The organism is Streptomyces sp. NPDC001401 (assembly GCF_042895385.1).
Taxonomy (GTDB): domain Bacteria; phylum Actinomycetota; class Actinomycetes; order Streptomycetales; family Streptomycetaceae; genus Streptomyces.
The window spans coordinates 224,239-278,568 of record NZ_JBIAWI010000010.1 but is presented as its reverse complement, the minus strand read 5'-3'; the positions used below and the strand labels follow the sequence as shown (position 1 = coordinate 278,568).

The following is a 54,330-nucleotide window of genomic DNA, read 5'->3' as shown; positions in this document are numbered from 1 at the left end:
TCCGCTTCCCGGTGGGCTTCGGCTCGGGCTCGGGCGCGGCCTGGGCGGCAGGCTGGTCGGTTTCACCGGCGGCCGGTGCGGTCACCTCGGCGTCGGCGGTGACATCGGCCTCAGGTTCGGGCGCCGGGTCCCAGGGCCGGTGGCCGACGTACAGGGGCTTAGTGTCGAAGGCGGGCAGCAGGCTCTCGGTGATGGCGTCGTAGAGGACGACGCCGGGGTCCTTGTCGGCGTCGAGGTTGCCGATGTGGACGGGGGTGTGCCAGCGGTGGCCGTGCGGCAGGGGGATGGTGCCCTCAATGGACTCGTGGTCGGCGGGCTCGGTGCCGCCGGTGGCCCACAGCTGGATGCTGCTGCCGTCGCCGAGGAGGCGCATGCCGATCTGGCGGTCGTGGGGGCCTTCGAGGCTGATGATGCCGTCGATGATCAGCTCGTTGACCTGCCAGTTGTCGTTGCCGAGGTGGCGGGTGAGGGTTTCGGCGGTGGCGTGGAGGGCTGAGGGTGCGAGTTGCACGACGATCTTCTCCAAGAGGTCGTTGGTGGGTGGGTGGGTGATGCGGCCCCGCCCCGTGGGGCAGGGAGCTTGGGTCAGGCCGGGAGGCTGTCCTGGAGGGTGCGGATGGCCTCGACGACCTGGGCGACGCCGGTGAGCTGGGGGGTGTTGGCCTCCTCGCTGCTGGCGTAGTTCCTGGCGATGCGAAGGGCTTCGCGGGCCTTGTCGCTGTCGCCGCGGCCGAGGTGGTGGCGGGCGCTGTTGAGCTGGATGGCGACGACGCTGAGGGCGGCGTCCTGGACGTCGCACGGGGAGTGGATGGCGAGCTGGCGGGTGCGGTCGGCCCACTTGCGCGCGGCGCCTTCGAGGGCGGTGAGGTCGAGCTGGAGGTCGAGGGCGGGTGCTTCGAGCTGCTGCATGGGGCTCTCCAAGTTGTGGGTGGTGCTGTGGGAAGGCCCCGCCCTGGTGGGCGGGGCCGGTGGATCAGCAGGGGAGCAGGCGGACGCTGTCGCCTTCGTCGAGGAGCATCGAGAGGCGGGAGCCGCTGTCCCAGTCGACGTTGAGCTGTCCGAGGCTGGCGTTGTAGGAGCGGATGGTGCCTTCGTCGCCAGGGCGGAGGTCGGTGTAGGGGTCGGCTGTGGTCACGAGGGCGATGCGCTGGCCGCGTTCGTACATGCGCTGCCTTTCTGGTGTCGGGGGGAGGCCACTCCTGCCTCGCCCTCTTATTCTAAGGGCAGAGAGGGTATGGGGCAAGATTTTTTGCGGGAAAACCGCAGGTCAGATCGCCTTCGCACCTATGAGCTTGTCGGCGAGCGCGATCGCTTCCTGGGTCGCCTCGACGGCCGCGATGTAGCCGAGGATCTGGTCCCGCTCGTCGAACAGGGCCTTCCGCTCCCGCACAGCCCGCTGGTGCAGGCCACCGTCGGCGAGGGTGTCACCGCAGGCGATCACCACGTTCGGGCCCAGGCCCCACACGATCGCGTTGGCGGCGGCGCCGGCCGCCGCGAGCGGTTCGAGTTCGTTCAGCGCCCACACGTAGTCGGCGGGGTCCGCCTGCAGGTTGCGCAGGTGCTGGGCGGCGGCGCGGAACATGCCGCCCGTACCGCCGGCGGGTTCGTGGAACCGCCTGCCCTTCTCCGGCGGCTCGTCACCGATGAGCATCCTGGCCATCACGTCGCACAGCTCCGGCGGAGTGTGGTACTCGCCGAGGCCCTGCCTGGCACCGTGTGAGCGCAGCGAGGTGATCGTCCAGGAGATCACGTCGGTGTCGGAGCGGTTGTAGGGGTCGGGGTCGCCTGTCAGCTGCAGGATGCCGTAGCGCAGCGCCGTCTCTGTCACCCGACGCGCCGCGTACGCCTTCTCCCCCACGCCCTCCTCGGTGAGCCAGCCCATCAGCGGGGCCATGCGGGCCCCCAGGTCGGGGCGGTGGGCCCAGGCGTGCGCGTAGATCTCGCGGTAGCCCTGCAGGAGCTGCCAGTCGGTCGAGGTGCTGATGATGCGGGTGGCGTCCTCGGTGTGGCCCTTGATGGGGAACAAGGCCAGGCCGGCAACGATGCTGACGGGGATGTCGATGCGGTAGCCGCCCCAGTTTGAGGCGTGCCAGGTCTCGGCGACGGCCTCGCCGAGGCGCTGCCCGGCGTCGCGCGGGTTGCCTATCAGCAGCGGTGCGATGCGCCGCGGCGTGGGGATGGGGGCCTGGATAGACGGCAGCTCGGGGCGGGGGTCGGCGAACAGGGCGTCAGGCTCATCCTCGACCGCGACGACAGAGCGGGGCGCGGGCGCCGGGCGAGGCGCCGGCGGGGCGGCGACCGGACGGGACGGCTTCGGGCGGGCAGCGAACGCCGCCGGAACCGGGGGCTCCTCGGCAGGTGCGAACAGGTCGAGTTGTTCCATCGGTTGCTCCTTTTCGGGTGCGGGCGTGACGGCGCCCCGCCACCCGGGCCGGGATCGGCTGGGGTGGCGGGGCGCCGGCGGGGTGGTACGGGGTCAGAGAGAGGGTTGGGCGTCGGGCTGCTCGGACCAGCGGAGGAAGCGGCCGGTACGGAGGAAGTGCGCTTGGCTGACTGCGGACTTGAGGTCGTACTCGCCGAAGACGCCCTGCTGGGGGTCGCAGCCGCAGTCGCACGGCTTCTTCTCGGGCTGGGTGTCGCGGGAGAGGTCGCAGCCCTCGCAGTCGGTCACGTGCCAGGGCATGTCGGAGCCGCAGGCGCACCACCAGCTCGCGAAGTGCCAGGTCCACTGCCCGCCGCCGATGCCGTACCGGCCCTCGTCGTTGGGCTGGATGATCGAGGCGTCCGACTCGGCGTCTTGGTCGAGGTGCTGCCAGGAGATGAGGAGAACGATCGCGCCGGACTCGCCGTCGGTGCCGCCGTCGATGACGTGCACGGTGTCGCGGTTGTCGTAGCCGTATTCGCTGGCCATCTCCTGCGTGCGGGCGGCGAGTTTACGGACGGTGCCGAGCGTGAAGAACGGGCAGAGCCAGCCTTTCCACCGGTTGGTGGGGTCGAGCTTGGCGTCGTAGGGGCCGAACGTGTCGTCGATGCAAACCCGGGTTTCGATCATGCGGGCTTTGGGATCGTCGGGCCGTTGCGGCTGGTTGGTGTCGGGCACGGCCTGTTCCTTTCGGGACGAGAGGGGCCGGGCGCCCGCGGTGCGGGGCCCGGCCCTGTGAGTGGTGGGGTGGGGTCAGAGGTCGGAGCTGGCGGCGGCGAGCGCGTTGACGAGCAGCGCCACCGCCTCGTCGTTGCGGCCGTCGGCCGCCAGCGCGGAGTACCGGAAGAGGGTCGCCGCGGTGGTGAGAGCGAGCTGGCCGACGTACTGCTCGAAGCTCAGCTCGCGCTGTCGCCACGCCCGGTGCTGGTATCCGGCGCGCAGCGCGGCCGTGGCCATGGCATCGGCGTACCGTACGGCCTGGCCCGTGAGGTCCAGGTCCTGCGCGGCGGCACTGAGGGCCTGCGTGGCGACGGCGAGGACCTGGTCGACGCGCCGGACTGCAGGGGCCGTGGGGTGTTGGGCGCGGCAGGCGTGCTGGCGGGCGCGGACACTGCGGATGCGGTCGACGTCGTGTAGCTGCCGGGCGGTGCGCCGGGCCTCGTCGGTGGTGGCGGCCTCTACCTCGTACGAGGACAGGCAGGCCGCGTACAGGTCGCTGTGAAACTCGGCGGAGGCGCCAGAGTCTTCAAGGGCGGGTTCAACGGCAACGATGCGCATCGCATACGGCTCGTCGTTGAAGACCACGGTCCAGCGGCGGCCGGACGGATCGGTGACGGTCATACAGATCTCCAAGAAGCTTTTTCGGTCGAACGGTGTGGCACATATGTGTGCGGGCGGCGGAGGTGCCCGCCGCCCGCCGGAGAGTCAGGCGGTGGCGCTGTAGCGGGTCTTGAGGGCGTCGATGACCTTCGGCAGTACCTCGTACAGCGGCTCGGGCACGTCGGTGAAGTGGCGCGACTCGTCCAGCGCCCCCAGCAGGACGACAGGCCCGCGCAGGCAGACCGGCAGTTGCTTGAGGTAGATGGCGTTGATCAGTGAGGTGGCGTACAGGTTCTCCTCCTGTCGCTGCCTGCCGTCGGCGTCCACGGCCACCGCCAGGCGGCGGTTTCCCTCGGGGCGGGCGTAATGGCCGATCTCGACCCAGCCGCCGACGGCTTCGTGCAGCGCCGCCTGCAGACCCTCGTCGTCGAGGGGCAGTTGAAGGTCGGTGAGGGTTCCGTCGATGTCGAGGCGGACGCCGCGAATCGTCTTGCTCATGGCTTTCTCCCAGTCGGTTGAGGAGTTGGGGCCGTCGCCGCGGCGGCCCCCGGAGCGCGTCAGAACGGCAGGAGTCGCAGGTGGAGTTCGGTGAGCATCTGGCGGCCGATGTGCAGCGCGTGACTGATGGAGAAGTCGTCCCGCTCGGCGCGGGCGGCCATCTCCACCAGGCACTTGAGGAGCACCTCGGGCATGCAGGCGATCCACGTGCGGAAGTCCTGGCCGTAGCCGGCCGTCCGATGGGTCGCACTCAGGACCGCGCCCACGGAGATCGCGGCCTGGCCGGCGGCGTCGGCGGTGAGGCCGAATCGCTCGGCGAGCAGGGCCTGCAGGTGCGGGCCTTCAAGGACGTCGGCGAGACGCTCGGCCACCTGACCGGTGGTGAGCATGTACGGGGCTGCAAGGGGGTCGGTGCGGGCGGCGCTGTTCATGGCTTCCTCCAAGAGGCCGTGGTCCTGCGGGGACGGCACCGGCCGTCCACCTGGCGGGTGGACGGCCGGTATGGGACGAGGTGGTCAGGCGAACCAGATGTCCTGGTACACCTCCAGCTGCTCCAGGGCGAAGTCGAAGGACTGGGCGCGAGCCAAGACGAAGCTGGCCGCGTCGATCGGGCCGTTCTCGGGGTGGACGACCTGGAAGGTGATCTTGACCTCGTCGACCCCGGGCCGGGTGCTGATCTTCAGGATGGCCGGGTCGTTGGCGTAGCGGACGTAGGCGCTGTCGCCGACGATGGCGGTGACAGCGTCTTCGGCTTCGCCGAGGTGGGCGGCGAACTGGTCCAGCAGGGTGATCACGGGCTCCTCCAAGAGGCCGGTCGGGGCGGGCACTCCCCGCCCCCCTCCTCTTATTCTAGTTGCATTTCAGGTAAGGTCAAGAATTTTTTTCCGCATATGACCAGGTCAGGGGCTTGCAGGCGGGCACTGCGCTCGGGCCAGGGCACCGCATCAAGCGCGCGGCGGTGCGTATCCGGCACCACCGCCAGCGGCCAGCCCGCCCAGTGCAGGCCCATCGCGGCGAGGATGAACGCGTCCGCCTTGTCGTAGCGGCCCGGCCCGTCGCACTCCAGGCCGTACCGCTCGGCGACCACGTCACGCACCATGCCCTTGGCGATCCGGGCCCGCTTCTCGCGCGGGTGGTCCTTGGCCGGGTTGGCGCTGCCGGTCGCGTAGATCGTGCGGGAGTGCGGGTTGACGACTGCGTACGGGATGTTCTGCTCCCACAGGTCCTGCGTGAGGATCCACCACAGGCCCGCCAGCTCGTGATGCCCGGCCTGCCCACCCCGCCCGTACGCCGCGCCCTCGATGACCACCAGGTCGGCCGCTTGAGTGCGCTGCCGTATCTCCTCGCGCAGCCACCGCAGCCGGTGGTGCCCCTTGCCCTTGCAGCGCAGCGCGTCCGCCCAGCCGTCGCCGGCGATGCCCGTACACGTCAGCGACGGGTCGACGCCCATCACCAGCGGGGGCCGTACGGTCGGCACCGCCACGGCGGCGGGCTCCAGGACGAGGGCTGTCTGCAGGTGCACGGGGGTGTGTTCCTTCCGGGGTTGGTGGGGCCGCGGGCGCAGCTCGGCTTCGGGGCTCAGTGCAGGTGCCGGGCAGGCCTCTCGCCGCCGGCGGGCAGCTCCTGCAGCGCGACGCGGGCCAGGTGGGCGACGTCGCCGATCAGCGCGGTCACGGAGTGCCCGTAGTCCTCGGGGTTGGCGTTGGCCGCCGCCAGGTACAGGGCCTTGCACATCGGCATGTCGCGATTGGCGTAGGCGGTGATGAATCGCAGGGAGAAGGCGTGCGCCGGGTGCTGGGGGCCGTGGGCCGGGTCGGGTGCGGCCAGCGCCCACAGGAACTCCGGGCTCGGGTGCCCGTAGAGGCGGACGAGGGTCTGCCGTGCGGCGTCGGCGAAAGCGCAGCACACGCCGTACATCTCAAGGCCGTTGCTGGCTGCGGCGATCTCGTCCATCACCTGCATGGCCTCGTCGAAGTCGCGGTTGATGGCGTGCTGCAGGACGTCCATGACCAGCTGTGCGCGACGGGAGGTGTCCACGATGGCTCTGCTCTCTGAAGAAGGGTGGGTGGTAGGGGCCGCGCCCACGGGGGTGGCCACCGCGGGCGCGGCCCGGATCGGGGGGTGTCAGTCGGTGACGCGGTAGGGGTGACCGGCCTGCGGCTCAGGTCCGGTGGGCTCGACGTAGTGCGGGTGTCGGCAGTCGGCGGTCTCGACGTGGGCGCCGGTGTGCGCCTCGCACCGCACGCGGTTCGAGGGGGCTTCGGGGTCGTAGGGGGGCGGGAGCAGGCCGAGGCTCGCGGCCCATGCGTGGCCGCCGGCCGCCCACGCGATCGCGTGCAGGGCGAGGCGTCTGTTCGGCTCGTCCAGTGAGTCGAGGTTGGCCAGAGAGAGGGCGTGACGTCCGGTCAGGACACACGCCAGGCGCAGGACCTGCCACTGACTCAGGGTTCCGATCAGCTGGCCGTCGCCGGCGGACAGGCACGCGGAGGCGACCTGCCGCCAGGCGATGCGGGACTGGCCGTCGCCGTCGTCGACGATCAAGCTCGTGCGCTCCAGCTCGGGCAGCCAGTAGCCGTGCGTGGCCAGCAGCCACACGGCAGCCTCTTCCTGCCACGATCCGGCGGCGCGCTCTCCCAGGCGGGCGCAGAGGGCGGTGATGTGGTTCACGGGTGTCTCCAAGAGGGTTGGTGGGTCAGGTGCGGGGCTTGGGGAGGTGGCCGACGTGCCAGCCGCCGCAGGTGCGGTTGCGGCACGGGTAGGCGGCCAGGCGCACGGCGCCTCTGGCGATGAGCCGGTCACGGTGCTCCTCGGCCTCGTCGCGGGTGTCGTGGCGGCGCTTGCCGGTGCAGGCGCGGCCCTTGGTGCGGATCACTGCACGCCCGCCGGGGCGGTGTCGGTGGCCCCCCAGCTCGGGGTCGTGGGGTGGGGCATGCTCCCTCCAAAGGCGGGGTGGGGCCCGCCCCCGTGGGGGCGGGCGGATCGGTCAGGTGGTGGCGAAATCCAGCTGCAGCTGCTTGGGCTCCTTGGCCTTCGCCTCCTTGCGGCGCGCGGTCATCTCGCGGGCCGCCTGGCGGCAGGACGGGCAGGGGCGTTCGCCGTGGCGGACGTGGTCTTTGGCTCCGGCCTCGGTGCCGCAGGAGGCGCGCAGCTTCGGCTCGGCCAGCTCCTCGTCGCACACGTCGTCGAGGGCGGCGATGACGACGCCGTTGCACCACAGGCGTCCGCCGGCGATGCCGTCGAACAGGGCCTGGGCCGGTTTCACGGTGGCGATGCACACGGCGCGGAACGGGCACGGCCCGCACGTGGCGAGCTGGGCCCCGCACAGACGCTTGATGTCGGCTCCGGTCTTCCACTCGTTCTCGCGGACGGTGAAACCGGCCTGGCCGCGGCAGGGTGCGCGAAGGGTCCAGCCGCCGTTCACAGGACGGCCTTGATGCGCTCGCCGATGTGCCGGGCGACGTTGACCGAGACCGCGTTCCCGGCCTGCATCGTCTGCTCGGCCTGGTTGCCGACGACGACGTACCGGTCAGGGAACCGCTGGGCTCCCAGCTGCTCGCGGGGCTTGAGCATCCGGAAGTTGCAGTCCTCCACCGCGGGCGCGCTGCGAAGGAGCGCGGCCGAGTCGCGGGTGGTCAGCGTGTGAACGGGCTCGGCGGCCGTCTTGACGGCGGCCTTGCGATAGGGGATGACCAGGGCGTTGCGCAGCTCGGTCGGGACTGCCCCGCCAGGGACGACCAGGCCGTGATGATTGCCCTGCGCGGTGACGGCAGTGACCGGCTCGGTCGCCAGCGCCGGGTTGGCGTTCTGCCGGTAGGTGATCACGAACGGCTCGGGGTCGACCGTGACCAGGGCCTCGCTCTCGCGAGTCAGCCGGGTGCGCATCGGGTCGGCGACGTCGCTGCACGCGGTGTTCCAGCTCCCGCCGGTCGGCACGAGCAGCGCGTCACCCTGCTTGATGGTGCGAGTCGAAAACGGCCGCTCGGCCACCGCGTAGGCCCGGTCGGTGCCGTCCTTGCCGTGGTTGAGGGTGATCGAGGAGGGCTGGTGGGGGAACTTGGCCAGGCCCGCACGGATGCGGTCCATGGTGGTGTCCACCAGAGGCTTCTTGCGGTCGCCGATGCGCTGGCCCAGGTCGTCCCAGTTGATGACCGAGGCGGCCGGGCGCACGTACGGCTCGACCTCGGCGTGACGGCAGCGCCTGTTGGGGCAGCGGTAGCTGTAATCGCGCAGGTACTTGCCGACCCGGACCCTGGGGTCGAACCACGCCTTCTTCGCGCGGACGTCCTTGCCGCACTCGAAGCAGAACGCCAGCGGGCGGGGCTCCAAGTCCGGCTTGGGCATGCCCTTGAGGCGGAAAAGTATGTAAACACGATCCCGCCACTGTGGGGCGCGCAGGTTGTCGTCGTCGCCCACGTGCGCGGAGGTGACGCTCAGAATCTGCGGCGCCTCGTAGCCCTGGGTCTTCAACGCCTTGACCATGTCCTTGAAGTTGATCCAGGACAGGACGAACTCGACGACGTTCTCGATGACCACGTACGGGAACCGCCTGGCCTCGCAAGCCCGCACGACGCACCAGGCCGTGGCCCGGGTCCGCTCGAACGCCTGCGGGGTCAGCGCCTCCCACTCCTCCGCCTCGTCCTCATCAAGGCTCTCGAGGACGTCCGTCAGGCTCATCTGATCGGTGGGGTGGATAAGGCCCCCGGCCGGGCTGACCTCAGTGCAGATGATCGACGCCCACAGCAGCAGGGCGCGGGGCAGGAATCGCATCGGATAGCCGGTGACGTCGGCGGTCAGGTGCTCGATGTTGGGGTGGTTGGCGGCGTGGGAGTCCATCGCGGTCTGCCAGTGGTTCATGGCGAGCTTGCCGCGCCAACCGGCCTCCACCAGGCCGGAGGAGGATCCGCCGGCCCCGGCCAGCAGGTCGTTGAACGTCAGCTCGATGCTGGCGGGAAGAGTGGCCAACAAGGTGTGTTCTCCAAGAGGTTGGGGCCCCGCGCGGTGTCGGCGCGGGGCCGAGGGTGGTCAGGCGCGGGCGGGGCAGGGGCCGGTCAGCTGCAGCAGGAGCAGCGGCAGGGCCTCCAGGTCGCCAACCTCGCGGGCGTAGTCGATGGCGTTGCGGATCCGCTCGCGGTCGGCGGCGGTGACGGCGTGCGCGATGACGCAGAAGCAGGCGGCGGCCGGCGGCGAGGCCTGGGGCTGGGGCTGGGTGTCGGTCACGAGTTGTCCAAGAGGTTGAGCGCCCGGCCCCGCGCCGTGCGGGGCCGGGCCGGTCGGGGTGGGGGTCAGATGAGGGGCAGGCGGGCGACGAAGATGAGCACCACCACGTCGCGGCGCTGCCACAGCGTCAGAGGCCACTCGGTACCGCCCTGTTCGTGGACCGTCTTCCAACCCCCCTCTTCGAGGAGGTGGGTCTGCCAGCCGTACTCCTTGACCGCCTCCTGGTGGCTGTCGAAGGGACCGCTGATGACCCGGCCGTGAGCGGCGTGCTGGGAGGTGACGCCGGTGACCGCGACGGCGAACCGCTGAGCGGACGCCAGCAGGACCTCGCCGAGCCTGGTTCCGGCCGTCTGTGTGTCCGCGTCGGGAAGGGACTTCAGGTGCAGGGCGATGGCGGCGAGCATCGAGACGATGTCCGCACCGTGCTTCTCGTGCTCGCCGCTCTCGGTGGAGTCGAAGACCAAGGCGTCGTAGTTGGGGTTGTCGTGGTGGCCGCGCTGGATGAGCCAGCCGGTGACCTGCTCCAGCCGATCCGGCAGCGCGTCGTGATCGGCGATGACCAGGTGCGTGCCGTCGGGCAGGTCGACGTAGATGACGGTCTGGCCGCCGCAGGTCTCGATGTCGCAGACGAGGCCGACCATGCGCAGCGGCGTGGTGACCGGCTCGTACTGCTGCCACAGGGCCTGCCACTCGGGCCGGTTGACGCGGCCGTGGTCAGGAAGGGGTGCGATGCTCATTCGATCTCCAAGAGGTAGCTCGTACGGTACAGAGTTGTGGCACATTTCGAACAGGGGGGCGACTCATTCCGCCGCCCCGCCCTCAGTGGCTCACAGTCATGGCGTGGCCCGGGGCTCCGCAACCCAGGCAGCAGGCAGACCGTTCGCGCGGTGCGGCCAGCAGCCGCAGTGCCCGCAGCGGACCGGGACGGTGACCGCCGCCCCGGCGGGGAGGATGCCGACGTGGCCGAGCAAGGCCCGAAGGCGCCGCAGCTCGGCGTTGTCCCGGGCGGCGCGCTGCCGCTCAGCCTCCTCGACCTCGATCGTGATCCAGTTGGCCTGGGCGTCGAGGATGTCGGCCATGCGGCGGGCCTCCTCGGCGATCCGCCGCGCCTGATGGGCGGCGCGCCGGTCGCAGGTACGGCCGAGGTGGAATTCGGCGCCGCCGACCTCGGTGAGCAGCTCGTCGGCGAGCTGATCGCGGGCGTGCTCGCCGTCACCGAGGCCATCCAGGTGCGCCTCGGCGCGAGCCTGGTCGTCACGGTCGGCGATGTCGGCGAACAGGGCGCCGATACCCACGGGGTCCTCGCGCCAGGCGCGAGCGAGGGCGATCAGGACGGGAGTGACCTGCTGGGCAGAGTCCAGGACCAGGCGGTCGGGATGCTCGCTGCGCAGGGTGGGCAGGTGGCCCATGTGGTTCCTCCAAGAGGAGCAATTCGGTCGAGTGGTGTGGCACATACGCCGGGCGGGCGACGGGGCTGGTCCGCCACCCGCATCGGGGGGTCAGGAGGCGTGAGCGTGCTTGGAGGCCAGAGGGAAGCCGAGTTCGGCGGCGATCCGCTCGCCGAGGTCGACGCTGGCCGTGAAGTGGCCGTCCTTGTACTCGCGAGCGGGGACCTTCAGGCCGTGGAACTCGCCGCGCGCCTCAGTGATGGCGACCGGCCAGGCGGCGTCGAGGAATCCGACAACCCGTTCGGACTCGACGACCAGGACGTCGCCATCGCGGATGTCGTCGCGGCACTGGGTGGCGTCGTACGCCTCACAGGTGTCGGCGAAGCGGTGGACGACCGGGCCGCTGGCTGGGTCCTCGACGGTGACAACGCCCTCGGCGGTCAGGGTCGTGATGCTCAGCTTCACACCGAACGACCAGACCTCGGCGATGGTCTTGCCCTCTTCGTACGTAACCTTCAGCTTCCAACTCCCGTCCGGGAGGGTGACGGTTGCCGCGTCTGTGGTCGGCTGCTCGCTCATGCGGTTCTCCTTGCGGTATCGGGGGAGGATCCCCCTCCCATTCCTCTTATTCTAACGGCATTAAGGTGGGGGTCAAGATTCAAAATTTCGGGGGCGGAGGCGTCTCGCGGCTCTTCTCCCGCCCTTGGCGGGCCGCCTGACGGGCCGCCAGCCGGGCGGCCTCCACATCCTCGGGCCTCTCCTGCGCCACCCGCCGGGCCATCGCCAGGTCCTTCTGATATTCGCGCAGCCACTCCTGCTGGGCATTCCGCTCCGCCTCCGCCCGGTCCCGCTCCCGCGCCGCCCGGCCGGCACGCGGGTTCGTGCCGCAGGCGCGGCAATTCGCAGCAGGAACAGGGTGTCTGGAGCAGCCACCGGTGGGCTCCCCCGCGGCGTCAGCCGTGGGGGTAGGGGGGAAAGGAAGGACAGAGGAAGAAGGAGGAAAAGAAGGGGTTCCATCCGTGGAACCCTCTGGGTTCCCCCCGTGAAACCCAGAGGGTTCCACCGGTGGAACCCTGCCCTTGTCCTCGGCAGGGTTCCACTCGTGGAACCCTGCCTCCTTCACGCCCTCGCCGGCGGCCAGCGCACGCGCGTCGATGTCCTCGTGCGTCATCGCGGGCTTGGACGGCGCCGCTCGAGTAACCCCGGTGCGGGCCTTGCGCGAGTTCTTCGGAGCCGCGTCGGCCTCCTTGAAACGGGCGTCCAGATCGTCGTTGGACGGGATCGGCGGCACCCCCAACGGGAAAACCCGGTAGACCGCGCGGCGGCCCGACTTGCCGACCTCCACGCGCTCTATGAGGCCCTTGGCGACCAACTCGGTGACGATGGTCATGCACCGCTTCTCGGTCACGCCGACCCACGCCCGCAGCCTGCGCAGACCCGGCTTCGACAGGCGCGTCTCGTCGTCAGCCGAGTCGCAGATCTTCATCAGGGCCAGCTTCTGCCCCTGAGTCACCACGTCATCGGGCAGGTACGCGGCGACGACCATCAGGTGAATGGACAACGGAAGTTCCCTCCACGGGCACACCGCCGCCCGCCCCCGCCTGGGGCGAGCGGCGGCCGTCCGGTCAGGCCTTGAAGGGCCGCACGATGATGGTCCGGGGCGTCGTCTGGGCAGTCCTCTTCTCAGGGACGGCCAGGCCCGCCTCCTTCAAGTTGGCGACCATCCGCTTCTCGTCGGGCACCATCGGCACCGGGATGCCCGCCTCCTCGTGCACGTCGACCATGGCCTCCACGTCGATTGCCCACGTCGGGTTGCCGCCGCCCCACGCCAGCTCGTTGCTGCCGTACGCGCCCGCCGGGGAGGCGTCGATCTTCGCCCGGGCGAGCTTCTTGATCCGCTTGCCCTCGGTCTCCAGTTCGTGTCCGCGTATGTAGTCGGCGAGGGTCTCCGCGCGGTCGGCGTCGTCGTGGATGAGGACGGTCTGCACGGGGGTGCCAGGCCGCTCGGGCAGGCCCCAGCAGGCCGTCATGAACGGGCAGTGGTCGCAAATGGCATCCAGGCCAGGCCCGTCGAAATCGCGGCGCCCCTCCTCCGGGGAGTCCAGCTCACGCACACGCTGCACCCACCAGCGGGCGCGGGTGGCCTCCATCGGGTCGAACGCGAACTCCTCGACGTGCTCTTCGCCGTTGTCGCGGTTGACGAAGCGGAACCGGATCCGCGCCACCTCCAGCGGGCCGAGCTTGGCCAGGTACCGCTGGCCGCGCACGTCCTCGAAGCCGACCGTGCGCAGCAGGTCGGCGTACAGGTACACCTGGCGCAGCTCGGCCTCGGTGGGCCCGTAGCGGCGCACCTTGTCCCACAGGAACGTCGACTTCGTCTTGACGTCCTCCACCGTCACCCCGCCCTCGGCGGACACCTTGGGGCGGTGGCGGGCCGGGACGCGGCGGGCGGTCGCCTCGTCGAGCTGCACGGCGTCGATGTGGCCCTTGATCGTGTCGTCAGCGACGGCGCGCTCCACCAGCCAGCCGTACTCGCTGCGCGCCGCGCCCAGCAGGCCCTCATGGATGTAGGTGCCGAGGATCGCGGCACGCTTGTCGCTCTGGTCGGTCGGGGCGGTCCCGGCCACGATGTAGGCGGCGCGGCGCTCGCACACCGTGTCCGAGGCGCCGAGCTGCCGCTGCAAGGAACGCGGCCGTCTCGCGTCGACATCGTGTGCGGCCGTCCACAGGGACGGTGTCGATTCCACAGGCTGAGCGGTCATCAGGTCTCCAAACGTGTGGGGCGGGCCGGGCCGTACAGGGCCCGGCCCGCAGGCGCAGGTCAGCGCCGGGCGGCGGTCGTCTTGGCGGTGGCGCGCTTGGCCGGGCTGCGCTTGGCAGCCGTGCGCTTGGCGGGGGCCTTACGGACGGGGCGCTTGTCCGGCTCGGGGTCGTCGTCGGGCTCGTCGTCGCCCTCCTCGGCCCTGCGCTCGACGACAGCCCGCAGCCGGTCGGCATCGCTGACCGGGCCCTCGCCCATCTCCGCGGGCGGGTTCTCGATCTCGGCGACCTTCCGTTCGATCGCAGCGCGGATCGAGACGACCTCGGCGCGGGTCAGGCCCGTCTCGTCGCCGGCCGCGTCCCACCACAGCTCGCGCAGCCGCTCGACGTCGCGCAGCTCCAACACGTCGTGCTCATCCAGCCACGCCTGCACCCGGTCGCCGACCAGGGCGGGCATCTGGCGGGGCTGCGACTCCACCGAGCAGCCGAGCCGGTTGAAGACGAGGTCCTCGACGGAGAAGTCCGGCAGGGTCAGCGGCTTGCCGTCCTCGATGCGCAGCTGCAGCGAGCGGGCCTTGACAACCTGTGGGGCCCGGCCGCGGCGCATGCGCACCCACACCGAGCAGTCGAACGCCAGGTCCTTCTGGGCCTGGACCTTCCACTCCTTCAGGACGCGGCCGCGGTCCTGGACGGGCTTGCCGTTGTCGTCGATGGCAGTGATCTGCTTGCCCCGAGCGGTGATGATGGCGATGCCGGGGAAGGTCTGCAGCAGGTGGACGACCTCCAGCCACCGCTCGGTGGCGTCGTTCCACAGGTTCATGCCGACGTCGATCGCGGCGTCCGGGTCGTCCTGCAGCCGCTGCGCGTTGCTCTTGCCGCGCCGGGCCCGCTCGTGGGTCCAGGACTTGAGCATGCGCCACAGCGAGGAGCCCGAGTCGATGGTCAGCACCACGGGCGGCTCGCCGGCAGCCGCTGCCCGGCGGGCCTCAGCGTGCACGGCCCGAATCTGCTCCAGGATGTCCCGGTAGGAGCCGTCGTGGTCGATGATCTCGTAGTCGGCGCCGGGGATCGCCGCATACTCGTCGGCGCTGCCCTCCGCCAGGTCGACCCAGTACATCTGGCCGATGCGGTCGGAGGCGGAGAACTCGGCGGCGGAGTACGTCTTTCCGGCGCCCTCCTCACCTTCGAGGAGGATGAGCGGCCACGGCACGATGCCGGTCGGCTTGCGGGTTTTCAGCTTGATGCCCATTAGGGCTGCTCCAAGAGGTCGTTGGTCTCATGCGGCGCGCAGGGCCCTGGTCTCGAACAGCCGCGCCCACTCGGGGTGGCGCTCGATCAGGAGCCGCACGTACCGGCTGCGGAAGTTGTTGTTGAGGCGGAAGGCGTCGCCTTGAGTGGCCTCTCCGTAGCGCCAGCGCAGGAGCTCGAAGAGCATCCCGATGCCGACGCGGCGGAAGCCCTTGGCGACGCAGTCGGTGGTCAGTGCCTCCAGGTGCCGCAGCACCCACGGATTGAGGGCGTGGAACACCTCGAACCGCTGCTGGATGGACTGGCCGGGGTCGATGGCGGGCTGCTGGACGCGCTGGATGTCGTCCAGGCCGGGCAGTTGCTGCTGGTGAATGAGCACGAGACCCCCGGAAGTGCGAACACCCTCGAATGTTGTGGCACATCTTTCACGAAGGGCCTGACGCGATCAACCAGCATGCCGACCTGAAACTCGCGCCGGACGGTCGGCGACCGTGCCGTGACTGCGGCGGCATACATCATTCCCTCCAAAGGCAAGAGCAGCGGCACCATCCGGCATCACTGCTCTTATTCTAGCCTCATTTGGGGAGTCGTGTCGAGCTACTTCCGCAGGTCAGAGGGCCTTCGCGGCGGCACGCCCACGGGGGACGATCACCGAGCCGGGACCGGTGTAGCGGCCCTGCCGCAGCGCCGCCTCGACCTGCGGCACGATCGCCCACATAACCGTGCGGGACTTCGCCTGAATCTCGGGCGCGGCCTCGATGAGGGTGTCCAGCAGCCACAGCGGCGAACCCGACAGCTGGTAGTCCGCCGGCGCGAACCGGCCCTGCCGCACCACGGCCGACAGGTTCTGCTGGCTGGACAGGCCGAACAACGCGGTCGCCTCCTGCAGGCCCACCAGCGGCGGCACCTCGTTCACGCTGCGCGCCCACACGCCGGGCTCCTGCGCGGCCACCAGCTGCTGCAGGACCCGCTGGTCCAGCTCCTTCGGCCGCGGCGTCATCTGCCCGAACCCGCGCGCGAACGACAGCAACCAGTACGGCGACCCGGACACGATCACCGCGTGCTCGTAGTTCAACACATCGCGCGCCACCCACTGCGTGACCTGCGTGGGCTTCACCCCGTACAGGGCGGCGAACTCCTGCCTGCCGGCCAGGAACGGCTTCCCCGCCACCACCGGACCCCCTTCTCACTGGACTGCCATTAGATTCTAACTGGCCGGCCGAAGGGGCAGCCTTTCAGCGTGCCGGGGGACAGTTTCCGACACTGCTACGCTTGAGCCCTCCAAGAGGTCAGGCCCCCACCAAGTGCGGTGGGGGCCTGGTCGTTTACTGGCGTCGGATCAGCCGAGCTACGCGGCGAGGTCGTACTGCGGCGGCCGGGCGTAGCCCAGCAGCCACCCGAACCTCGGCGACACGTACTGCTCGGCCAGACGGAACACCGCGTAGTAGCAGAACGCGGCCACGGGGACCAGCACCCCGTTCAGGGCCTGCGCGTCCAGGCCCAGGCCGTGGCGGGCGGCCAGCGCCACCAGCCAGCCAACCAGCGCCGGGACGCCGGTACGGATCAAAGACAGGTACAGGTTCACGGTTCAGGACTCCCTGGGTTGGCGGGCGATCGCAGCGTTCGCCCAGAACATGACTTCTTCGAGACGGAACATGGCCGACTGCTTCTCGGCGCCAGCGGGCAGCTCGTTGTGCAGCATCAGCGCCAGTTCCAGGCAGCCGGACCGGATGTCCTCGTGGGCCTGGCGGCGCTCGTCGGTGTCGGCCGGGTGGAACGTGAACCGGCGGATGACGTCGGTCTCGGTCACCGCCCGCTCACTTCCGGCCGTAGGCGAGGGTGAACAGGAACGCCCAGCCCTTCGGCCCGATCGCCGTGTCGTGCGGCTTGCCCTTGGACCGGAACTGCGGGTGCTTGTCGTAGAAGCGGCCCACACCGGCTTCGGTGCGCGGCCCGTACGTGTCCGACAGGTCGGAGTCGGAGATCGCCATGAAGTTGGCCGCTCGAAGCGCCCGCTGCAGCGGCTTAGCCGACGGCGTGGACTTACCCGGCGCCAGGCCCTTGGGGAACGCCGGCGGCACGTACGGCTTAGGCTTCGGCGGCGTAGGCTTCGGCGGCGGGGTCGGAGTCTTCGATGCGCCCGCCCAGTCCTTCCATGCCTGCACCGAGGCGAAGTTGCACACGTCGACGTCCTGGCCGCCCCGGATGCCGTACTGGTGGATCACCCACGAGTGCGTCACGCGCGGCTTGCCCGCCGGGACGTCCGGGTCAGCGATCCACAGGCCATCGCCGCACTCAGAGGTCGAGTCGCGCCGCTTCCAGAAGTCGAGGTTGCAATAGAGGATGACCCGCAGGTGCGGGCACAGCCGCTTCACGGCCGCCAGGAACTGGTCCTTCTCGGCGCACGTCGCCGCGGTGTTGTCGAGCGTGCTCTCCCAGTCGCACGCCAGCACATCGCCGGGCCGCGGGTCAGCGCAGCGAACGAACCATTCGGCCTGTGCCTGAATGTTGCCGGGCCACAGGAAGTGGTACCAGCCGACCTGCTTGCCCCCACCCCGCGCAGCCTTCTCCTGGGCGTCGCGCAGCGGGTTGGCGTAGGTGCGGCCCTCGGACGCCTTGATCAGGACGACGTCCACGCCGTCCATGTCGGGGTGCGCCTGCAGGCCGCTGATGTCGATGGCCTTGAGCATCGGCCCGGTCTCCTTACTTCCGCAGTTGGATCGCGTCGGACTTGGCCAGTTGGATGGCGTCGATGTAGCGGCGCAGCCGCTGGTAGGTGGCGAGTGTCATCAGCCCGTCGCCGTCGTCGCCCCACGACCGCGACCAGGAGTTGCGGAAGCGGATGACAGTGGACCCGGGCTCGACACGGCCGGCGTGGTCCTGCACCACCTGCTCCAGACCGGTCACGAAGATCTCGTGGCCGCCCGCCAGCGGCGAGGACTCCCAGTTGCCGGTGTCGATGAAGCCATTCCGGTCAGGCTCGAACCACGCTTTGAACCAGGGCACGCCGAACAGCAGGCCCCCGGTCTGCAGCAGGGACGCCACCGCAGTGGCGTTGGTGGCGTGCCGGTAGTGACCGACCAGGCCGCGCCGCTTGAGGACCTTGGCGATGGCAAGGCCCGAACTGCCGGTGTCGGCCGGCGGGAACTGGCCGGCGGAGTCGTCCCGGCCGGTCGCCTCGGCGTACAGGCCGATCGCCCACACCTCGGCGCCCTTGGCGTCGGTCATGTCCAGCCCGGCCGCCTGCGCCTCCGCGTCGTCGATCAGCAGCGACGCCGCGGCCGTACCGGCGTTGCCCGTGCACGAGCCGAGCGCGTCAACGTCCTTCGCGCCGGCGATGATTTGGGAAAGGTAGATGCCCTGCGCGAACAGGTCCTCCTGGTCCAGGACCGGGATGCGCGGGCTGTGCTGAACTGGCTTGAGGGTCGCCCCGGTGTGCTCATGCACCCACTGCAGGGAGCGTGCGTCGAGGACCTGGTGGCGGCCGAGCTTCGTGTGGTGTGGGTAGCGGTGGGTGAGGATGCCGTGAGTAAGAGGCACGTCCGGTGCCGTTTCTCCCCCGCGCCGGACGAACGAAGAATGCGTGGGCTGCCGCGGTGATGCGCCGCTACGGGCTGGCGCCGACCTTGCTGGTCAGCCACAGCTGCAGTAAGGCGACCAGCAGTGGCGCGATGAAAGCCGACACCACCCACTTGCGGGTGTTGGCCGCCTGCTGCTGGTCGGCCTCGCGGGCCCGAACTGCAGCCCGCTGCGCCTCCTCCAGGCCCTGCAGCCGCTGGTTCACCAGCCGCTGATCGGCCTGGTAGACCTCTTTGGTGACGGTCTCCTCGAAGCGGGCGTTCATCGCGGCGAGGTCGCCGCGCAGGTCGTCGCGGAGCTGCTTGATGCCGTCGTTCTGGTCTTCGCGCATCTGCTGCAGCGCGCGGTGCAGCTCCCACAGGGTGGGCTCGGCGCTCGGCGGCTGTGTCACCGCGCACTCCTCAGGTAGGCGTGCCCCGCGCCGCCAACGAGTCTACGGGCACGGCACGACGCGCGATCAGGGCACAGGGGCGGGCACGATGTCGGTGACCGCGTTGCCGCACTGCGCGCAGACAGCGCGCCACGTCGGCGGCTCGGGGTTGAGGTACATGTCCGCGGTGTATGTGACACCGGCGACGGGACACCCTTCGGTTTGGCACGTCACGTTCATGGTGGTGGGGTCTTCTTCCACGTCAGGTCCTGCTTCCTAGGACGAGCCAATAGACGGTTGTGGCGGTGGTGTTGGTGCGGGTGAGCCAGACCGTGAGCGATGTACTTGAGACGGCCGTGACGCCGACGCCGGTCACCTGTGTGCCGGGCACCGACGTGGATGCGGTGGCGTAGGCGAAGAACGTCTTCCCCCGGACATTGCCAGAGCGAAGTCCAGTGATGGTGACGGAGGTTGGCGTGTTGGCCACGGGCGTGATGGTGACCTTCCCCCACGCGAAATTGCGGGGGTCCAGCACGCCGGACACGTCCACCCACATGTCGGGGTTGTTGGGGCCGCTGCTTCCGTCCCACTCCAGGGAGATGCACGGCGAGCCGTCGCCGGGAGCGAGCGGGCTGTCTCCGCTCGCGAGGATGATGTGCGCCTGTGCGCCGCCCGCGATCATCCCTGACTGAATGTCGAGGGTACCGCCGGACGCCTTGCCGGTGATGCCGGTGGGGACCACCTGCGCCACGTTCGGCGAACCAAACGTCAGCTCTCCGGACTCCAGCCGCGAGTACGTGGTGCCGTCGGCCGATGTGGTCTGGAAACCCGCCTGTCCGTCACCGATATCCGGCGCCATGAGCGCGGCCACCGAGCCGTCTCCACGGACGGCCCGGACGACGGCCCCCGTGATCGTCTGCCCGTCGATGGCCCCGGCCTTGATGTTGCTCGCGGTGATCCCGCCGGACTCCACGACCTCGATGGCGTACATGTCGATCTCGACCGTGCCGGTGCCGCCCTGGTAGTTGGCGTACAGGAACGGCGTGATGTAGCGGACGCTGGAGTGCAGTTGGGCGGGCGCGTTGGCGTTCGGGGCCGTCGTCCTGACGGGACTGTCCGAGGTGCCCTTGAGGTAGCCGGTGTACGTCGCCCAGCCCGCGCCGGCGACCAGCTGCTGACCGTCGGCCACCACATAGAACTGACTGGATTTCGAGTTCGCGCCGGTGTTGTTGACGAACGTCACGCCGTCGCCCGCCAGGCCCGCCACGCCCGCGTACAGCGTCTGGTTGGTGCCGGGAGTCGAGTTGGCGACGGTCTGCCGTATCCGCAGGCTGACCCGGTATGTCACCGACGGGTCGAAGGGCACCTTCACGTCGGGCCGGTAGGCCCCCTGCACGTAGCCGACGCACCGCATCACGTTGCCGCCTGACTGCGAGTCCGCGATGGCGACAGTGGTCATCGTGCCGCCTGGGTTCTGCCACTTCGACGCCGAGTCGCCGAAGTCGTACCACTTCTGTCCGACCGCCCCGGCCAGGCCCGCTGTCAGCCTGTCGACGGAGATCGTCCCAGCCTTGATGGCTGCCGCGTCCAGGGTGCCGGTCAGGATGGAGCCACCGTTGATGGTGGTGGTCTGCGGGATCTGCCCGGAGCCAATCTGGGTGGGAGGCAGAACCACTCCGGAGCCGATCGAGCCGGTCACCGTGGTGGCGGAGCCCGCGGTCGTGGCGGTGGTCGACGTGGTGGCGGCGGTGACCGTGCCGTTGACGTTGGCCCCGGAGATCACCAAGTTCGTCGCGTCTATCTGCGTCGCCTTGATCTTGCCGACAGTGATCACGGAGGCGTCTATCGAAGAGATCACACCCGACGCCGCGGTGATCGTGCCGGCTGCCAGCTGATCAGCAGTGACGGTGTTAGCGACGAGCCGGTCACCGGTGATACTCAGCGCCTTGATCTGCGCGGCGGTGATGCTGGCGGCCACGAGCTTGTCGGCGTTGACCGTCCCGGCCGCGAGGACCAGGCCGTCGATCTCCCCCGCGACCAGCTTCGGCGTGGTCACCGCCCCGTCGGCCAGAGCGGTGCCGTCCACCGCGCCCGCCTCGATCTTCGCCCGGGTGACTGCACCGTCGGCCAGGGCCAGCTCGGTCACGATGCCGTCCAAGACCTCCTGCGCGACGACTGGGGCGGGCCCGACCGGGCCCGCCTCGCCGGACGGCCGGGAGGCGACGCCGGACGTCGACACGCACACCAGGCGCACCCACACCGGCACATTCGCAGGCACCGTCATCGACCCGCCCGAGGGGGCGTGGAACGCGGAGAACAGGGAGTCACCGGCGGTGAAGTCACCGCCGGTGGAGAAGTGCACCGCCACGTAGGCGAAGTCGGCCGGGGCCGAACTGCCGTCAGCGAAGGTGCCGTCCCAGGTGACGGCCACACCGCCCAGGACGGAGACGAGGGCTGGTGTGGCCGGGACGGGCGGGGGCGGGCCGTTGACTGCGGCCATGGCCACCGTGCCGTCCTGCTGCAAGCCGATACTGCCGCGAAGCAGGCCGTCGCTGTCGTAGACGCCTACGGAGCCATTCTCGATCGACGAGTTCGCCAGACGGCTGGACCGCGCCAGGTCGCGCACCAGACGCTCCAGTTTGGCGATCCTGGCTGCCAGGCCAGAGAGGGTGTCGGCCATGGGGTTCAGCCTCCGTAGATGAAGGAGTCGGCGGGCGCGAGGCTCACCAACATCCGTTCCTGCTGGTCCCCTTGCGCCGGCGTGAGCGTCCATCCGGTCACTCGCGCCCAACCGTCGAAGTCGGTCCACTGGTCGTGGACCTGCACCCACACGTCGTCGCCGACCCCGAAGGAGCCGAAGCGGGCCGCGGGGTGGTCGATGAGGCTGACCTGCTCGATCGAGCCCCGTTTCTGGCGGGCGATCCGCCCTTGGCGGGCCTTCGCCGCCAGCTGGTCCTTCGCCTTGATCGAGGGCAGGTCCAGGACCTCCTCCAGGCGCAGCCGGCCGTCCCGTACCGCGTCTGTGGCACGCCGCCGGGCCTGCCCCTCCCCAGCACCGAGAGCGACCACGACCTGCGCGTACGCGTCGCCGTCGTAGACGACCGGCTGCGAGTCTGCGATGTTCACGCCGGTGCTGAACGACACGTCGGTGCGGCGGATGCCCAGGCGGGGCCAGCCGATCTGGATGCGCCGCTCGGGCTGCCCGCTCGCCCAGGTCACACGCTCCGTCCACTCCGGGCCACCGAACACGGCAACCGCATCGGCAACGACGTCGCCGAGGGCCGGCGCCTCCCACCAGGTCGTCGCGTACGGCTCCTCCGGGGTGCCGATCGTCGCCTTTGAGGCGGTCGCGTCGACGACCACGCCCAGGTCGCCGTCCGGCTGGGACTGGCAGTACGCCCACACGTCCCGGATCAGCTTGCACGGGTCGCCGTAGGTGTAGGGACCGCGCCCGTTCAGGTTGCCGTGCACGTCGTGCCGCTTGTGGAGGTACGACCCGAACCCGGCGGCCTCGATCGGGTACTTGCTGCCCTCGGGCTCCGCCCGCCAGATCAGGCCGCCCCACATCAGCCGCGAGTCCCGCTCGGCGAAGATCATCGTATTGCCGGGGTCGACCATCGAGCCCAGAACGTGCGCCAGGTGCGGTTCCAGAGTGGCCTGCAGCGCGCCGGGCCCGTTCAGCTCCGGGCCGTAGCTGACGTCGGTCAACGGCAGATCCCACGCCAGGACGCTGCCGCTGACCGCATCGCACGTCAGGTATCGGTAGGAGGCCACGTCAGACCACGCCCTCCTCGAACTCGACGTCCAAGATGAGGGAGGTGCTGCCGTCGACTCCGAGGTCCCCGGACTCGGTCTTGGACATGTAGGTCTGCAGGTAGAGGTTGTGGGTGGTGCCCCGCATGTCTGCAGGGATGATCAGGCTGTCGGCGAGCACGATGGTGCTGCGTCGGGTTCCAGTGCCCTGGTCGTCGTCGATGGCCGTGTCCTGGCCCTGCGTTGACCCGAAGATCTGCTGCATGTGGGCGAACACGTTGGCTTTGGTGAGCCGTAGCCCGGCGATGGTGGTGACGATCTTCGCGCTGACCGCCCAACTCGGCACGAAGATCGACCAGTTGGCCTGCGTAGGCCACGTGTGCCACTTGTTGTCCGAGTAGGTCAGTGAGCTGAGGGCGCTGGGAAAGGCGGTGTAAAGCTGCCGGTCTCGGCGCGGGTTGGCGATCTGCCGTAGGTCAGTGATCATCGCGTTCGTGACGGTGGCGCAGTTCGGAGGCAGCGCGATCCTGGCGAGGGGTATCGCGCTCATGCCCGCCGGCGGTTGTGTCGCCGTGGACGACACGTTCGACACCACGGCGAAGAAGCCGATGTCGTCTCTGGCCGGGTTCAGGTTGCCCTCGTACTCGGGGTCCAGGACACGCAGCACCACCATGTCCGTACGGGGCGTCGCCCCGGTTGGGGCGACGTCCACCAAGGCGGTGCCCACGTTGTACTGGGTGTAGGAGCCCTGGCCCCAGGCGGAGCCGCGCACGACGCCGGAGCCGTCGCTGACCTGCACCCCGGCGCCGGGGGTGGTCTGCTGGGTCACCTTCAGGTCGTTGAACTCGGTCACGCCCTGCGCGCCGCGCGACAGATCACGGATCATCATGCGCATCGTGCGGGCCGGGTGCGTGCCGCCATTGATCATCATCGGCGGCTGGATCAGCGTCATCTCATGTCCTCACAGGGCGGTGTAGGCGTCGCGCCACGACACGGTCAGGCGGCAGGTGTTCGTGTAGTCCGTGGCTGTCCAGCGGATCTCGCTCGTCGCCTTGGCCGGGATCTGGAACAGGTCCATGCGGGAACCGGAGGTAAGCGCCGGGGCCGCGTTGCCGGACCCGTTGCGCAGCACCCAGCGGGTTCCTGGCCGGGTGTCGATGTCGATCCGCTCCCCCGCGGCGATGCTCGTCTGCAGCTGTAGGTAGCGGCCTGTCTGCACGATCCACACCTTCGGGTTGGTGACCGGGCCGTCGATGCGGACCGTCGGCCAGGCGGGCTGGTCACCGCTGTTAGTGATCCAGCCGGGCCGCTCCGACGGGTTGGATACGCCGGTGGTGATCGGCGCGACCACGGGGGCCGTGAAGCCTTGGGAGTCGTCGGAGATGTCCAGCGGCAGCACCAGGCTCTGCAACTGGTCGGCGTGCCAGCGTGGGTCCGTCACCGCGAACTCCAACGTCAGCGGAATCCACCCGTACACGGCCTGCGACATCGACACGGCCTCCACGCGCCGCCACCGGCCGTACAGGCGCTTGACGTCCCGGCCTGGCCACTTGGCACGCAGCACGGCCAGCGCACCGGCCGTCTTGCGGATGCTGTCGTCCCCGGTGACCTGCTGCAGTTGACCGAGCAAGTCGAGGGCGGCCCCGGGATCGTCGGGGGTACGGATACCGGCTTCGATCGTCACAGTGCGCGTCCCGAACAGGTCCACGCCCGGGAAGCCGCCGTCGTCGGTGGGGTTGTCGGCGTCGGCGGTGCGCCGCTCGGGTGCGCCCAGCCCGGTGACCTCGCCGACCGGCAGCAGCGTGCCCGTCCCGATCACCATGCCGCCGACGTCGAGCTGGTAGTCGTCAAGAGCCGTCACAGCTTGCCTCCTCGCTGTGCGGCACGCAGGCGCCGCATCACCTCCGCGCCCATCTCCTGCGCCACCCTGCTGCCGTCCCCGCCGGCGGTGACCGTCACCGGCATCTGGCCGATCAGCGGCCGGGCCGTCTCCTTCACCACCACGACCTGCACCCCGCCGGACGGATGCGCATCCACCCGGGTAGGGCCGGTCACCCCCTGCGGGGTGAGCGTGTAGCCGAAGCGGTGGGCGACGTCCTCGAGGACCTGCGTCGCTGACGGCCGCTTGGACTGCCCGAGCGGGATGTACGCCTCGCCGCCGGTGGAAGGCTCTGCGAACCTGATCAAGCCGTTGCTCGTCGCGTACAGACCAGGCGTCAGGACACCGCCGGATGCGTACGACAGGCCCTTGTTGGCCCGCCCAAGGTCGGCAAGGAACTTCGCGGCCCGGGACCCGAGGGCCTTCTGCAACTGGGACTTGCCCACGTTCGCGACCTCGATGATGCGGTCCTCGCCGAGCTTCGTCGCGTCCGCAACCTGGTGGATGCCCGTCTTGGACGTCTTGATCGCGGCGATGACCGTCAGCAGGTCCGCCATGTCCTCCTCGGACAGCGTCTTCGACGCGGTCTTGGAGGCGTCATTGGCCTTCTTGGCCGTCTTCTTGCTCTTCACGGCCTCGGCTGCGAGGTCCATCGCGGCCTGGTCGCCCTGGGCGGCGAGCCTCGACGCCAGATCCCCATAGCCCTCGGCCGCGAGCTTCGTCAGGTTCTTCTGGAACTCGGACGTCTGCTTCGTGGCACTGCCGAGCTGGGTGGTGAAGTCCGACAGGGACGCCTTCGCCGCATCGGCCAGCTTCTTCAGCTCGGCCGCCATGCTCTTGATGTACTTCGAGCTGCCGGTGGCCATCTTGTGGGTCAGATCGATGCCGTCAGCGCCCATCGCCTCCAGTGCATCGGCGACGTCCTGGCCGGCGCGGCGGGCCACCGTCGACAGGTCCTTACGCCACCGCTGTGCCTCCACCACCGACTTGTGCAGGTTCTTGGAGAACTTGCCCAGGTCGAGGGCATCGCCCTTCTTGTTCATCGAGTCCGAGGCGATCGACGACAGCGAGATCACGCCGTCCATGCCGCCCGCAGGCGTGTACGACCAGTTGGAGAGGCCGCCGTCGGCGTGGTAGTCGACAGTCGCCCCGAACCTGCGCGCCACCTCGTCGAGGATGTTCTTGGAGCGGGCGCGCTTCGAGCGGGCAAGCGGTATGTACGCCTCCCCGTCCGTCTCGGGCTCGGCCCACACCCGCCACGAACCCGCAGGCGCGATCTCGGCCACGTGGTTTTCTCGGCGCACGGCACCATCGGCGTAGAACGAGAGCACGCCGCCGTCAGCCCACTGCGGCTTGTTCGCGACGGGCCCGGTACCCCCGACGCGCGGGATCACCGACACCGACACTGGCGCCGGCGGGTTCACGCTGACGGAGATGGTCTTCGTGCCGGGGATTTCCCGCACGCTCGCGCCGATCGCATCCAGCTGCTGCTCGACGGCCTTCATGTCCCCGGACAGCAGCGCGGTGGTCAGGGCAGACGCGGCATCGGTGCCTTTCGTCTTGGCGACCTGCTGGATCAGATCCAACATGGCCGACCACTCACCCTTAGCCTTGCCGCCCGCTGTGTGGAACGCGGAGACGACGCTCTGCAGGTCCTTCTCGCTGATCGGCGGGTCCGCCCCCCAGATCGCCCGTATCTGGTCCATGGCGGTGGTCACGTCACCGGACAGCAGAGCCCGCTGTAGAGCGGTCGCCGCGTCCGAGCCCTTCTCAGCAGCGACCCGGGCCAGCAGGCTCATGCCGCGAGAGAGTTGCGACCTGGCGGCCGTGCTCCCGGCGCGCACAGCGCGGGACATGTCGGTGACGGCCATCGCCTGCATGACCCGCCCGAACTTGCGGGCGTCGTTGGTCTCGGCGGCATCCGCGAACTGCTTGGCGATCCTCTTGCCGTAACGGGCGGCGATCGCGGGCAGCTGCGTCAGACCTGCCCTGAACGCGTTCTGCGAGCGGGATGCCGACTCGGTAAGGATCGACTCCAGCTCGTCGGCGACCTTCGCCTTGCCCTTGCCGAGCTGCTTGACGAGCTCGTCGAGGATCGGCGCCGACGACACACCGAGCTTCGCGAAGTGGTCGGTGAGGTCGCCGTACCCGGCCATGGCCAGCTTGGTCAGGTTGCCCTGGAAGCTGCGCTGCGCCTTCAACTGGCCGCGCAGCTCCTTGAGATAGTCCTGCAGGGTCGCCGTGGCGTTCTTGTTGGACTTGGCGACCTTGTCCTGCGCGTTCTGCCACGCCTTCGCCGGATCAACGATGGAGCCCAGGGCCTGCGCCATGGCCTTCATCTCGTCGGTGTACTGCGGCATGCCGTCCTGGCCGGGCGGCACCAGGAAGTCCAGCGTCCACGCCTTCCCGGCCTGGTACTTCGCCTGCAGCACCTTGGAGTTGATGATCTCCATCTGGGCGGCGATGGCGGCTTCGTCCTTCAGGGCAGTCGACCATCGGCCGTGCGCGCCCTGCAGGGCTTTGGCCGCGTCGTCCCACCTCTGCGCGTACTCCAGGTTGCCGGGCGCCTTCCCGGACTTGACCTTGAGCGCGTATTCGGTGCTCTGCGACTGCAGTTGCAGAAGCAGGCCCTGCAGCTTCGACCCGCCCGAGGCGACCGCGTCAACCGCATCGGTGACGTCCACTCCGGCCTTCCGCATCTTCGCTGCGAAGTCACCGGAGGTCAGCTGCTCGGTCAGGGTGCGGATACCGGCCCCGGCGTCGCCCTGCTCCCGCTCCCGGCGCAGGGCCTCGACCAGGTCGTCGGTGGCCTGCTTCGCTTTCTCCTTCGACGCCGAGTACGCGCCGTAGGCGAGGACACCCACGGTCAGCAGTGCCGTCAGGCCGGACACGGCGAGGCCCGCGCCCTTGAGCGCGGCGGGCAGCAGCGCCCCGCCCGACCGTGCCGCCGTCTGCGCGGCACGGAACTCCTGCCACTGCTGCGTGAGCTTGGTGATCCCGGCCAGGGCGAGCATGCCGCCCGCCGACACCGCCAGCAGTCCGGCGCCGATGTCCTTCAACGGGGCTGGGGCGTCCGCGATCGCGCCGGCGAACACCGACAGAGCGTTGCCGATGGTCTGCATCACCGGCAGCAGCGCCCGGCCGAGGTCGATGCCGAGAGCCCTGGCACGGTTGACGAACATCGACCACTGGCCAGAGGTGGTGTTCATCTGCATCTGGAAGGCCTTCTGCGTGGCCCCCGCCCGCTCCACCTGGTTGGCGATGCCCTCGTAGGTCGAGGCGTAGTTCCGGCCGTCGTTGGCGGCCAGAGCAAGCATGGCGCGCGAGGCCCGCACGTCATGGAACAGGCCGGTGATCGCCTCAGCGGAGCCGTGTGTGGCCCGCGCCAGCTTGTTGACGACGACGTACAGGCCGTCCTGCTGTACTGCCGAGGCCGCCGACTCGTAACCGAGCTTGTGCATCTCGTTGCTCAGCTCTTGGGTGGGCTGCATCAGCCTGGTCATCAGCATGTTCAGGCCGGTCGCGGACTCCGCCGCGGGGACGCCCGCCAGGGTGACCGCGGCGTACGCGGCGGCCAGGTCGTCGAAGCTGATGCCGGCCGCAGCGGCCATCGGCACGATGTCGCCGAGGTGCAGGGCCAGCTCCTCGAAGGAGATGACGCCCTTGTTGACGGTCTGGAACATCACGTCCATGACGTCGGAGGCCTTGGATGCGGGCAGGCCGTACGCCTTCAGCACACCCAACAGCGCACGCGCGGAGATCTCCGTCGTCGTCAGGCCCGCGCTGGCGCCCTTCGCGGCCACCCCGAGGATCGTCATCGCATCCGAGCCGTCGAAGCCCGTGGAGACGACCTGGTACAGGCCCTCGGCGAGCTGGTTCGCCGACTGCGTCACGCCCTTCGAGAGGGTGACGATCTTGTCGGTGAACCCGCTGACCGTCGTCGCGTTGATCTGCTGGGAGATCGTCATGACGTTCGCCATGCGCTTCTCCAGCTGGACCGCCGAGACGACGCCGGCGCCGAGGATCGCCGACAGCACCACCCCGGTACGCAGGTAGCCATCGATGCGGGCCTGCGTGGCGGCGCGGGCCTCCGCAGCGGCAGCCGCCTCGGCCTGCCGTACGGCGGAAGCGTTCGCCGCGGCACGCGCCGCGGCGGCGGCCTCCGCCTCATCCCGTGCGGCCAGCGTCTGCGTGGCCCGTGCATCGGCCGCCGTGCGTGCCTGTGTGGCGCGCGTCGACACGCCGGCAGCCCGGGTGGCAGTGGCCTGCGCGGCAGCGGCCCGCTCCTCCTGCAGCGTCTGCGCCTGCGCGGCCCGGGTCGCCGCGGCGGCGGCAGCGTTCGCTGTGGCCTGCGCCGCAGCCGCACCCCGCCCGGTCGCGGCCTGGGCGCGGGCCGCCATGGTCGCCGCGACCGCCTGGGCGCGCAGCGTGCGCTCGCCAGCCGCAGCCGCCAAGGCGCGCTCTCTCTCCGCCCGAGCAGCCAAGTTCGCGGCCAGCACCGAGGCGCGGCCGGAACGTTCGGCCGCCGCGGCGGCAGCCGCCTGCGCGGCCGCGGTGCGTTCCACGGCCGCGGTGACACGGGCCTGGCCGAGGACCGCGTCAGCAGACGCGGACGCCTGCAGCCGCGCCAGCCGCTGCGTGGCCGAACCGGTCTCCATCAGCGTCCGGTTGACCTGCTCCAGCTGCCCGTCGAACTGGCGCAGCTGGGTCGCCGACTGGCGCAGACCGCCGGTGAGTCCGCCGGTCCGCGCCGTCAGGTCGACGTACAGGTTGTAGGCGGTGTTCACCTACAGCTCCCGTCTGGGCCTCAGCCCGATCTTGACCCCGCGCCCCTCCGGACCGTCCGGTACCTGCTCCCGCTCCATGGCCAGCAGCTCGCACCCCGGACAGGTGGTGCTGTCGGCGACGTACGCGAACCGGTCCCCGCCCAGTTCGGGCTGCCACTCGTCCGCGCGGGTGCCGCAGCCCGAGCACACCGCCCGCGTGTACGCCAGCCATGCAAGGGCCTTCGCCCGGTCCAGCGCCGTCCAGCGGCCGTCACCGGCCCCTGTGAATTGGCTGTGCGGCATTCCATAGGTGTGGCACAGCTCCATCTCGGCGCGGAACGTCGCGTCAGAGGTCAGCCTTTTCCCAGGTCCGCACGCAGCGTCTGGTTGACGACGAGGGCCCCCGTGAACAGGGCCTTCGCCTCCGCATCCGGCCATGCGTCCAGCAGCTCCTGCGCGTCGGCGACGCTCATGCCGTCCACCTCGGCGCCTGTCTCGTCGCGTTCGACGTGGCAGGCGGAGATCAGGGCGGCTGGGAACGTCTCAACGTTGTACTCCATGCCCCTGTCGGCCTGCGCCTCGGTGGGCGCGTGGTCGCGCAGCAGCTGCTCCCACACCGGGCGTGGCAGCGCCCGGAAGGTGAGCGTCACCGTGGCCTCCGCCAGCGCCTCCTGAGCCCGCGTGAGGGCCGTATCGGTGGCCAAGACCTCGGGGTTGGACGCCACCCACGCATTCCGCTGGTCCTCTCGGATGCCCTGTTCGACGCATTCGGCGAGGGCTGCGGCGCGGGCCTTGGCCAGATCCAGCGCCGCGTCGGTGACGGCGGTCTTCGCGTCCTCGTCGTCGCAGATCGACAGGGTCGACTCGGGCAGCTTCCGGGCGCGCAGCCGCTCCATCTTTGCGGCCCAGTGCGCGTCCTTGGCGACGACAGCGGCCGGCGGCTGGGCCTTGCTTCGAGTGGTCATACGGCATCCCCTCAGGTCAGGTGGCAGCCGGGATAGCGGCGTCGAGCGTCGGCTTGCCCGAGATGGCGAAGGTGACCGTGAACTTCGCCGGGTCGTTGCCTGCGGAGTAGGCGGGGGCACGGCTTGCGACGCGCACCGGGAAGACGTCCATCGACTTGCTCGCCGGGACGTCCCCCTTACGCATGATCACGACGAACCCGACGACGCCCTTCTTCAACAGCGTCTCGATGGTGTCGGTGACCTGGTCCTCGTAGAAGGTCAGGCTGGAGGAGTCGGCCTTGTCCTCGCCCGGGATGCTCGTGGTGAGGGTCGAGCCCATGTCGGGCGTATCGATCGGGCTGTTGGCCAGCGACCATCCGGCGATGTCCGAGATCGCACCGGACAGGTCGGTCGCGTTGGCACCCGACAGCTCGGTACGAATCGGCACATTGCCGGGGTCGGCGATCGTTTGGAGGAAGAAGAACTTGGTGACACCGCGGCGCATGAACCGCTGCTGGCTGCTCAAGGGATCTCACTCTCCGGGGACCCCAGCCCCCGGCGAACGGCGGAGGCCCGTCCCCAACAGGTCGCAAATGCGAGCCAGGGGGTCAGCCCGTGCCGTGTGGCCGGACGTCCGCGCTATGGGCCTCCGCGGTGAGGTGCGCTTCTCAACTGCCCGGCGTGGAAACCGTCAGGGCGAAACGCTGCACGTAAGTGTAGGTCGAAGAAGCGACAGTTGTGCCGTCTTCCTGGTCCAGTGCCCGGTCGATGACCCTCGCACCGTTCACGTTGATCGGGTTGAGGAACGCACCGCTACCGGGCACCCGGGCGAGGAACGCGGCGCGCACCTTGTCGGCGTGCAGCGACACCTGCTCCGCTGTCGTGCCCACCGACGACACCTGCAGATACACACGCGCGTCCGCGTCCGCATCGCCGAACGGCGGCCCGAACCCGGCCACTTGCCCCAGCTCGTACAGCACGCTGTACGGGATGGTGTTGCCGGTCGGCTGCGCATCCGCCGACGGGGCAGTCCCGTACCCGCAGGAGCGACCTGTCACCGAGACCAGCATCGCCTGCACTGCGAGCGCCACCTGACGCCCCGACACGCTCATCTACTCCTCCTCGCCTGTCGCCCTGGCTGCGGTGATGACCGCCTCGATGTCCGTGACGGCGTACCGGTGCAGGCCCAGCTCGTCCCACACCGGCATGTCGGCGGGGGTAGAGCTGCGCAGCAGGCCCAACTCGCCGCTGTCCTCCTCGATCAGCTCCACCACGAACGCCAGCCGCGACACCAGTCCGAAGCCGTGGGCGCGCATCACGCCGGCGACGGCCTGGTGCAGGTCCTCCGTCAGGCCGCTCACTCAGGGCCGCCGTCGACGACGCGGCCCATAGCCTCAAGGAACATCGGCTCGATCGTGTGCACCGCGGGCCCGAGGTGGGGGTAGGGCGGCTGGTCGAAGATGCGGCCGAGACTGTCGGGGCCGATGTACCCGTACTCCAGGCGGCGCCCCTGCGGCTTGTTGGTGCCGACCGTGCCCGACACGACGCCACCGGCCACGTGCACCTCGTGCGTCCACGAACGGCGGTAGTCGCCCGTGATCACGTTCGGGCCCGGCCGCCCGCTGGCGTTGGCCTTGACCTGGGTCTCCAGCAGCATCGCGTAGTGCCGCACCACCGCCAACGCCTGCGGCAGCACCCGCGCAGCGCGCCGCTCCAGAGCGGCGGCGATCTCGGCGGCGTTGGTGTAAGCGCCCGCCCGGGGATGCGCGTTGGGGTGCGGGTTACTGGGGGACGGCATCAGTCACCTCCGAGGACCACTTGCCCTGCGCCCACTCCTGCAGGAGCTGCAGCATGGCCCGGGTCAGCTCGTTGGGGCCGCCGTCCATCAGGTCGTACCGGGCCAGCACATGCCGCTCCAGCTCGCCCGCATCGATAGCGCCGAGGAACGCCGCGGCGGCGGGGCCCGGGTCTGGCGGGTCGCCGACGACAACGTGGGCCAGCCCCTCGAAGTCGTCCTTCGCCAGCGGCGACAGGTACAGCACCAGCACAGCGGGCAGCCCGGTCCGCTGACTGAGCTGATAGCCGGATATCTGGCGGGAGATGTCGCGGCCGTCTAGGACCACCGTGCTGGCGGCCTGGTCGGCGGTGATCCGGACCTGACGTAGCTGCTCATCGTCCATCCGATCAGCCTACGGACCGGCGCGGACAGCCCCGCCGAGCCGATTCAGCGCGGTGCACCCCTACCCTGCTGGCCGAATCCGGTGCGTACCGGGGAGCCTGTCACACCCAGGCCGCGTGACCCAGCCATGGGACGCCTTATCAGGTGACTGGCGCCTGCTGCGTGGTCTCGTCCATCCACGTAGTGCGGACCACCGCCAGTGTGTTGGCGTCGGAGATGTCCAGGACGCGCCACACGCGACCCAGCAGACCCTGATCCGCCGTGGCGTGCGTGACGCGCACGCAGTCGTCGCGGGACGCCAACGGAGCTTCCAGCGGGGTCAACAGCCGGTATCGGTCACGGGCGTCGTCCTGGTACGCCTGTCCCGCCAGGGACATCACCATGCCGGGGCCGCCAGCGGCGAACACCGCGCCCAGTCCCTCCCACACGATGATGTCAGGGCCTGGCTCGTACACGCCGGTGTCCTCGTTCAGGACTTGCGGCCCGGGCCGGAAGATCTGAACGGTGTCCACCATGATCCGCGCCATGACCGGCGCGAGGGCGGCCAGCGAGATGGGGCTGCTCATGTGTTCGAGCGTAAGCGCCAGCGCGGACACCCCCTGCGGGCAGAAACAAGCCCTCGGGGGCGCCGGTCATGCCGGATCGGTAGAGGCCCGTTACGGCCGCTGGGGCCGTTTCCTTATGAGCCCATTAACGGCGCCTGGTTGTTCGACGTCGGCGGCACAGTGCTTGCGGCAGATAGCGCGCTGGCCTCAGCTTCGGCCAGGAGTCGCGAGGCCGGGTAACCGTACGCGTGGCAGGCCTGGACCACGGCGGAAATCGTCGGTTCGGTCACGTTCCGTTCGACTCGGGACAGCGTTGAGCGGCTCACGCCACTGCTTCGCTCGACGTCGTAGACCGACCAGCCGCGGTCCGTCCGTAACTGGAGTAGTCGCGCCGCCAGTTCGGACCTGATGCGCTCGGCGTACTCAGCCGCCGAATCGGACGAGCGGCTAGGAGTCGATGATGAGCGGTTGGCTTCCTCCGAGTCGACCGGACCAGTAGTTGTCGTCTCCGTCCCGTGGGGCTCGTACGGTGACGCCGTATCGCTGTGCGATGTTGTTGCGGTCACGGGTGCAGAGGGCTTCCTTGAGGGTCGCAGTGCGCTGCTCGGCATCCCAGCCCACGGAGCCGATGGTCGGTACGCCGAGCCACACGAGACTGCCGCTGATGTCGTCGGCGGTGACCTGTGGAGGGGATGCGGTAGCGCAGCATTCTCGCTGTTGGGCGGGGCATTGGTTGGCGGAGCAGGTTGTGGTGCCGTGGATGCGGTGGCTGTCCGGGCGCTGGAGGACATACGCCAGGGCGCAAGAATTGGTCTGGTAGATGGGGTGATGGGGGTAACGCTCGGGTAGGGATTCGAGGAAGTCCCACGTCTGCCGGGGCCATATGGCGTCGGCGGATTCGAGCGGCAAGTCGTCGGCTCCGAGTTCGGGCCACAGCTCGGCCATCTGGTTGCGGGCACCGGGTTTGACCTTGAGGCCGACGGCGACGGAGCAGGCGGCGTAGCGTGCGGCCAGGTCGAGGACCCGGGTGATCGTTTCCGGGGCGGCGTTCGCGGGCATCAGCGGACGCCAGTAGTGGATGACCGGGATGCCGTTCTGGTGGAGGCGGGGGAAGTTGCTGCGGAGTACCTCGTGGTCGATGCCGCGCTCGATGTCGGGACCCAAGCCGGAGTAGCTGAGGTAGACGATCACGGGGACGCCGGCCGTTCGGGCGCTGGCAATGGCATCGATGACGTCCTCGGTGACGCCGCACTTCGTGATCAGGCACACCGGGTTGCGCACGCCATTGGTGGTGAGCTCGCCGAGCAGGCCGATGAGGTGAGCTCGGGTCCGCGCTGTGGAGAGGGCGTCGGTGCAGGTGTAGAGGGCGAGGACGGCCTGCCGGTGGTAGTAGGGGCTGGCCAGGAGTAGTTCGACGGTCCGCTTGGGGGTGGCCAGCTCCAGCGGCTTCACGAGGGTCTGACCTCGATCCCGCAGGTAGCAGTAGCTGCACGCCTTGTTGCAGCCCTGTACCGGGTTGACCGCCAGCCAGGTTTCGTGCTGGTCGATGACCGGTTCCCAGATGCGCCGTCCGGCCAGGGGTAGTGAGGGAGTACGCACGGGCGGGGGTCCTTTCGAGCCGAGCCGTGCCGCCCACCCGGTCTTGAGCGGGCGGCAGGGCGTGAACTGTCAGGCGGGTTGTGTGGTGATGCGGGCGCCGACGGCGGTGAGCTTGGCGACGGGTTCTTCGTAGCCGCGCTCGAGATAGCGGGTGCCGCTGATGGTGCTGGTGCCCTCGGCGACCAGGGCGGCAAGGACGTAACCGAACCCGGCCCTCAGGTCGGGGATGACCAGGTCGGCGGCCTTGAGCGGAGTGGGCCCGCTGATCTTGGCAGTGTGCTGGAAGTCCCGGTTGTGCCAACGGCAGGCGGTGGCTCCCAGGCACCGGGTGGTCAGCTCGATCTCGGCGCCCATGGCGGTGCTGAGCTGCTCGGCGTAGCCGAATCGGTCTTCGTAGATGGTCTCGTGGACGACGGAGGTACCAGCAGCCTGGGTGAGCAGGACGGTGATGGGCTGCTGCCAGTCCGTCATGAAGCCCGGATGGACGCCGGTTTCGATGTCGGTGGCGGTCAACGGCCGTGCTCGGAAGAACTGCAGGCCGTGCTCGGTCTCGGTGAACTCGCCGCCGATGTGGCGGAGGACGTTCAGGAAGGTGATCAGGTGGTCCTGACGGGCTCCGCGTACCTCGATCCGTCCGTCGGTGGCGACGGCGGCCGCCGCGAACGAGGCGATCTCGATGCGGTCGGGGACCGTGCGGTGCTCGATGCCCCGCAGCTCGGAGACGCCGTTGACCACGATGGTGCGGTCGGTGTCGATCGTGATGAGCGCGCCCATCTTCTGGAGCATCAGGACCAGGTCCACGATCTCGGGTTCGACGGCCGCGTTGGAGATCACCGTGGTGCCCTTGGCGAGGACGGCCGCCAGCAGCAGGTTCTCCGTGGCTCCGACCGACGGGAACGGGAGGTGGACGTGGGCCCCGGTGAGCCGACTGGTGCTGACCTTGACCGAACGGGTGCCGTCCACGATGTCGGCGCCCATCTGGCTCAGGCCGTTCAGATGGAAGTCGATGGGCCTCTTGCCGATTGTGCAGCCGCCGGGCAGCGGGACGACCGTCTCGCCGCGTCGGTGCAGCAGGGGGCCCATCATCAGGATCGGGATCCTGTTGACGCCGGAGTACATGGAGGACAGCGAGGTGCTGGTCACCTTGGGCGTGTGCACCTGGACGGTGTGCTCGTCGAGCCAGGACACCTCGGTGCCTAGCTCGGCGAGCATGCCCAGTACGAGATCGACCTCCAGGATGCGGGGCACGCCGTGCAGCACGCAGGGCTCGTCGGTCAGGAGCGTGGCGACGAGCTGCTTGGTGACAGCGTTCTTCGCGCCGGACGCCTCCACCGCGCCGCGCAGTGGCACGCCTCCGGTGATGCGGTAGACGTGGCGGTCGGCTGCCATGGGTCGCTCCCGAGGGGTGACGTTATTCATGTAGCGATGTATCCCGTCCCGTGTTTCGAGTGTTTAGGGCGGGATTCTCGCTATTCGCTCTAGATCGAATCCCGTCCAGTGAGATACGACGATACTGGCGTGACATTGGTTGCGCCGACGTAGGTCTGCCGCTCGGGGCCGTACAGGCGATTCGGGTAGACCACTCCGCCGGTCAGCTGCGCCTGGAGCAGTGCGGTACGCGCGGTCTCCTCCAGGCGCAGCATCAGGTCGACCGTCTCCTCCACGTGTCGGCCGATGGTGAACGCCCCGTGCCGGTAGAGGGTGAAGGCGAGCCCGTGCCGCTCCAGTTCGCTGGCGCGCGACGCGATGACCTCCTCCAGCTGCGGCCGGTACTCCAGCAGGTTGACGGCAGCGACCTCGGGTCGCTGGACCGTGCCCTCCGGCAGATCGAGCGGCACCGGCCTGGCGAGGAATGCCGCCTTCACGGCGCGGTCGTCGGCGTGCAGGCAGGGGATCTCGCCGAACGTGTCGGCGCGGTTGGTGACGCTGGGTACCGGTATGCCGAGCGACGCGAAGGCCAGCGTGTAGGGGGCGTGGGTGTGCACGAGGGCCCCGGCGCGGGGCAGCATCCGGTACAGGTCCAGGTGCACAGGGGTGCCGGATGCCCCGAGCCCGCCGGTCCGCTCCACGATCGCCCCATCGGGCGTGAGGACGATGAAGTCGCGCAGGCTCACCTGCCAGCGGTCGAAGGCGAGCCGGGTGCTCGACATCAGGATGTTTCCGTCCGGCAGGCGCATGGACACGGCGCCGCCGGCCGGGTTGAGCAGTTCCCAGGTGCGCAGGTCCTCGATGACACCGACCAGGTGCCTGCGTTCGGTCTCGTACATCATCATGCGTTGCCTCCCAAGGGGGTGATCTGGTGTTCGGGCCCTTGCACCCGCGTGTCGGACGAGATCCACGCGGTGGCGACGGTGACGTTCGCCTCCAGCAGCGAGCGGGCGCCCACCACGGCGCCGGGGCCGACCGAGACTCGTGAGCCAGCCCGTACGTGGTCGCCGATCAGGGCGGCCCACTTCGGTTGACCGGTGCTCATCCGCCCGCCGTCGGGCAGTGCGAAGCTGATGGACTTGTCCGGGCGGAGCATGTCGTCGTTCGTGATCAAGCAGGACGGGGTGAGCAGATCTGCGGAGAAGTAGCAGTGCCGGCCGATGACGCAGCAGCCCACGGTGGCCCGATGGGACAGGATGCTGTGCTCCCCGACCAGGCTCCGGGAGACCTCGCATCCGTAGCCGATGTGCACTTGCGAGGAGATCACCGTCCGTCCGCGCACCGTCGAATACTCGTGCACCCTCGCTCCCGGCCCGATCACCACGTCGTCAGCGACGTTCGCCAGAGGCGACACGTAGGCGTCGGGGTGGATGTTCGGCTGGTCCCCGAGCGAGGCGCGCACGAGGTCGTACACGGCCCCCGAGACGTCGCCGATGGATGCGATGGGCTGCTCGTCGAGGACGCCCGCGCCCAGCCCCTTTAAGAAGACGTCGTCGGACAGGCGCAGCACATCGCCCAGAAGCGGGCCGGGGCCGCTCACTGCGCAGCCACCAGGGGGCGGGGGGTGGGACGCTGGCCCAGCACCAACGTCAGGTACTGGGCGGCACAGCGCCCCGGCGTGTACCAGCCCTCCGCCAGTGCACGGGCGGCCTTCCCCATGCTCACCAAGGTCTTGCGGTCGAGCAGCGCATCGGTGAGAGCGGCCACGAGGTCGCCCGGGTCGTCGGGGTTGTAGACCATGCCGGTCAGCCCGTCGATGACGAGTTCGGGGCTGGCTCCGGCATCGGGCACGAGGGAGGGAACCGCTGCGCCCGCAGCGTCGATGACGGCCCGTCCGAAGCCCTCCTGGACGGCTGCGGTGGCCAGCAGGTCGTACTCCGAGAGACGCTGGGTCAGGTCGTCGGTGTATCCCATGAAGCGGACCGGCGCGGCGAGTTCGCGCACCAAGCCCTCCAGTTCGGATTGGTGGGAGCCCTGTTCTCCGAAGATGTCGAGGCGTACGGCGGTGGACAGGCGCGGGTCCGCTACGGCCCGTACGAGCTGGTCCACACGCTTCCACGGCACCGTGCGGGCGACGGAGGCCACCAGGAGTCTTCCCGTGGCCGGCCCATTGTGGGCCGGGACGGTGGCCGGGATGGTGACGCCGTTGTGGATGGTGGTGACGAAACGGACCTGGGGGGCGTGCGTGCGCAGGGCGGCCGACGACGCCTGTGAGATGCCCACCCATACGGGCACCGAGGCCAGCAGCTCCCACCAGAGCTCGCCGATGGTGCGCTCGACCATGTCACCGTCATGGGGGTTGATCACCCGCAGAACCTGCTGGGCGTTGACGACGTGCCGGACCACGGGGATGACGCGGGCGTCGGGGGCGATCACCACGTCCGCAGCCGCGGTGCGATGGTTCGAGATCACCACTGCCGGGCGGTCGTCGGCCAGCGCGCAGACACGCGAGAGCGTCTGCCGGTAGTCGTCCCAGTCGGTTACCTCGTGGAGGCGGGCGGGGGCGCAGGAGCCGGCGGCCGGGCCGCCCTGCCGCCACCACACCACATCGACGTGGGGCACCAGTCGGGCCAGGTTTGCGGCCAGCTCGACGACGGAGTTCTCTGCTCCACCGCGGGCGGTGGTGACCCACGTGAGGACAACGTGCGGAACCATGGGTGCCTCTCCTTCAGGGGAAGCGGCCAAAGGGATGGTGGAAGTGCCTGGTCGCTGGAACAAGGGCACCAGCGACCAGATACGCACGGTGATCGGCTGTCGTGCTGTGCAACCGCTGTGCAGCATCTGCACACGCGGATTGGTGGCCAGGTGGTTCGGGTTATCGGGCAGCCGTCACGAGGGTGATCCCCCGCAGGTACTGGGCTAGGGCCAGTGCGTCTGGCCGGGCCTCGGCGGGGGATTCGAGCACCGCCCGCAGCACCTGTTCCAGCTGAGGCCAGTGGTCGATGTGGCCGAGCGGGGCACGATTGCGCAGGATCACCTTGCGCAGCTCGATCAGGGTGAACGCGGTCGGGTCTATGCCCAACGACCGGTAGTCGCGAGGCCATTGGTTCGTTGCCGCCCACCAGATCGACGCTGCCAGCGTCCAGATCTCGTCAGGTTGGGAGGTGAGAACGGGCCGCTGCCCGGATTGGGCACGAGCGATCAGCTCGTAGCTGGCCAGGTGGACGAAGCAGCCGTTGTAGGCGTTCGAGGCAGGAAGGTCGCTCTCCGGGGACCAGCCCCAGGACCAGTCGATGAGCCGGGCCCCGCCCGGCATGAGGATGACGTGATGCGGCTGAAGGTCTCCGTGGACCCATTGGGCTTGGTGGACGGCCGCGACCGCCATGCACGCTTCGACGGCTGCTGCCAGGGCTTCCACGTGCACGCCCGTGCGCTCCCTGACCGGGTAGAAGGCCTCCCACAGCGACTTACCGCGCAACCATGGAGTGGCCAGCCAGGCGGAGCCCTCGCCACGGCCGTGCACGGTACGTTTGCCGTACGACGTGGCGGGGACCAGCCCGGCGATCCGCGACCACACGGCGGTCTCCCTGGCGACCTCCGCCGCGCCCTCGTTCCGGCCGACCTTCAGCGCCCAGTCACCCTGCGGGCCAGACACCTTCCATACCTCGACGCCGTAACGGCCAGTTACAGGCCGCCACTGGGTCGGGCTGCCAGCCAGCCCCTCCATCTCCATCCGGCCTTCCGCCGGCCAACTGTCGGCCATCTGAGGCCGGGGTGCTGCCTGGGTCACTTCAATGCCCTCGCGATCATCATGTTCGGTCCGAGCTGGTTCCCCTCCAGGGCCTGTGCCGTCCAGGGCCGGAGGGTCGAGAAGCCCCGCCGCAGGTCATCGGGGCAGCGCGTTCAGGCCCGTCCCCTGGCCGTGACTTCCCGATCGGTTGCCAGGAGACCGGGGGTCTTGGGCCGCTCCCCTGGCCACGTGGCGGTAACAGCCAGAGAGCGGGGTCTCAACGACGCGGGCCGCGCAAAACGATCCCGACGATGCTGCCGCGTTCGTCCAGGTTGTAGGTGGTCAAGCTGCGCCAGCCCTTGCGCAGCAGCTCAATGCGCGTCTCGCGCAGGCCCTGGTGCTCGGCTGTCGGCGGCATCCGCTCCGAGATGTGCGTCGTGATATGCAGCACACCCTCGGGCGTGAGCCAGCGACGTACGTCGTTGACGAACCGGGCCTGCTCCAGGAACTCGAAGGAGTGCCTGCACACCACGATGTCGACGGAGCCCGGCGCCAACTCGGGCGGGATCGGGTCGGCATTGAAGTTGTGCAGGTGGAAGCTCAGCAGGTCACTGAAGCCGAGGTGGCTGGCCTTGGCGTCCTCGACCGCCACAGTGCTGAAGTCGTAGCCGGCCACCGTCAGACCCCAGCCCGCCAGGTGCGCAGTCATGTGACCTCGGCCGCAGCCTGCGTCGACCGCACGCATGCCCGAGACAGGGTCGACGTAGGCTCGGAACATCTGCCGCTCCAGCGCCTCAGGGCCCTGGAGCTGGTATCCGGCTCCATACAGCGAATTCCAATACGCCGGGGCTTTCGGCTCGTGCTCCACGTTCAGAGTCCTCATGCGGCCGGGTCCGGGTCCGGACCGTCGAGGACGCGCACCCGACGGAGCCGGTCCAGGTCGAAGCGGCGGTCGACAACCTCACCGGCCGGGACGCCGAACATGTTCACCTCACCGGGCGGGGCGGGCGCGGCCTCGTGTATGGCGCGCAGCGCGGCGCCCGGTTCACGATCGGGCAGCTCGGCCATGGGGCTTCCTCTCTCAGTGGTCGGCGTACAGCAGGGCGGAGACGACCGCGGCGGAGACGGATATGACGAACAGGACCTGCGCGAGGATCTGCCGCCATCCGATCTGCCGCTCATCGAGCCAGCGGCCTAAGTCCCTTCAAGGCGCGGCCTCGTGGATGACGAGCAGCAACAGCGCGGGGCGGTCGCCGAGCCAGCGGAGCTCTTCTTCGTACTCGTCGTCGCTGACGCTGATTGCCTCCCGGTTCAGGACCGCGATGCCGTCGGCGAATCCGGTGCTGACGAGCCGCCGGGCCTCCTCCCAGCCGCGCCGCGTGAGCGGCGTGTGCGGGGCGTGTACGTCGGTCAGCTCGTGCACCAGGTCGTAGCCCTGCTCCTCGATGAGGCGCCGTACAGAGGCCATCGTGTGGTCGACCTGGCTGCCGGCACTCTGCAGTGCGTAGGCGATGATCCGGCGCTTCCGCTGGACCGGGGTCGCCAGGGCGGAGTCGTTGCCCTGCTCGCGCTTCTTCTTCAGGTACAGGCCGCGGTTGTCCAGCGGGCGCATGGTGAGACCACGCACCCACGCCTGACGATCGTTGTCCTTGTCCATCCACGCCGTGTTAGGGCGGGTTCGTGCCGTGCTCGGTGACATGGGGGGACTGTCTCCGTCCGGTCTGCTTGGGGGTTTCACGCGGGCCGCCGCCAGGGTGGAAATTCGCGCAGTACGGCGGCGGCCCGCACCTCGGGGGAGGTGGCAAACCCGAGCGCGCCCGAGGGGGAACCAGCTGGGCGCGCCCGAGCAGCGGTTACGGCCCGCAGTCGGATAGGCCGCTTCCGTGCCCAACAAGGCTGACCCATGGGAGAGTTGCATTGCAAGGCGAAGTGAAGTCTTCACTTGATCTGGCATATGCACACAGCAATGCTGTGCTCTTTGCAAGCAGGACTGGAGGTGACAGACTCAGGACTCGCGCCGAGCCGGGACGGACTCTCGCGTCAACCCGCCGGACTCTCACCAGAGTTCGGGGGACTCTCGACTGAGCAGACCAGGCTCGGGGCAGAATCAGATGGACTCGCGAACGGAGGCAACGTGGCGGCCCCGACAGGACCGACGGTCAGGCGCGTGCAGCTCGGATTTGAGTTGCAGCGCCTACGCAGACAGGCCGGCTTCACCAACCTCAAGGACGCAGTCAAAGGCTTGGACATCAGCGACTCCCAGCTCTACCGCGTGGAGCAAGGGACCTCGTCGTTCCGCCGAGCCGCTAACCTCGTGGCCCTCCTTGAGCGGTACGGCATCACCGACCAAGAGGACGTCGACTTCCTCGTTGACATCCATCGCGACGGCCTAAATCGCGGTTGGTGGTCGACCTACTCGCGCACCATGCCGTCCGGTATGGCGATGTACATCGGCCTGGAGGACGGAGCCAAGTCGATAAGGGCGTGGCAGCCAGACGTGGTCTTCGGCCTGCTCCAGACCGAGGAATACGCCCGCGCCGTGTTCGAAGAGGCCAAGCTGGTCGAGGAGCACACCACTGAGTTCGTTGAGCGTGGTATCGCACTTCGCATGGAGCGCCAAGAGATCCTGACGCGAGACAACCCTGTCGAGATGCGCACCATCCTTGACGAAGCCGTCCTCCGTCGAGTCGTCGGCTCCCAGGAGATCCAGCGTAAGCAGATCGAACACCTGGCAGAGCTTGCTGCCTACGACAACGTGAACCTGCAGATCCTCCCTCTGGGCGCTCGGACATACCGCTTCTCGTACGACTTCACGCTCATGGAGTTCGCCGATCCGATTCCTACCGTCGTCCAGATGGACAGTCCCGATGGCGGCAGCAACCTGACCGACAAGGACACCGAAATCTGGAAGTTCGCCCGTAGGTTCGATGCCCTACGAGACGGCGCTCTCCCAGTTGGGGAGACGCCAGCGTTCCTGCACCAACTAGCCCGAGAGATTTGACACATGGCCCTCAAGAAGCGCGCCCTGGACCTCGCCCCCAAGGGCGCCTGGTTCAAGTCGTCACGCAGCAACAACGGCAACAACTGCATCCTCGTCGCTCCGCTGGCCGAGCGGTACGTCGGCGTCGCCGACTCCAAGTTCGACAACAGCCCGGCCTTCGTCGTCGGGCACGACGCGTGGAAGGCGTTCATCGACTTCGCGTCCTGACGCAACACCGCATAGCCGAGGCCCCGCGCGCACTCACCGCCCGGGGCCTCTCGCTGCTCCTACCCGTCAAGGAACGCGTTGAGATGGTTTGCCGTCGTCTTTCTGCCTGTCACCCCGTGTGCGTCGGAGCAACAGCGGTTAGCACAGTGTAGGCCCGTGTAACTCATTTGTTCGAGGCACGCCCCGTCCTGATGCTTCGTATGCAGATCCTGCACACGCCCTCGACGGGGACAGCGCGCCTCCATACGGTTGAGGGCCCCCGGTTCTCTGACCGCGCGGGAGGGCGCTAATGCTCGCCACCGAGTTAGGTATTTGGACCTCCTCCGAGGCACGCGAGCTGGTCGAGCGCCGCGACCCGGGCGGGCTCATCCGTGTCGGCCGACGCCATCGGGGTTGGCGGCAAGGGGACTTGGGAGCACAGATTGGGTGCTCCGCCTCGACCGTGTCGCGGCTTGAAGGGAGCAAGCGGATCACGGACGTTGCGCTTCTACGGGCAGCCGCTGCCGCAGTCGGCGTTCCGCCACCTGTTCTCGCAGCGGCCTGCGGTTTCACCGCCACCGCCATGGCCACCCCCACTAGAGTGGCGCCGGACGCTTCGCGTGATGCCGAGGAGGAGCCGATGCGCCGCCGTACTCTGCTCGCCGCCGCGGGGACGGCCGTGCCCGCCTCCCTGCTCCTGGCCGTTGATGATGCCCTCGCCTGTACCCCTGCTCCCTCAGGGAACGCGGCCCCGCCTGACGCCTGGCTCGCCCGCGCCCGCCGCATGTTCGACGCAGGGCAGCACACGGCCCTGCTCCGTGACCTTCCCGGTCTCCTTGGCGACGCCCACGACGCCGCGCGATCCCGCTCCGACCTCGACCACGCCCGCCTCTCTGCCTGCTACACCCTGGCCACTCAGGTCCTGGTGAAGATCGGCCGGTACGACCGCGCCCGGATCACCGCTGACCGCGCTACAACGTATGCCTCCCTAGCCGGATCTCCGTTGGCCGACGCAGCAGCCGCGCGCGAACTCGCCATCGTCCTCCGCCACCAGGACCAGGCCCCCGCCGCTCAGCGCCTCATCCTGAACGCCGCCGCTGAGGTGGAAGCCACCGGACTGCACACTGACGCACAGGCTGCGGCGTACGCACAGATGCTGTGCACCACGTCGTACACCGCGGCGCGCGCGGGCGACCGCAGTCAGGCACTGGCCATGATCGACGAGGCCCGTCGAGCGGCTCGTCGGCTGCCCGCCATGCCACCCGACGGTCGCCTGTTCCGCATTTCACCGGCCGCAGTCGACCTCTACGCGGTCGGCGTGCACTGGGCCCTGGGAGACGCCGGTGCCGCGCTTGAGGCCGGACGCGGTCTGCGCGCCGAGCTGTTCCCCACAGCCGAGCGGAAGAGCCGGATGCACACGGATCTCGCCCGCGCATGGTGGCAGTGGGGGAAGCCGGAGCAGACCGCCCAGGAGCTGCTCGCCGCGATGCGTGTCAGCCCCGGAGAGGTCCGCGACCGGCCAGCGATTCGAGAGGTGGTCAGCTCGCTTCGCTCACGCCACCCGCATGCGGCAGGTGTACGGGAACTGACTCTTGCAGTTGGTTCCTGAGCCGTTTGACGACCTCAGACTGGTTCCCTGATATCCGGGCGTGCGCCGAAGGCACGGCGACAACGCGGGTGGGAGATCGGCCAGTCCGCCGCTTCTTCGACGGTACGCACTGTGCCGCCTGCCTTGTCGAGGTCCTGATGGCTTGTCCACCCGCACCCGGCGCCGTCGAACACCTCCACGTGTTGCACGCCTGCCTCGCGTACCCGGTTGAGGGTGCCTGCGTTGTACGCGACGGCCGACTTGGCGAGCGTCGCTGCCTCCGCCCACGCCCGCACCGGCATCCGCGCACCGTTGCGGTAGATGACGTACGTCAGCTGGTGTTCGGCGGCGAGCCGGTCGGCGAGAGCTTTGGCGGCCTGCAGGGCAGTGGTGTGGCCGGCGGCCAGCAGGGGCACCTCGCGGCGCGCAGCGTCCCGTATGGCCCGGTAGAACGCCGCGGCCATGCGCTGCTCCTCCTCGGAGCGGCGTAGGAAGTCGGCGTAGGAGTCGGACGCCAGCGACTGCAGGGCGTCTGTGTGGATGAGCGTCCACGAGAAGTGCCCGCCGACCGCCTGGGCCGCTGCCCGCGCGCCCTCTTCGTACAGGTGAGGCAGCTGCCGGGCGACGAACGCGCGGGCTTCGGCGTCGACGCGCCGCTGGAAGTCGGTGATGGCGGCCTGGAACTGGGCAAGGCGGTCGGCGACCATCCGGGAGCGGGCGTTGTCACCGATCGCGGCGAGCACGGCGGCCTGCTGATCGGCGAGGCGCTGCCAGGCGTCCTCCAGCACCGCGGCGACGCGCGCCGCCACGGTCTCGGCGTCACCGGGCGTCAGCGGCGGGAATTCGTACGCCACTACCGCCACCAGCGGTGGTGCCGACGGCGAGCGGACTGCAGCGGGGCGATGACGAGGGTATCCCCGCCGTTTGGCTCATCGGGCGCAGTCGCATCCTGCACGGAAGCGATCTGCCGCTCCAGCCCGGTGAGGTTGTTGCTCTGGTCGAGGGTGGCGACACCGTTGACGGTCAGCTGCAGGGGCTCGGCGAGCAGCTTGGCACGTCGCTCGTTCAGCACTTCCAGGGCCACAGCTCTGGCCGAGCCGAGCCGCGCGTAGCGGGTCTGCAGGTCGGCCTGGCCGGTGTCGGGGCCGAGCTGCGCCAGGAGCCAGGCAAGGACAGCGGAGTCCACAGGCAGGGTCCTTCCGGATCGCGGCGCGGCCCGGCACCCCCGCCGCATTGGGGTGCCGGGCCGGGCCTGGCTGGGTTATTGCTCGTCGGCCTGCTTGCGGGCCCGGGTCCGGGCGGGCTTCGCCTCCGACTCCGGCTTCGCCTCCGACTCCGGCTCCGGCTCCGGCTCCGGGGCGGGATCAGGCTCGGGGGTGAGCTCCGGTTCGGGGGTGGGCTCCGGTTCAGGACCGGGATCGGGGGTGCCATCGCCGGCGTCCCCCTCGCCCTCCTCGTCGTCCTCGTCCGGCTCCCAGGCGTCCGGGTTCGTGATGACCTCGGCCAGGTCCTCGTCCGGCTCGTCGCCGGGCTCAAGGATCAGCCACTCGTTCGTCTTCGGGTGCCGCACGTGCACCGCTGCCGCCAGTCGCCGCCCCATGTCACAGCACCTTCGCGGTGATGTGGCAGTCCGGGCCGTACAACACCGGCATGGCCACGGCCGCGCCCTTGGTCCAGATCTGCACCGGGTCGTCCTGGCCGCCGCTGGTGATGATCAGGCCGGGGGCGTCCTCGCGGGTGATCTGCGGGTTGCCGCCCCGCGACAGGATCAGCGACTCCGCCGTGGTGCCGTACAGGGTCTGCCCCCACTTCGCCCGGTCCGGCGGCAGCATCACCCACCGGTCGTCCGGCAGGCACTTGGTGGAGGTGCCGTCCACGCGGACCTGCGCCCGGTACAGGGTGATCGGCGGCAGGCCGTAGTTGTCACGGACCACGTTGATCTGCTGCGGTGTCAGCGACGCGGTGGGCGTGGTCGACGGGTTCACCGACCCGTAGTAGGCAGCCCGGTAGGCGTTGTTGCCCGCCAGGTATGAGTACACGCGCCGCGAGGTGATGACCATCTCGGGCATGGGCGCGCTGATGGAGTCCAGGTAGGAGATCCAGCCCAGCTCGTCCGCGATCGGGTCGGACGTCGGGTCGGACCACACCTTCGGCGCAGTCGGCATGTTCGCGGCCGGAACGCTGAAGTCGACGTCGAGCGTGAGCCCGTTCTCCGCCGCCAGTGAGAACTTGCCGTCGGTGAGGACATCGCCGGCGGCTAGCTCCAGACGGGAGTTGATGGCCTCGACGTGCCGCTCCACGTCGTCGTACAGCAGCTGCTCCAAGCGGGAGGCGTCCGCGCCACGGGCCGCCTCCTGCAGCAGCAGCTCGACCTCACCGACCATCAGCTTCTGGCCGAGGGAGGGCAGCATGCCCTGCGTGGACGTCTGCCACGCCTGCCGGTCCGCGAACGGCACCGAGGCGTCGAAGCTGCGGTACTTCGCGGCGTTGACGTAGCGTCCGGTGTTCTTGATCCGCCACATGACGTCCTGCACCGACACCTTGGCGAACACCGTCTGGGTGAGCAGGAAGTCGGCCGGGGTGGGGATGTAGCGGGCGAACGTGGTCAGGTCCGCCGTCGTGACGTCCTTGATCAGGTCCTGAACAGTCATCGTCGGGGCTCCTTACACGAACCGGATCTGGCAGGAGGCGGACGGGGCGACCGCGGCGACGACGATCGGCAGCTTCGCCGTCCTCACCGAGCCGTGCCACAGCAGCGCGGCCGGGACCTTCGTCTGCGACGGCGCGAATAGCACCTCGGCGAACACGAACCCGGCAAGGTTCTGTCGGCCGTCCGTGGCGCCCGTGGAGTAGAGGCCGTACAGGCCGGAAGCGGTGATCTTGCCGACGGGGATGCCGGACAGGAACCGCGAGTAGGGGATGGTCGTGTCGGTCGACGGCACGTAGTGGGTGCCGGACGTGAAGGTGGACATGTCGAGGGTGATGGAGTCGACCGAGTCGGTGCCGTGTCGGCTGGCGAGCCAGGACCGGTCGGCCGTCAGGTTCTGGGTGGTGGTGACCGGCTGAACGGTCATGAATCCTCCCGTGGACGCGACGAAGCGTGTGATCGTCCGCTCACCGGCTGGTGGCGTCGTCCACGAGAGGGAGGGGGCGTGGTCCCCGCAGATCCGGCCTTAACCCGCCGGTGGGAGGTTCAGCTGCCAGTCAGGAAGCCGCGCTGGCGGGCCATGTCGGCGCCGTGCTGGCCGGGCTTGGGCAAGTTGGCGCCGCGGGGCGGGGGCCCGCCGGCGGGTGAGCCACCGGGCGCAGCGGGTGGCACGGTGGCGGTGGTGGTGCCGAACAGCTCGGGCCTGCGCGCCTTCAGGGCTGCAGCAGCTTCGGCGATGGCGTCCTCGTCGGCGTCCTCCTCGACGACCAGGAGCAGTTCCGCGTCCCTCAGGTCGTCGCCGGTCGCGCCGAGCGCCACCAGGGCGGCGCGGCGTACGGCGGCGCGCTCCCGGGCGATGGCCTGCGCCTCGCGTGCGGCTGCTGCAGTGGCAGCGTCAGCGGCGGCTTGCTCGCGGCGTTCGATCTCCGACAGCTGCGCGGCCTGCGCGTCACGCTGCTGCTGCACGAACGTCGTCAGGTCATCGGTCTTGGTGAACCCCAGCTGCTCGACGAGCCGCCGGATCGCGGCGCGTTCGCCTTGCTGCTTCTCTCGGGCCAGCAGCCGGTTCAGGGCGTCCTGGTCCAGCGGCTGCGCTGGCGGCGCCGGGTCCGGGGTCGGGCCGGGCGGCAGCTGCTGGTTGGACGGGTCGGTGGGGTCGGCGCCCAGGACCGGGAAGATGGGACGGCCGTCGCGTCGGTGACCGATGGGGGTGTGCGGGTCAGGCAGCGGGCGGGCCATGGTGAGTCGTCCTCCAACAGCAGCGCCCCCGCACCGTCGTTCAGTGTAGTCACAGCACGCTGACCACCTGCCAGCCCTATGCTGCGGCCATGGCGAACACACCGTCCATCGACTGGTGGAACAAGCAACTGCCTCCCGAAGATCGCGCGCTGGGATTCGTGGACCATGCGATGGACCAAGTCGAAGGGTTGCTTGACTACATCACCGGGCCCCCCACGACGCCGTGGGTCGTTCGGGTGGCCTGCATCGAGTCGTTCTGGGTCAACGTGCGCTTGCTCACCGAGTTCTTGGTGAAACTCACCAACGACACGAGGAACTGTGATGCGCGGGCCTTTGCGCCTACCTGGACGAAGCCGACCGGCGACACCGCCCAGCGGTTGCTGAACGACTGGAACACCGCGAGCGCATACGTAATGCACATGGGCAAGGAGCGCGCACCCGCGGATCTGGCAGACATCACACCGGTGACGGACGAAGGCCTGCGGCAGACGGCATATGACTGCCGCACCGTGTACGAGGACTTCATCGAAGCTCTCCGCCAGTCCGTGGCCGACTCGGAGCAGGCGTAGCCTGGCCAGTCGCTCGGAGTGCGGCATTACCTCGGTGCGGGCCCGGTCGGGTTGACCTTGTCGGCAGGGGGTGTGGTCGGCGAGGCGGGCTGGCCGGTGATGAGCGGCACCGGCGGCACGCCCGGGTCGGCCTCGGGCAGGCCCAGGTATTCGCGCACGGTCGCGTTGTCGCCGGTCGCGTCCGCGAGGCGGGCGGCCTGGTCGAAGGCCCGCTTCTGGATGCGTTCGATCTCCTCGGCGACGTCCTCGATCGGGTACCCGGCTTCCTGCAGCATCCGCACCGCGGTCTCCAGAGAGAACACGCCCGCCGCGTAGCCCGCCGTGACGTCGTTGAGAACGGTGGTGCGGTCGGTGGGTGTGTGCGCGCCCCACACCAGGCTTGCGGGCAGCGACTCGCCGGCGGGCCACTCCTGCCCGGCCTGGTGCAGGCGCTGCACCATGCGCAGCAGCAGCTGGTACTTGTGGTTGCGGGCCAGACGCATCGCGCCGACCAGGGAGTCCAGCGGGCCGAGAGCGAGCTGCAGCGCGTACCCGGACGGCACCTGCGCGGGGTCGAGGCTTCCGAGCCCGGCCGTGGTCAGGCGGGTGTTCGCGGCGAGCCGGTCAAGCAAGTGGTCGATGCGCTGGCGGAGTTCGGCGAGCTGCGCGGAGGTGTCCAACGTGTCCATGCGGCCCGTGTCGGACAGTTGCCACACCGTCCCGGCCTCGACCCGTACCGGTAGCGGCTGACCGGTGGAGCGGTCGATGGGCAACCGCGCGCCGGCGAGAGCGACGATCGGTGTGCCGGTGGTTGCGGAGGCGGAGGCGCTGTCGGTGTCTGTGGCGGCCAGCTCATCCAGCAACTGCAGCACGGTCGCCAGCGTCGACTTGCCCCAGTGCTCGCCTACATCAGGGATCGTGTTCGGGATGTGCACCACTGGGATGAAGTCGCACATCAGGTCGAGTCGGTCGAGGACCTGGCCGTCGGAGCGCACCCGGTAGGCAGCCTTGTCGGCGGGCAGGGAGAACACGTCGTGGGCGCGTCCGAGGTCTTCCAGCAGCCATTCGGCGTCGGTGAGGTAGCACGTCGTCGACGAGGGCTTGCCCGGCGCCCACGGGTAGGCGCGGTTCACTGTGCCAGTGACCGGGTCGAGGGTGTCGCCCACGGTCAGTACCGGGTCGCCTTCAGCACCGACGACCACTTCACGGATGGCGCGGCCGTCGTCGGTTCGGCCGGGCGCGGTAGCTGCGCCGATCGGGCCGAGCTCGTACGTGATACGCCGCACGCGGGCTTTCAGACCGCGCACCGGATCGGCGGGCAGCTCCCACGCGAAGTGCACGCGGGAGGGGTATTCGGCGGAGTCCTGCTCGCCCTCGTCCCACTCAGGGAAGTAGAAGCCGGGGTCGTAGGTGCGTAGCAGCGCCCGCCGCTTGGACGGCTCCCACGCCAGGGTGTAGACACCGTCGCCGCAGCGGACCGAGCACCGCTCGGCCTGCTGGATGCGCAGCGACAGCAGCTCCTTCTCCGCCCAGTCGCGCAGCCGCGCCTGCAGGTCGGCCGCCAAAAGGGCGTCGGCGGGCGGCTTGTCCTGGTCGGCGTGGTCGGCGCCGGGCACCACGATGGTCTGCTCGGCGCCCAGCAGATAGCCGAGGGTGGTGTCGATGAGCTTGGACGAGTCGCCCAACTCACGCCGCTCCATGCCCTGTTGGTCGCCAGTGAAGGCCGCGAACTGCCCGGCCTGGTTGGAGTCGTAGGCGGCGAGCACCTTGTAGGCGGCCAGACGGCGCAGATCCTCTGCGGGCACCCACGAGTTGTTCAGCTCGGGGAACGCGTGGTGGCCAGGTCGGTTCGGGTCGACCATGGCTGGCTTGTAGTTGAGCCACGACCAGGCGTCGATCAGCAGTTCGCGCAGCCTCACGGGTGCCCCTCCAGGCGTGCAAGGCCCCGCGCCTTCAGCCAGCTTAGAGGCAGCGTGCGATCACGGACCCGATGCTGCGGCCTTGCGCTGCTCGTCCTCGATGTCGAGGCGCCGCATCAGGAAGCTGGCGATGACTAGCATCTCGTCGGCCTCGTCGCGGTCGTCCTTCTCATCCGGCCCGTGGCTGCGGGGGTTGCGCAGCGCGAGCATCGCGCCTTTGAACAGCAACTGCATGCCGTTCTGCTCGCTCTCCAGCGAGCCTCCCGTGGACCGAGTCACCATGATCCTCGGTGCCGGTTTGCCCAGCGCAAAGCCCATCAGCTTCTCGCCGACCTCATTGACGCCGACCAGCGTCTGCACGCGGTGCTCGACCGCCTGGAAGGCGCTCCTCACCGCGTCGAGGTAGAAGCCGCCGCTGTATCGCTCGGCAGCCACCTTCGCAATCAGCGGGTGCAGGGTGCTGGTGACGGACATGGTCTCCGGCTCCGCGGCGGCTGGCACTGCTACCGGCACGGGAGCAAGGACGAATTCCTGTTGGCGGTTTGAGAAGGGTCGGTTGTCGGCCTCTGTCCGCGCCGGCCCCACTACTTGCTCTCGGATTCGCCAGTAGTCATCCAGACGGCGCACATCAGCGAACTGCCGAATGCCCCGGTCGAAGTGCAGCGACCAATGCAGTTCCTGCACGTTGCTGCCGCCGCCACGAAAGCAGGGCTCATGCAGCCCGAGCGCGGCTGCGGCGAACGCGACCTCCCTGGTGAGCAGCTGCGGGTCGATCCCCTCGTCCCTCAGGTCTCCAGGCTGCAGGAATGGCTGAACGCCGGGCTCCGCGGGCCGCCAGTGGGGCTCAATTGCAGCCGCCGTCCGCACCATGCTGAGGAACACACTGATGGCGGGACCGGTACCGGTGCAGTTCGCAGCGCCAGCGATGGTCAGGGAGAGTTCCTGCGTGCCCTGCGGCAACCGGGAGATGTCTGGGTCAAGTCCACGCAGCAGCGCCGGGCACAGTTGCTGCACGACCTCTTCGAAGACCAGGCCCGCCGCGTACAGCTCCCGATCGATCTCGTCAAAGCTCGGCCAACGATAGTGGTTGCCGAAGTACGTCCAGATCATTTCGAGCAGGCGGTGGCCTTCTTCACCCGTGGGGCGCGGCATTCCCTCCGGCGCGATGGTCCGAACGATCACGTGCTGTCCCCCAAGCGTCCGATCCTGAACGATGCCCGCAGGCTACTACTGCAGCAGCTCGGCGAGTTCGGCTACTGGTGGGGGTCGTCGGCGCAGCCGTGCATCCACATCGCGTACCGCAGGCCCTGCTGCTCCGAGCGCGGCTTGCGGTCCCACACCGCTTGGCACAACTCGTCCGAGGGCGTCTTGCCCGTCTCCAGCATCACCTGCCGCGCCTCCCGGCCCGCCTTCAAGGCGGCGTCCAGGCGGGCCTGCGCGGAGGCTTTGATCTGCTCCGAAGTCGGCGCTGCGGGCGCCGCGTTCGAGGCGGGCCACAGCAGGATCAGCCCGGCGACAACGGCCGCGCAGACGATGCTCGCGGCGGCGACTTTCCCCCTGATCGACATGGGCCGAGAGGGTAGCAGCCGGGTCCTGGCTGTGCCGTTGGCCTTTATGGGGCCGTTCCCGGGGGTCATCGGCGTCCGCCGAGGCGGTCGTCGTGGATGTGTCCTGCGACGGCGGCGAGCTGGTCGGGGTCGGCGAGTTCGGTCAGTCCGTGCACCGCGGCGTCCATACGGTCGGGGCTGTCCATGCCCACGACCCAGGTGACCATCTGGTCCTCCAGGGCGACGTGGGCGCCGACGTGGTGGACCAGGCCCTGTTCGTACAGCTGGGCGATCGGCTCGGCGCGCAGGCGCTTGCCCACCTTGGCTGCGACTTCGAGCACTCGGGGCATGAGCTGGCCAACGGTGGTGCCTTCGCGGCGCAGCTGCTCCCACGCCTGGGAGAGGACCTGGCGGGCCATGTCCCCGCCGTAGTTCGACTCGACCACGATCGCGTCCGCCCGTAGTGCCAGGGCGAGGCGGCAGGCAGTGAGGCCCCAGTCGTTGGCGCCCATGCTCCCGGAGCGATCCTCGAGGACGTACAGGTGGCCGTCGTAGCCGCGGGCTGCGCCGATGATGCCGGTCTCGTCGCCGATGGCGGACTCTCCGCCGGCGGGGTCGACGGCGACGATGACGCGCGCCATGTCGAGGCCGCCGAACTGGACGGTGGTGATGCGGTGGTCGTTGATCCAGGCGCGCTGCCACACGCCGCCCTCCGGGGGACGCGGCTTCTGCTGGTAGAGCGCGGCCCACACGCGTTCGCCGACGCGGCGGCGGGTGGTGGCGTGGTGCTCGGCGTCGAAGCGTTCGGGCCACAGGGGCTCGCCGATGGCCCGGCCGAGGGGGTCTTCGTCGCTGTCGGCGAGCGCGGGCAGGTCGATGATCTTCCACTCGTTGGCCTGCGCGTCGGCGAGGATGCGGCCGGCCAGGTCGTCCTCGTTCCAGCGGGTCTGGATAACGCAGATCGCCCCGTCGGGTTCGAGGCGGGTCTGCAGGACGGACTGCCACCACTCCCACGTTTTGCGGCGCATGCTGGGCGAGTCGGCGGACGCCATGTCCTGCACGGGGTCGTCGACCAGGGCGATGGTGGCGCCCTTGCCGGTGAGGCTGCCGCCGATACCGGCTGCGACAAGGCCGCCCTGGCGGCCTGCGATGTCGAACCGCATCGCGGCCCGGCTGCTGGGGTTGAGATGGATGCCGAGCTCGTCGCCCCACGCCTCGATGGCATCTCGGATCCAGCGGGAGTGCTCCTCGGCGAGGTCACCGGAGTACGAGGCGATCATGACGCGGCGGTCGGGGTGCTGGCGCAGGTACCACAGGGGCGCCCAGCGGGAGGCCCGGCGGCTCTTGCCGTGACGCGGCGGCATCGTGATCATCACGCGGTCAGCGCGGCCCTCGGCCATGTCGATCCACGCCTGGTCGATCAGGTGGAGGTGGCGGGCCTGCATCTCGCGGCGCTCGGTGAGCACGGCGGCCAGCGCACCGGGCGAGGCGTCCATGGCGATGGAGCGTTCGATGCGGGCGAGCTGGGCGCGCAGTTCCGGGGAGGCCTGCGCGGCCATGGCGCGGCGCACGGCCGGCGGCTTACTGCGGTAGGCGGCCAGCAGCTTAGCTTCGCGCTCGCTGCTACTCGTCGGAGCCATGCGCGGCCTCCTCCGATATGCCGATGAGGGCTTCGAGTTCGTCGAGCGCGACCGTGGTCAGCTCGCTGCCGGTGGCGGGCGGGGTGACGATCTCGGTCTTGGACGGCTTGTCGAGGCCGTTCATGCGGGCCCGGCGCTCCATGATCCGTAGAGCCCGGTCGATGGCGGGCAGGTCGCCGTCCTTGACGGCCTGCCGGTAGGCGACGAAGAACAGGCGGTCCAGGCGCAGGTTCTCCACGGCGCGCAGTTCGTCGGCCTTCTCGTCCTGCTCGGTGGTGCGCTCCTTGAGGGCCTGGCGGACGTCCTTGCAGGCGGCGTTGATGAGCTGGTCGTCGCTGGGCGGTTCGAGGCCCTTGTTGTACCGGTCGATGCCGTAGCCCTGCGGATAGGCGATCCGGTCGGAGTTGATAGCGGGATCCGCGGCGAGCTTGCGGCCTACGGTGAGCCAGT

The 54,330-nt window shown here is 69.5% G+C and carries 67 protein-coding genes (2 of these 67 cut by a window edge); 4 read left to right on the top strand and 63 right to left on the bottom strand.

The features are described from left to right. The 52 genes from ACFY10_RS31020 to ACFY10_RS30765 all read right to left on the bottom strand — a co-directional run. Positions 1 to 526, bottom strand: the 5' portion of a protein-coding gene (locus tag ACFY10_RS31020) for a hypothetical protein (RefSeq protein WP_390668510.1). The gene continues 161 nt to the left of window position 1, outside the view; 526 of the gene's 687 nt are visible here — the first part of the coding sequence; the start codon lies at positions 524 to 526; the stop codon falls past the left edge of the window. A 59-nt stretch (positions 527 to 585) separates the two neighbouring features. Further along, positions 586 to 909, bottom strand: a complete 324-nt coding sequence (locus ACFY10_RS31015; RefSeq protein WP_390668509.1) for a hypothetical protein — start codon at positions 907 to 909, stop codon at positions 586 to 588. A gap of 64 nt (positions 910 to 973) precedes the next feature. Then, positions 974 to 1,165, bottom strand: coding sequence for a DUF4314 domain-containing protein (locus ACFY10_RS31010; RefSeq protein ID WP_390668508.1), 192 nt, complete (start codon positions 1,163 to 1,165; stop codon positions 974 to 976). A gap of 102 nt (positions 1,166 to 1,267) precedes the next feature. Then, complete coding sequence (locus ACFY10_RS31005) at positions 1,268 to 2,383, bottom strand: N-6 DNA methylase (RefSeq protein ID WP_390668507.1); 1,116 nt, start codon at positions 2,381 to 2,383, stop codon at positions 1,268 to 1,270. Between the two features lie 93 nt (positions 2,384 to 2,476). Continuing rightward, positions 2,477 to 3,100 (bottom strand): hypothetical protein, encoded by a 624-nt coding sequence (locus ACFY10_RS31000; protein ID WP_390668506.1) that lies wholly within the window; start codon positions 3,098 to 3,100, stop codon positions 2,477 to 2,479. A 75-nt stretch (positions 3,101 to 3,175) separates the two neighbouring features. After that, positions 3,176 to 3,763 carry a hypothetical protein gene (locus ACFY10_RS30995; protein ID WP_390668505.1) on the bottom strand — a complete coding sequence of 196 codons (588 nt, stop codon included), beginning with the start codon at positions 3,761 to 3,763 and terminating at the stop codon, positions 3,176 to 3,178. 84 nt (positions 3,764 to 3,847) lie between these two features. Further along, positions 3,848 to 4,240, bottom strand: coding sequence for a hypothetical protein (locus tag ACFY10_RS30990; protein WP_390668504.1), 393 nt, complete (start codon positions 4,238 to 4,240; stop codon positions 3,848 to 3,850). 59 nt (positions 4,241 to 4,299) lie between these two features. Continuing rightward, positions 4,300 to 4,671, bottom strand: coding sequence for a hypothetical protein (locus ACFY10_RS30985; protein ID WP_390668503.1), 372 nt, complete (start codon positions 4,669 to 4,671; stop codon positions 4,300 to 4,302). An 84-nt stretch (positions 4,672 to 4,755) separates the two neighbouring features. Then, positions 4,756 to 5,067, bottom strand: coding sequence for a hypothetical protein (locus tag ACFY10_RS30980; RefSeq protein ID WP_390668502.1), 312 nt, complete (start codon positions 5,065 to 5,067; stop codon positions 4,756 to 4,758). A 17-nt stretch (positions 5,068 to 5,084) separates the two neighbouring features. Continuing rightward, positions 5,085 to 5,762, bottom strand: coding sequence for a hypothetical protein (locus ACFY10_RS30975; RefSeq protein ID WP_390668501.1), 678 nt, complete (start codon positions 5,760 to 5,762; stop codon positions 5,085 to 5,087). Positions 5,763 to 5,818: 56 nt separating this feature from the next. Continuing rightward, complete coding sequence (locus tag ACFY10_RS30970) at positions 5,819 to 6,277, bottom strand: hypothetical protein (RefSeq protein WP_390668500.1); 459 nt, start codon at positions 6,275 to 6,277, stop codon at positions 5,819 to 5,821. An 87-nt stretch (positions 6,278 to 6,364) separates the two neighbouring features. Then, a complete protein-coding gene (locus ACFY10_RS30965) occupies positions 6,365 to 6,907 on the bottom strand; it encodes a hypothetical protein (RefSeq protein WP_390668499.1) in 543 nt (180 codons plus the stop codon). A 25-nt stretch (positions 6,908 to 6,932) separates the two neighbouring features. Beyond that, positions 6,933 to 7,112, bottom strand: coding sequence for a hypothetical protein (locus ACFY10_RS30960; RefSeq protein WP_390668498.1), 180 nt, complete (start codon positions 7,110 to 7,112; stop codon positions 6,933 to 6,935). Positions 7,113 to 7,223: 111 nt separating this feature from the next. Continuing rightward, positions 7,224 to 7,661, bottom strand: a complete 438-nt coding sequence (locus ACFY10_RS30955) for a hypothetical protein (protein ID WP_390668497.1) — start codon at positions 7,659 to 7,661, stop codon at positions 7,224 to 7,226. Further along, the gene (locus ACFY10_RS30950) at positions 7,658 to 9,202 is read right to left on the bottom strand and encodes a DNA cytosine methyltransferase (RefSeq protein ID WP_390668496.1); all 1,545 of its coding nucleotides are present in this window, start codon (positions 9,200 to 9,202) and stop codon (positions 7,658 to 7,660) included. Before ACFY10_RS30950 ends, ACFY10_RS30955 begins: the two co-directional genes overlap by 4 nt. A 60-nt stretch (positions 9,203 to 9,262) precedes the next feature. Further along, complete coding sequence (locus ACFY10_RS30945) at positions 9,263 to 9,457, bottom strand: hypothetical protein (protein ID WP_390668495.1); 195 nt, start codon at positions 9,455 to 9,457, stop codon at positions 9,263 to 9,265. A gap of 65 nt (positions 9,458 to 9,522) precedes the next feature. Next, positions 9,523 to 10,194: a hypothetical protein gene (locus tag ACFY10_RS30940; protein ID WP_390668494.1), complete on the bottom strand. Its 672-nt coding sequence runs from the start codon at positions 10,192 to 10,194 to the stop codon at positions 9,523 to 9,525. 96 nt (positions 10,195 to 10,290) lie between these two features. Beyond that, the gene (locus tag ACFY10_RS30935) at positions 10,291 to 10,866 is read right to left on the bottom strand and encodes a hypothetical protein (RefSeq protein WP_390668493.1); all 576 of its coding nucleotides are present in this window, start codon (positions 10,864 to 10,866) and stop codon (positions 10,291 to 10,293) included. Between the two features lie 90 nt (positions 10,867 to 10,956). Continuing rightward, entirely contained in the window at positions 10,957 to 11,424 is a 468-nt protein-coding gene (locus ACFY10_RS30930) for a hypothetical protein (RefSeq protein ID WP_390668492.1), read from the bottom strand. A gap of 79 nt (positions 11,425 to 11,503) precedes the next feature. Next, positions 11,504 to 12,406: a hypothetical protein gene (locus ACFY10_RS30925; RefSeq protein ID WP_390668491.1), complete on the bottom strand. Its 903-nt coding sequence runs from the start codon at positions 12,404 to 12,406 to the stop codon at positions 11,504 to 11,506. Positions 12,407 to 12,470: 64 nt separating this feature from the next. Continuing rightward, on the bottom strand, positions 12,471 to 13,607 hold the full coding sequence (locus ACFY10_RS30920; protein WP_390668490.1) for a PD-(D/E)XK nuclease family protein: 1,137 nt from the start codon (positions 13,605 to 13,607) through the stop codon (positions 12,471 to 12,473). A gap of 59 nt (positions 13,608 to 13,666) precedes the next feature. Next, positions 13,667 to 14,854: an AAA family ATPase gene (locus ACFY10_RS30915; protein WP_390668489.1), complete on the bottom strand. Its 1,188-nt coding sequence runs from the start codon at positions 14,852 to 14,854 to the stop codon at positions 13,667 to 13,669. A 27-nt stretch (positions 14,855 to 14,881) separates the two neighbouring features. Next, complete coding sequence (locus tag ACFY10_RS30910) at positions 14,882 to 15,232, bottom strand: hypothetical protein (protein ID WP_390668488.1); 351 nt, start codon at positions 15,230 to 15,232, stop codon at positions 14,882 to 14,884. 231 nt (positions 15,233 to 15,463) lie between these two features. Next, positions 15,464 to 16,027, bottom strand: a complete 564-nt coding sequence (locus ACFY10_RS30905; RefSeq protein WP_390668487.1) for a hypothetical protein — start codon at positions 16,025 to 16,027, stop codon at positions 15,464 to 15,466. 174 nt (positions 16,028 to 16,201) lie between these two features. Continuing rightward, positions 16,202 to 16,438, bottom strand: a complete 237-nt coding sequence (locus ACFY10_RS30900; RefSeq protein ID WP_390668486.1) for a hypothetical protein — start codon at positions 16,436 to 16,438, stop codon at positions 16,202 to 16,204. Positions 16,439 to 16,441: 3 nt separating this feature from the next. Then, positions 16,442 to 16,663, bottom strand: a complete 222-nt coding sequence (locus ACFY10_RS30895; RefSeq protein ID WP_390668485.1) for a hypothetical protein — start codon at positions 16,661 to 16,663, stop codon at positions 16,442 to 16,444. A 7-nt stretch (positions 16,664 to 16,670) separates the two neighbouring features. Then, the gene (locus ACFY10_RS30890; protein WP_390668484.1) at positions 16,671 to 17,543 is read right to left on the bottom strand and encodes a GH25 family lysozyme; all 873 of its coding nucleotides are present in this window, start codon (positions 17,541 to 17,543) and stop codon (positions 16,671 to 16,673) included. 13 nt (positions 17,544 to 17,556) lie between these two features. Next, the gene (locus ACFY10_RS30885; protein WP_390668483.1) at positions 17,557 to 18,393 is read right to left on the bottom strand and encodes a hypothetical protein; all 837 of its coding nucleotides are present in this window, start codon (positions 18,391 to 18,393) and stop codon (positions 17,557 to 17,559) included. A 67-nt stretch (positions 18,394 to 18,460) separates the two neighbouring features. Further along, positions 18,461 to 18,823 (bottom strand): hypothetical protein, encoded by a 363-nt coding sequence (locus ACFY10_RS30880; RefSeq protein WP_390668482.1) that lies wholly within the window; start codon positions 18,821 to 18,823, stop codon positions 18,461 to 18,463. Positions 18,824 to 19,064: 241 nt separating this feature from the next. Next, positions 19,065 to 21,482, bottom strand: coding sequence for a hypothetical protein (locus ACFY10_RS30875; protein WP_390668481.1), 2,418 nt, complete (start codon positions 21,480 to 21,482; stop codon positions 19,065 to 19,067). Between the two features lie 5 nt (positions 21,483 to 21,487). Then, complete coding sequence (locus ACFY10_RS30870; protein ID WP_390668480.1) at positions 21,488 to 22,576, bottom strand: hypothetical protein; 1,089 nt, start codon at positions 22,574 to 22,576, stop codon at positions 21,488 to 21,490. A gap of 1 nt (position 22,577) precedes the next feature. Next, positions 22,578 to 23,507 carry a hypothetical protein gene (locus ACFY10_RS30865; RefSeq protein WP_390668479.1) on the bottom strand — a complete coding sequence of 310 codons (930 nt, stop codon included), beginning with the start codon at positions 23,505 to 23,507 and terminating at the stop codon, positions 22,578 to 22,580. Between the two features lie 9 nt (positions 23,508 to 23,516). Next, positions 23,517 to 24,416 carry a phage distal tail protein gene (locus ACFY10_RS30860; RefSeq protein WP_390668478.1) on the bottom strand — a complete coding sequence of 300 codons (900 nt, stop codon included), beginning with the start codon at positions 24,414 to 24,416 and terminating at the stop codon, positions 23,517 to 23,519. Beyond that, entirely contained in the window at positions 24,413 to 29,221 is a 4,809-nt protein-coding gene (locus ACFY10_RS30855; RefSeq protein WP_390668477.1) for a phage tail tape measure protein, read from the bottom strand. The genes ACFY10_RS30860 and ACFY10_RS30855 overlap by 4 nt, the downstream gene beginning before the upstream one ends. Further along, positions 29,222 to 29,503, bottom strand: coding sequence for a hypothetical protein (locus tag ACFY10_RS30850; protein ID WP_390668476.1), 282 nt, complete (start codon positions 29,501 to 29,503; stop codon positions 29,222 to 29,224). A gap of 50 nt (positions 29,504 to 29,553) precedes the next feature. Continuing rightward, entirely contained in the window at positions 29,554 to 30,165 is a 612-nt protein-coding gene (locus tag ACFY10_RS30845; RefSeq protein ID WP_390668475.1) for a hypothetical protein, read from the bottom strand. 16 nt (positions 30,166 to 30,181) lie between these two features. Continuing rightward, on the bottom strand, positions 30,182 to 30,670 hold the full coding sequence (locus ACFY10_RS30840; protein ID WP_390668474.1) for a hypothetical protein: 489 nt from the start codon (positions 30,668 to 30,670) through the stop codon (positions 30,182 to 30,184). 142 nt (positions 30,671 to 30,812) lie between these two features. Then, entirely contained in the window at positions 30,813 to 31,256 is a 444-nt protein-coding gene (locus ACFY10_RS30835; protein WP_390668473.1) for a hypothetical protein, read from the bottom strand. Next, the gene (locus tag ACFY10_RS30830; RefSeq protein ID WP_390668472.1) at positions 31,257 to 31,505 is read right to left on the bottom strand and encodes a hypothetical protein; all 249 of its coding nucleotides are present in this window, start codon (positions 31,503 to 31,505) and stop codon (positions 31,257 to 31,259) included. Then, on the bottom strand, positions 31,502 to 31,942 hold the full coding sequence (locus ACFY10_RS30825; protein WP_390668471.1) for an HK97 gp10 family phage protein: 441 nt from the start codon (positions 31,940 to 31,942) through the stop codon (positions 31,502 to 31,504). The genes ACFY10_RS30830 and ACFY10_RS30825 overlap by 4 nt, the downstream gene beginning before the upstream one ends. Further along, entirely contained in the window at positions 31,926 to 32,324 is a 399-nt protein-coding gene (locus ACFY10_RS30820; RefSeq protein WP_390668470.1) for a hypothetical protein, read from the bottom strand. Before ACFY10_RS30820 ends, ACFY10_RS30825 begins: the two co-directional genes overlap by 17 nt. Before the next feature lie 139 nt (positions 32,325 to 32,463). Next, positions 32,464 to 32,889, bottom strand: coding sequence for a DUF6093 family protein (locus ACFY10_RS30815; RefSeq protein ID WP_390668469.1), 426 nt, complete (start codon positions 32,887 to 32,889; stop codon positions 32,464 to 32,466). Between the two features lie 113 nt (positions 32,890 to 33,002). After that, positions 33,003 to 33,434 carry a helix-turn-helix domain-containing protein gene (locus ACFY10_RS30810; RefSeq protein WP_390668468.1) on the bottom strand — a complete coding sequence of 144 codons (432 nt, stop codon included), beginning with the start codon at positions 33,432 to 33,434 and terminating at the stop codon, positions 33,003 to 33,005. Then, a complete protein-coding gene (locus tag ACFY10_RS30805; protein WP_390668467.1) occupies positions 33,316 to 34,467 on the bottom strand; it encodes a hypothetical protein in 1,152 nt (383 codons plus the stop codon). Before ACFY10_RS30805 ends, ACFY10_RS30810 begins: the two co-directional genes overlap by 119 nt. A gap of 69 nt (positions 34,468 to 34,536) precedes the next feature. Next, complete coding sequence (gene murA / locus ACFY10_RS30800; protein ID WP_390668466.1) at positions 34,537 to 35,856, bottom strand: UDP-N-acetylglucosamine 1-carboxyvinyltransferase; 1,320 nt, start codon at positions 35,854 to 35,856, stop codon at positions 34,537 to 34,539. 89 nt (positions 35,857 to 35,945) lie between these two features. Further along, complete coding sequence (locus tag ACFY10_RS30795) at positions 35,946 to 36,740, bottom strand: class II aldolase/adducin family protein (RefSeq protein WP_390668465.1); 795 nt, start codon at positions 36,738 to 36,740, stop codon at positions 35,946 to 35,948. Further along, on the bottom strand, positions 36,737 to 37,435 hold the full coding sequence (locus ACFY10_RS30790; protein ID WP_390668464.1) for a hypothetical protein: 699 nt from the start codon (positions 37,433 to 37,435) through the stop codon (positions 36,737 to 36,739). Before ACFY10_RS30790 ends, ACFY10_RS30795 begins: the two co-directional genes overlap by 4 nt. After that, positions 37,432 to 38,550 (bottom strand): glycosyltransferase family 4 protein, encoded by a 1,119-nt coding sequence (locus ACFY10_RS30785; RefSeq protein ID WP_390668463.1) that lies wholly within the window; start codon positions 38,548 to 38,550, stop codon positions 37,432 to 37,434. Before ACFY10_RS30785 ends, ACFY10_RS30790 begins: the two co-directional genes overlap by 4 nt. Before the next feature lie 160 nt (positions 38,551 to 38,710). Next, entirely contained in the window at positions 38,711 to 39,490 is a 780-nt protein-coding gene (locus ACFY10_RS30780; protein WP_390668462.1) for a hypothetical protein, read from the bottom strand. A gap of 352 nt (positions 39,491 to 39,842) precedes the next feature. Beyond that, positions 39,843 to 40,433 carry a class I SAM-dependent methyltransferase gene (locus ACFY10_RS30775; RefSeq protein WP_390668461.1) on the bottom strand — a complete coding sequence of 197 codons (591 nt, stop codon included), beginning with the start codon at positions 40,431 to 40,433 and terminating at the stop codon, positions 39,843 to 39,845. A gap of 11 nt (positions 40,434 to 40,444) precedes the next feature. Then, positions 40,445 to 40,633, bottom strand: coding sequence for a hypothetical protein (locus ACFY10_RS30770; RefSeq protein ID WP_390668460.1), 189 nt, complete (start codon positions 40,631 to 40,633; stop codon positions 40,445 to 40,447). Positions 40,634 to 40,769: 136 nt separating this feature from the next. Next, the gene (locus tag ACFY10_RS30765) at positions 40,770 to 41,222 is read right to left on the bottom strand and encodes a hypothetical protein (RefSeq protein WP_390668459.1); all 453 of its coding nucleotides are present in this window, start codon (positions 41,220 to 41,222) and stop codon (positions 40,770 to 40,772) included. 510 nt (positions 41,223 to 41,732) lie between these two features. Here ACFY10_RS30765 and ACFY10_RS30760 point away from each other — a divergent pair. From ACFY10_RS30760 to ACFY10_RS30750, 3 genes are all read left to right on the top strand, one after another. Further along, positions 41,733 to 42,566, top strand: coding sequence for a helix-turn-helix domain-containing protein (locus ACFY10_RS30760; protein ID WP_390668458.1), 834 nt, complete (start codon positions 41,733 to 41,735; stop codon positions 42,564 to 42,566). A 3-nt stretch (positions 42,567 to 42,569) separates the two neighbouring features. Beyond that, positions 42,570 to 42,773 carry a DUF397 domain-containing protein gene (locus ACFY10_RS30755; RefSeq protein WP_390668457.1) on the top strand — a complete coding sequence of 68 codons (204 nt, stop codon included), beginning with the start codon at positions 42,570 to 42,572 and terminating at the stop codon, positions 42,771 to 42,773. Positions 42,774 to 43,062: 289 nt separating this feature from the next. Then, positions 43,063 to 44,361 carry a helix-turn-helix domain-containing protein gene (locus ACFY10_RS30750; protein WP_390668456.1) on the top strand — a complete coding sequence of 433 codons (1,299 nt, stop codon included), beginning with the start codon at positions 43,063 to 43,065 and terminating at the stop codon, positions 44,359 to 44,361. Positions 44,362 to 44,375: 14 nt separating this feature from the next. Here ACFY10_RS30750 and ACFY10_RS30745 read toward each other — a convergent pair whose 3' ends face one another. The 6 genes from ACFY10_RS30745 to ACFY10_RS30720 form a co-directional block, all read right to left on the bottom strand. Then, the gene (locus ACFY10_RS30745) at positions 44,376 to 45,194 is read right to left on the bottom strand and encodes a hypothetical protein (RefSeq protein WP_390668455.1); all 819 of its coding nucleotides are present in this window, start codon (positions 45,192 to 45,194) and stop codon (positions 44,376 to 44,378) included. Then, a complete protein-coding gene (locus ACFY10_RS30740) occupies positions 45,194 to 45,526 on the bottom strand; it encodes a hypothetical protein (RefSeq protein WP_390668454.1) in 333 nt (110 codons plus the stop codon). The genes ACFY10_RS30745 and ACFY10_RS30740 overlap by 1 nt, the downstream gene beginning before the upstream one ends. Before the next feature lie 75 nt (positions 45,527 to 45,601). Beyond that, positions 45,602 to 45,940: a hypothetical protein gene (locus tag ACFY10_RS30735; RefSeq protein WP_390668453.1), complete on the bottom strand. Its 339-nt coding sequence runs from the start codon at positions 45,938 to 45,940 to the stop codon at positions 45,602 to 45,604. Position 45,941: 1 nt separating this feature from the next. Then, positions 45,942 to 46,991 carry a major capsid protein gene (locus ACFY10_RS30730; protein ID WP_390668452.1) on the bottom strand — a complete coding sequence of 350 codons (1,050 nt, stop codon included), beginning with the start codon at positions 46,989 to 46,991 and terminating at the stop codon, positions 45,942 to 45,944. Between the two features lie 12 nt (positions 46,992 to 47,003). Continuing rightward, positions 47,004 to 47,414 (bottom strand): head decoration protein, encoded by a 411-nt coding sequence (locus tag ACFY10_RS30725; protein ID WP_390668451.1) that lies wholly within the window; start codon positions 47,412 to 47,414, stop codon positions 47,004 to 47,006. Positions 47,415 to 47,533: 119 nt separating this feature from the next. Continuing rightward, positions 47,534 to 48,226 (bottom strand): hypothetical protein, encoded by a 693-nt coding sequence (locus tag ACFY10_RS30720; RefSeq protein WP_390668450.1) that lies wholly within the window; start codon positions 48,224 to 48,226, stop codon positions 47,534 to 47,536. Positions 48,227 to 48,315: 89 nt separating this feature from the next. Here ACFY10_RS30720 and ACFY10_RS30715 point away from each other — a divergent pair, with 89 nt between their 5' ends. After that, the gene (locus ACFY10_RS30715) at positions 48,316 to 48,795 is read left to right on the top strand and encodes a hypothetical protein (RefSeq protein WP_390668449.1); all 480 of its coding nucleotides are present in this window, start codon (positions 48,316 to 48,318) and stop codon (positions 48,793 to 48,795) included. A 26-nt stretch (positions 48,796 to 48,821) separates the two neighbouring features. Here ACFY10_RS30715 and ACFY10_RS30710 read toward each other — a convergent pair whose 3' ends face one another. The 5 genes from ACFY10_RS30710 to ACFY10_RS30690 form a co-directional block, all read right to left on the bottom strand. Beyond that, positions 48,822 to 50,693, bottom strand: a complete 1,872-nt coding sequence (locus tag ACFY10_RS30710) for a hypothetical protein (RefSeq protein ID WP_390668448.1) — start codon at positions 50,691 to 50,693, stop codon at positions 48,822 to 48,824. Positions 50,694 to 50,753: 60 nt separating this feature from the next. After that, a complete protein-coding gene (locus ACFY10_RS30705) occupies positions 50,754 to 51,875 on the bottom strand; it encodes a TIGR02391 family protein (RefSeq protein ID WP_390668447.1) in 1,122 nt (373 codons plus the stop codon). A gap of 71 nt (positions 51,876 to 51,946) precedes the next feature. Further along, positions 51,947 to 52,261 (bottom strand): hypothetical protein, encoded by a 315-nt coding sequence (locus ACFY10_RS30700; protein WP_390668446.1) that lies wholly within the window; start codon positions 52,259 to 52,261, stop codon positions 51,947 to 51,949. Between the two features lie 65 nt (positions 52,262 to 52,326). Further along, on the bottom strand, positions 52,327 to 53,880 hold the full coding sequence (locus ACFY10_RS30695) for a terminase large subunit domain-containing protein (protein WP_390668445.1): 1,554 nt from the start codon (positions 53,878 to 53,880) through the stop codon (positions 52,327 to 52,329). Then, on the bottom strand, positions 53,864 to 54,330 hold the 3' portion of the coding sequence (locus tag ACFY10_RS30690; protein WP_390668444.1) for a hypothetical protein. Its footprint extends 82 nt past the window's final position; 467 of the gene's 549 nt are visible here — the last part of the coding sequence; its start codon lies beyond the right edge, outside the window — the gene reads right to left on this strand; it ends in the stop codon at positions 53,864 to 53,866. Before ACFY10_RS30690 ends, ACFY10_RS30695 begins: the two co-directional genes overlap by 17 nt.

Bases quoted from the DNA above. Each gene is read 5' to 3' on its own strand.
- ACFY10_RS31015 (WP_390668509.1), bottom strand. From the start codon at position 909: ATGCAGCAGCTCGAAGCACCCGCCCTCGACCTCCAGCTCGACCTCACC.
- ACFY10_RS31010 (WP_390668508.1), bottom strand. From the start codon at position 1,165: ATGTACGAACGCGGCCAGCGCATCGCCCTCGTGACCACAGCCGACCCC.
- ACFY10_RS31005 (WP_390668507.1), bottom strand. From the start codon at position 2,383: ATGGAACAACTCGACCTGTTCGCACCTGCCGAGGAGCCCCCGGTTCCG.
- ACFY10_RS30995 (WP_390668505.1), bottom strand. From the start codon at position 3,763: ATGACCGTCACCGATCCGTCCGGCCGCCGCTGGACCGTGGTCTTCAAC.
- ACFY10_RS30990 (WP_390668504.1), bottom strand. From the start codon at position 4,240: ATGAGCAAGACGATTCGCGGCGTCCGCCTCGACATCGACGGAACCCTC.
- ACFY10_RS30985 (WP_390668503.1), bottom strand. From the start codon at position 4,671: ATGAACAGCGCCGCCCGCACCGACCCCCTTGCAGCCCCGTACATGCTC.
- ACFY10_RS30940 (WP_390668494.1), bottom strand. From the start codon at position 10,194: ATGAGCATCGCACCCCTTCCTGACCACGGCCGCGTCAACCGGCCCGAG.
- ACFY10_RS30935 (WP_390668493.1), bottom strand. From the start codon at position 10,866: ATGGGCCACCTGCCCACCCTGCGCAGCGAGCATCCCGACCGCCTGGTC.
- ACFY10_RS30930 (WP_390668492.1), bottom strand. From the start codon at position 11,424: ATGAGCGAGCAGCCGACCACAGACGCGGCAACCGTCACCCTCCCGGAC.
- ACFY10_RS30920 (WP_390668490.1), bottom strand. From the start codon at position 13,607: ATGACCGCTCAGCCTGTGGAATCGACACCGTCCCTGTGGACGGCCGCA.
- ACFY10_RS30915 (WP_390668489.1), bottom strand. From the start codon at position 14,854: ATGGGCATCAAGCTGAAAACCCGCAAGCCGACCGGCATCGTGCCGTGG.
- ACFY10_RS30890 (WP_390668484.1), bottom strand. From the start codon at position 17,543: ATGCTCAAGGCCATCGACATCAGCGGCCTGCAGGCGCACCCCGACATG.
- ACFY10_RS30875 (WP_390668481.1), bottom strand. From the start codon at position 21,482: ATGGCCGACACCCTCTCTGGCCTGGCAGCCAGGATCGCCAAACTGGAG.
- ACFY10_RS30865 (WP_390668479.1), bottom strand. From the start codon at position 23,507: ATGACGCTGATCCAGCCGCCGATGATGATCAATGGCGGCACGCACCCG.
- ACFY10_RS30850 (WP_390668476.1), bottom strand. From the start codon at position 29,503: ATGCCGCACAGCCAATTCACAGGGGCCGGTGACGGCCGCTGGACGGCG.
- ACFY10_RS30845 (WP_390668475.1), bottom strand. From the start codon at position 30,165: ATGACCACTCGAAGCAAGGCCCAGCCGCCGGCCGCTGTCGTCGCCAAG.
- ACFY10_RS30835 (WP_390668473.1), bottom strand. From the start codon at position 31,256: ATGAGCGTGTCGGGGCGTCAGGTGGCGCTCGCAGTGCAGGCGATGCTG.
- ACFY10_RS30825 (WP_390668471.1), bottom strand. From the start codon at position 31,942: ATGCCGTCCCCCAGTAACCCGCACCCCAACGCGCATCCCCGGGCGGGC.
- ACFY10_RS30820 (WP_390668470.1), bottom strand. From the start codon at position 32,324: ATGGACGATGAGCAGCTACGTCAGGTCCGGATCACCGCCGACCAGGCC.
- ACFY10_RS30815 (WP_390668469.1), bottom strand. From the start codon at position 32,889: ATGAGCAGCCCCATCTCGCTGGCCGCCCTCGCGCCGGTCATGGCGCGG.
- murA (WP_390668466.1), bottom strand. From the start codon at position 35,856: ATGGCAGCCGACCGCCACGTCTACCGCATCACCGGAGGCGTGCCACTG.
- ACFY10_RS30795 (WP_390668465.1), bottom strand. From the start codon at position 36,740: ATGATGATGTACGAGACCGAACGCAGGCACCTGGTCGGTGTCATCGAG.
- ACFY10_RS30785 (WP_390668463.1), bottom strand. From the start codon at position 38,550: ATGGTTCCGCACGTTGTCCTCACGTGGGTCACCACCGCCCGCGGTGGA.
- ACFY10_RS30770 (WP_390668460.1), bottom strand. From the start codon at position 40,633: ATGGCCGAGCTGCCCGATCGTGAACCGGGCGCCGCGCTGCGCGCCATA.
- ACFY10_RS30765 (WP_390668459.1), bottom strand. From the start codon at position 41,222: ATGGACAAGGACAACGATCGTCAGGCGTGGGTGCGTGGTCTCACCATG.
- ACFY10_RS30755 (WP_390668457.1), top strand. From the start codon at position 42,570: ATGGCCCTCAAGAAGCGCGCCCTGGACCTCGCCCCCAAGGGCGCCTGG.
- ACFY10_RS30750 (WP_390668456.1), top strand. From the start codon at position 43,063: ATGCTCGCCACCGAGTTAGGTATTTGGACCTCCTCCGAGGCACGCGAG.
- ACFY10_RS30735 (WP_390668453.1), bottom strand. From the start codon at position 45,940: ATGGGGCGGCGACTGGCGGCAGCGGTGCACGTGCGGCACCCGAAGACG.
- ACFY10_RS30730 (WP_390668452.1), bottom strand. From the start codon at position 46,991: ATGACTGTTCAGGACCTGATCAAGGACGTCACGACGGCGGACCTGACC.
- ACFY10_RS30725 (WP_390668451.1), bottom strand. From the start codon at position 47,414: ATGACCGTTCAGCCGGTCACCACCACCCAGAACCTGACGGCCGACCGG.
- ACFY10_RS30720 (WP_390668450.1), bottom strand. From the start codon at position 48,226: ATGGCCCGCCCGCTGCCTGACCCGCACACCCCCATCGGTCACCGACGC.
- ACFY10_RS30715 (WP_390668449.1), top strand. From the start codon at position 48,316: ATGGCGAACACACCGTCCATCGACTGGTGGAACAAGCAACTGCCTCCC.
- ACFY10_RS30700 (WP_390668446.1), bottom strand. From the start codon at position 52,261: ATGTCGATCAGGGGGAAAGTCGCCGCCGCGAGCATCGTCTGCGCGGCC.
- ACFY10_RS30695 (WP_390668445.1), bottom strand. From the start codon at position 53,880: ATGGCTCCGACGAGTAGCAGCGAGCGCGAAGCTAAGCTGCTGGCCGCC.